Consider the following 57671-nt stretch of genomic DNA (forward strand, 5'->3'; position numbering starts at 1 on the left):
AAGTCGAGCTCGCAGTGCGCGTCCGGAAAGGCCACCGCGAGAGCGCGGTTCATCCGGCGGGCCCTTCGGGTGCGGCCGAGCTGGGTTTCCGCTTGTCGCGCTCGGGATTTGCGCTTCGGCGCGGGGACCGCGGCAAGTTGCGCATCGGTCGCCTCGACGGCAGGCGCAGGCCCGCTCACGGCAGCAGTGGAGGGGGAGACACGCACGCGTCCACCATACGGAACCACTCCACAACGGTGCCCTCCTAGATCTCTTGCCGTGTTCCATCTGAGACCTAGACCGTGTTTACTGCTCGTCATGCAAGGACTCGCTGTGGTGCTCTTCCCAGTGGTGCTGATGCTTTTCGCACTGGGCATGGAGCGGGTCGAGAATCGGCTCCGCAAACTTCTCGAACCCGACGAAGAGGTTCAGCAGTACCTGGACAAGGCAAGCAACGCCGAAGTGAAGGAGCTGACGAAGCTCGGACTGCCCGCCGCGGTGGCACGGATGCGCAGGCGCCGTTCCCGTGGCGAAGAGCTGGACGTCGCACGCGCCAGCTGAATCTGAATTGAATCCCCTACCGACCGGTACCTGGTACGCCGCGCAATCCACTCGTTACGTGGTGTCTGTCACTACGCTGCCGTAATGCCGCGTAGACTGCGCTGTTGGCCGATTCGCTTCGGTCCAGGACAGAGCCATTTCCCATAAGGAGCACATTCGTGGACGAGGCCCTCGCCAGAGCAGGCATCTTCCAAGGCGTAGAGCCCACCGCGGTGGCGGCCCTCGCCAAACAACTGCAGCCCGTGGATTTTCCGCGCGGCCATGTCATCTTCAACGAGGGCGAACCCGGCGACCGGTTGTACATCATCACCTCCGGAAAGGTGAAGATAGGACGGCGTTCCCCGGACGGCAGAGAAAACCTGCTGACCATCATGGGTCCGTCGGACATGTTCGGTGAGCTGTCGATCTTCGACCCGGGTCCGCGCACCTCGACCGCTACCACCGTGACCGAGGTCCGTGCGGTCACCATGGACCGTGACGCGCTCAAGTCCTGGATCGACCAGCGGCCCGAGATCGCCGAGCAACTGCTGCGCGTCCTCGCCCGTCGCTTGCGCCGCACCAACAACAACTTGGCCGACCTGATCTTCACCGACGTCCCCGGCCGGGTCGCCAAGGCGTTGCTGCAGCTCGCGCAGCGGTTCGGTACCCAGGAGGCCGGTGCGCTGCGGGTCACCCACGACCTCACCCAGGAAGAGATCGCGCAGCTGGTCGGCGCCTCCCGCGAGACCGTGAACAAGGCTCTGGCCGACTTCGCGCACCGCGGCTGGCTACGGCTGGAGGGCAAGAGTGTGCTGATCTCCGACTCCGAGCGCCTGGCCCGCCGCGCGCGCTGACGCTCGAACCCCATAGGCGACCGGAGAGCCCGGCCGCCGACCAGACGCGCTGCGGCAGGTGGACGCCGTGGCATCTGAATGCAGAAGCACGCTGAGTTATGCAAAAGCACGCTGAGTTCAGCTCGAATGAACTCAGCGTGCTTCGGTGTTTGCTAGTTCTGCTCGGCGCGCAGGTACTCCAACTGCGCCTGCACCGAACTACGCGCGGCAGGCCAGAGCCGCTTGTCGACATCGGCGTAGACCTTGCGCACCACCGACATCGCGCCGGCGTTCGGCCCGAGGATGCGCAACGCCTCCCGCACCTGATCGAGCCGCTCCTGCCGGTGCGCGATGTAGTACCGCGCGATCGGTTCCAGATCGGGATGGTCCGGACCATGTGCGGGCAGTAGCGCGCGTCCCACACCCACCTCGACCAGCTTGTCCAGGGATGCCAAATAATCGGCGAGGGCGCCGTCGGTGGAATCGAGCACAGTGGTGCCGAAGCCGAGAATGGTGTCACCGGTCAACACCGCGTCGTCCAGGACGAAACTCACCGAATCCTTGGTGTGGCCGGGGGTGTCCAGGACGGTGATCCGCAATCCGGCGGCCTCGATCACCTCGCCGTCGACCAGCGGCGCATCGGAATCACGCAGGAATTCGGTGGTCCTGGCCCGCACCGGCGTACCGGTCAGCTTGGCCAGCCGATCGATACCGCCGGTGTGATCGTGATGCCGGTGGGTGATCAGGGTGAGCGCGATATTGCCGTCGGTGGCGCGGGCGATCGTTTCGCTGTGCGCCTTATCCTTCGGTCCCGGATCGATGACGACGTATTCCGATTGTCCCGGCGCGCGCAGCAGCCAGGTATTGGTGCCTTCCAGCGTCATCTGGCCAGGATTGTCCGCGAGTACGACCGCCGCGGTCGGCGTGACCTGCCGCAGCTGGCCGTATGCGGGATGGGTGAGCGTCATCGAACCTGTTTAGCGCACTTCGGCGATCAGTTCGACTTCGACGGGGGTGTTGCGGGGCAGTTCGGCGACGCCGACCGCGGAACGCGCGTGCACGCCCGCATCACCGAAAACCGCACCGAGCAATTCCGATGCGCCATTGATGACCTGCGGCTGATCGGTGAATCCCGGTGCGGAAGCGACGAATCCGACGACCTTCACAATGCGCACCACCGCATCGAGCCCGACCAGATCGTGCACCGCTGCGATCGCGTTCAGCGCGCAGAACTTGGCCGCCTCCTTGGCCTGTTCGAGCGAAACCTCCGCGCCGACCTTGCCGGTCGCCGATAGCTGTCCGTCCACGAACGGCAGCTGGCCGGAGGTGTAAACCAGCGAACCGGTGCGGATCGCCGGAATGTAGGCGGCGACCGGTGCCACAACCGGCGGCAAGGTCAGGCCGAGCTGGGCGAGGTTCTTCTCCCACTGGGTCATAGATGCAGTCCCTTCGATTACTTGGGGCGCTTGAGGTAGGCGACGTGCTGTTCGCCGGTCGGACCGGGCAGCACAGTAACCAGTTCCCAACCGTCGGCGCCCCACTGGTCCAGAATCTGCTTGGTCGCATGCGTCAGCAGCGGAACGGTGGCGTACTCCCATACCTTCGAATCACTCATGACTGTAACTTTGGCAGCGCCTCCGGCGCTGCGTGTTCGCGACCCCCCGGTGTCTCGCGGCCGACCCTTTCGAGCGAGCCGCAAGCAGTCGCTAGCGGCGCCGTCGAGAACCGCGACTTCGTCGCATACGCTTCGACGACTCGGCTGTGTTCGATGGCCCGCGCCTTCAGCGCCGTGTTCGATGGCCCGCACCTTCAGCGCCGTGTTCGATGGCCCGCACCTTCAGCGCCGTGTTCGATGGCCCGCACCTTCAGCGCCGTGTTCGATGGCCCGCGCCTTCAGCGCCGTGTTCGATGGCCGCGAGATGGGCCGCGAACTCCTCGCTCGTAAGACTCGCTCCGTCGTGCTCGGTAGGGCAGGTATCTCACCTTGCGGCAAACTCTGGCGCAACTGTCTGAGGCAGAATCTCTGGAAAATGAGGCGCTGACCATATCGCTGGGACGCGGTCTCGGAACTGGTTATAGGCTCGCGATCGTGGGAGTACCAACAGCAGTGCCTATTTCGGCGGAGCCGGGGCTGGAAACGGGTTGGCCGGAGCGCGCGGATAGGGCCCGCCTGCATTATGTCTCCGGCAAAGGGGGGACCGGCAAGTCGACGGTCGCCGCCGCGCTGGCACTCGCGCTGGCCGCGGGCGGACGGCGGGTGCTGTTGGTCGAGGTGGAGAGCAGACAATCCATTGCCCAGCTGTTCGATCTGCCGCCGCTGCCGCCCACCGAAACCAGGATCGCCACCGCGGACGGCGGCGGTGAAGTTGTCGCGCTCGCACTGGATATCGAGCACGCCTTTCTCGAATACCTGGATATGTTCTACAACTTGGGCTTCGCCGGGCGGGCGATGCGCCGGGTCGGCGCCATCGAATTCGTCACCACGATCGCACCTGGTCTGCGCGATGTCATCTTGACCGGCAAGATCAAGGAATGCGCTGTCCGAGTGGACAAGCAGGGCAAGCAGGTATTCGACGAAATCGTCGTCGACGCACCGCCGACCGGACGCATCGCCAGCTTCCTCGATGTCACCCAGGCCATGGTCGAGGTGGCCAAGGGCGGGCCGATCGCCTCGCAGGCCGAGGGCGTTTCGCGGCTGCTGCACTCCGATCAGACCATGATCCACCTGGTCACCCTGCTGGAGGCACTGCCGGTGCAGGAAACCGCCGACGCGGTCGCCGAACTCACCGCCAATGACCTTCGGATCGGCACCGTCATCGTGAACCGCGCGACCAAGGGCCAGCTACCCGCCGACGTGCGGAATAAGGCCGCGCAGGGCGATATCGACCTCGACGCCATTCGCGCCGGACTCACCGAGGCCGGAATTTCCCTATCGGACCAGGACTTCCAGGGCCTTATCACCGAAACCGTCGAGCATTCGGCCACTTTGCGGGCACAGGACGACAGCGCCGCCGAACTCGCGAAAGTGGATGTATCGCGGATGTATCTGCCCGCACTCGCCGACGGCATGGATCTCGGTGGCATCTATGAACTTGCCGAACATCTGAGCAAGCAGGGGGTCCGATGAGCAATCCGAATATGGCTGCGCCACTGGATATTTCGAGCATTATCGCCGACCGCACCGCGCGAGTGGTGGTCTGCTGCGGCTCCGGCGGCGTCGGCAAGACGACCACCGCGGCGGCCATCGCCTTGCGCGCGGCCGAGCAGGGTCGCAAGGTCGTGGTGCTCACCATCGACCCGGCACGTCGGCTGGCCCAGTCACTCGGTGTCGCCGATCTGGACAACACCCCGCAGCGGGTGGCGCTCGGCCCGGAGGTCAAGGGCGAACTGCACGCGATGATGCTCAATATGCGGCGCACCTTCGACGATATGGTGCTCGAGCACACCAATCCGGAGAAGGCGGAGCAGATTTTCGCCAATCCCTTCTATCAGACGGTCGCCTCCTCCTTCGGTGGTACGCAGGAGTACATGGCGATGGAGAAGCTCGGTCAGTTGGCCGGGCACAAGGAGTGGGACCTGATCGTGGTCGACACTCCCCCGTCGCGCAATGCCCTCGATTTCCTCGATGCGCCCAAGCGGCTCGGAAACTTCTTGAACGGCAGGATGATCCGGGTCATCATGGCTCCCGGTCGCGGTGTCACCCGATTGGTGACCGGTGCGATGAGCCTGGCCGTACGCGGTGTGTCGACTGTTGTCGGCGGCCAGATGCTCAAGGATGCGTCGAATTTCCTGCAGTCGCTGGAGTCGCTGTTCGGTGGGTTCCAAGATCGCGCGGACCGTACCTACGCGATGCTGTCCAAGCCGGGCACGCACTTCGTGGTGGTCGCGGCCGCCGAACCGGATGCGCTGCGCGAGGCGTCGTTCTTCGTCGACCGGCTCTCCACCGAACGCATGCCGCTGGCCGGACTGATCTTGAACCGGACCCACCCGGTGCTCAGCTCACTATCGGCCGATCACGCGCTGACCGCCGCCGATCAACTGGCCGAATCCGATCCGCTGACCGCCGCGGTGCTGCGCATCCATGCTCAGCGGGTCGCCACCGCCAAGCGCGAACAGCATCTGCTGCACCGGTTCACCGGTGCGCATCCGCGCGTGCCGATCACCTCGGTGACCGCGCTGCCCTTCGAGGTCTCCGATCTCGAGGCGCTGCGTGCCGTCGGTGCACAGCTCACCGATGCGCACGAGGTCGAGGTGACCGCCTGAGCCGAAATCGACTGAGCGGCTGTGTCATTCTGATGTCGGTTTGATATAGGCCCATTAACGAAGCCGAGCCCGCAATCGCGGGCTCGGCTTCATTTCCAGGGTTAGATTGCAATTTGATGTTGACGCTGGGCCTGGAAAAAGTCTGCCCAGGACGTCACCTCCGGGTGCTGCTTGAGCAGCGCACGACGCTGCCGTTCGGTCATTCCACCCCACACGCCGAATTCGACTCGATTGTCGAGCGCATCGGCCCCACACTGCATCAGCACCGGGCAGTGCCTGCAGATCGTCGCCGCCTTGCGCTGCGCCGCGCCGCGGACGAACAGTTGATCGGGGTCTACTTCCTTGCATCGGGCCTGGGCTACCCAGGCGATCCTTGCTTCGGCCTGCTCTACGTCCAATCGAGCGATGGGGGTTGTCATGTGCATTTGGTGTGCCCCTTTGCAGTCCGAACACCGGGTCAACGGCGCTCCAGAATCGCGTGTCAGTGTCGCAGCAACCCAAACCCCGCTGCGAACTGCACCACATTCCACTTTGAGTGTTAGCTCTATCACACTGGGTTCTCAATCTAGGTAAAGGTATGGCCTCTGCGCAAGACCGTCCCGAGACTTTTTGGTACGTCCGTCCCTGCAACCGTGATCCAGAACCGGGCGGTCGACTCGCCCTGCGGTCCGCCCCTCCGCGACACGCCGGAATCCATCCCACGACACGCCCAATCGGGGCAGGCTGCGCCTCGCTGGCGCTCAGCTCCGTGCCGGGCCGTGTCTATTGCTCACTCGCCGTGCTCGCTCGAGAACTCCAGGATCCGCGCTACACGCAAACACACCCGAGAGCGCTAAATCGGCACCCCGTAGTCTGGGCTCGTGCCGATCACACATACGCTCGCGAGGCTGGCCGGCAGCTGCGCGCTGGCCGCCGTGCTCGTCGCCGGGTTGTTGTTCCCTCTCGCAGGCGGTTTCGGGTTCGTCTCCAACCGGGCCGCCGACGCCGTCGACAATGTGTCCGCGGAGTTGGTGGAGGGCACCGTCCCCGCCGTCTCGACCATGGTCGACGCGAACGGAACGCCCATCGCCTGGTTGTACGAGCAGCGCCGCTTCGAGGTCCCCAGCGACAAAATCTCCAACGATATGAAGTTGGCGATCGTCTCCATCGAGGATCGGCGCTTCGCCGAGCACGCGGGTGTGGACTGGACGGGCACCATGCGCGCGTTCGTCACCAATACCAGCAGCGGCGAGGTGCAACAGGGTGCGTCCACCCTCGATCAGCAGTATGTAAAGAACTTCCAGCTACTCGTCGTTGCCAAGACCGACGCCGAGCGCCGGGCCGCCATCGAGACCACACCCGCGCGCAAACTGCGCGAGATCCGGATGGCGCTCACGCTGGACCGGGAGCTGACCAAGGACGAGATCCTCACTCGATACTTGAATCTCGTCCCGTTCGGTAACTCCTCCTATGGCATCCAGGACGCGGCGCAGACCTACTTCGGCGTCGACGCCGCGAATCTGAATGTGCCGCAGTCGGCGATGCTCGCGGGCATGGTGCAGTCCAGCTCGAAGCTGAATCCTTACACCAATCCCGAGGGTGTGCTGCAGCGGCGCAATACCGTGTTGGACACGCTGATCCAGAACATCCCCAGCCGCACCGAGGAATTCCGCAAGGCCAAGTCCGAACCGCTCGGCGTGCTGCCCGAGCCGAAGGGGCTGCCGCGCGGCTGCATCGCCGCCAACGATCGTGGGTTCTTTTGCGACTACGCGATGCAGTATCTGGCCAATGCCGGTATCAGCCGCGAGCAGATCAATACCGGTGGCTACACGATCAAGACCACGCTCGATCCGGCTCTGCAGGATTCGGTGAAACGTTCGGTTACCGATGCCGCGAACCCGAACCTGGACGACATCGCGCAGGTGATGTCGGTGGTCGGCCCGGGACAGGATTCGCATCCGCTGCTCGCCATGGCCAGCAGCCGCACCTACGGCCTGAACCGCGATGCCAACGAAACGGTGCAGCCGCAGCCGTATTCGATGGTCGGTGACGGCGCCGGCTCGATTTTCAAGATCTTCACCACGGCCGCGGCCATGGAAAAGGGCCTCGGTATCAACGCTCAACTCGATGTACCGGGCCGATTCGAGGCAAAGGGCATGGGTAACGGTGGTGCGCGCGGCTGCCCGCCCGCCACCTATTGCGTGCAGAACGCGGGTAACTACAAGTCGCCGATGTCGGTGACCGAGGCGCTGGCCACCTCGCCGAATACCGCGTTCGTCAAGCTGATCCAGGCCGTCGGGGTCACCCCGACTGTCGATATGGCGGTTCGCCTCGGCATGCGCTCCTACACCGAGGCGGGCAGCTCGGGCCACGGCAACCAGAGCCTGGCGGACATGATCAAGGAGCAGAACCTCGGCTCGTTCACCCTCGGCCCGGTCGCGATCAACCCGCTCGAACTGTCGAATGTGGCCGCGACCTTGGGTTCCGGCGGCCGGTGGTGCCCGCCCTCGCCGATCAAGGAGGTGGTCGACCGTTACGGTAAGACGGTGCCGCTGACCCAGCAGGCATGCGAGCAAGTCGTCGATCCCGGGCTGGCGAACACCCTGGCCAACGCCCTTAGTAAGGACGACGTCAGCGGTACGGCGGCCGGTGCGGCCCAGGCCACCGGCTGGAATCTGCCGCTGTCGGCCAAGACGGGAACCACCGAGAGCCACCGCTCCTCGGCGTTCCTCGGTTTCACCAATTCGCTCGCGGCCGCGGCCTACATCTACGGCGACAGCCCGACGCCCGGTGAGATCTGCTCTTTCCCGCTGCGCAGCTGCGGCGACGGCAATCTCTTCGGTGGTAACGAACCCGCTCGCACCTGGTTCAACGCGGTCAAGCCGGTGATCGGGAACTTCCCGCCACCCGGACTGCCACCGCTGGACGATAAGTATGTGCGCGGATCCAATCAGGCTCAGGTCCCCGATGTCGCGGGCATGACCCAGGGTCAGGCGACCGCCGCGCTGGTCGCCGCGGGATTCCAGGTCTCGCCGGTGAACGGCGTCGGTGCGCCGCCGAAGGGGACGGTGATGGGGACAGCGCCGAATGGGTCGGCGATTCCCGGGTCGGTGATCACGATCTATATCAGCGATGGGACCGAACGGGCACCCGCGCCGGCACCTGGACCGGCACCGGCGCCTGGGCTTCCGATTCCGGGTATTCCCGGCATACCGGGATTGCCGAATATTCCGGGATTCCCAGTGCCTCGATAGCGCCACTGACAATACGAAAGCCGCCGACCCGGATCCCGGATCGGCGGCTTTCGTATATGTATGGCTACAGGCGCGCCTTCACGGCGGCCGAGATCCGGGAGCCGTCGGCCTTACCAGCGGCGATCGCGGTGGCCGCCTTCATGACCTGACCCATCTGGCGCATGCCCGGCCGCTCGCCGAGTTCCTCGGCGACCTGCGCGATCGCGGTATCGGCGACGTCGGCGACCTCGGCGTCGGTCAGCTGCGTCGGCAGATATTCATCGATGATGCGCGCCTCGGCGTGTTCGTTGGCGGCCAGGTCGCCACGCCCGGCCTGGGTGTAGACCTCGGCCGACTCGTTGCGCTTCTTCGCCTCTTTCTGCAGTACGGCGATGACCTCGGCGTCGGAGAGTTCACGCGCCTGCGAGCCCGCGACCTCCGCGGTCTGGATGGCGGCGAGCAGCATCCTGAGGGTGGCGAGGCGCAGCGTGTCCTTGGCTTTCATCGCGGCGGTCATATCCGCACGCAGCTGCGATTTGAGTTCCGACATGTGCCACACGGTAGCCGTTTCCCCGTTCCCGGCCCACTACATTTGACGCTCGACCCGGATTCACCACACGCTCCGTAGCGACTGCTTGCAGGTCGCTCGAAACGACCAGCCGACCGCTTGTGCGGAAACACACTCGGCGTTCCGCACCGGGGTCACCTATGCTGGGCAAATGCCCGTAATCTCGACCTCCGCCATCCGACGAACCGCGTTGGGAGCCGCCGGGGCCGCGGTGGCCGGTATCGGCTACGCCTCGCTGATCGAACGAAATGCCTTCGTACTGCGCGAGGCCACGATGCCCGTCCTAGCGCCGGGCTCGTCGTCACTACGGATACTGCACATCAGCGATCTGCACATGATGCCCGGTCAGAAGCTCAAGCAGCAGTGGCTGCGGGAGCTGGATCGGCTGGAGCCGGATCTGGTCGTCAATACGGGGGACAATCTTTCGCACCAGAAGTCGGTGCCCGCGGTGGTGCAGGCCCTCGGCGGATTGCTTTCCCGCCCAGGCCTTTTCGTTTTCGGCAGCAATGACTATTTCGCGCCGGTGCCGAAGAATCCGGCGAAGTACTTCAAGAAGGATCACCGCCGGGTGTATGGCGCGCCGTTGCCGTGGAAGGATCTGCGCGCGGCCTTCACCGAACGCGGCTGGCTCGATCTGACCCACGTCCGCCGTGATATCGAGGTCGCGGGCATACGCATCGCGAGCGCGGGCGTCGACGATCCGCACCTGCAGCGCGACCGGTACGACACCGTCGCGGGCGCGCCCAACCCGCTCGCCGTGCTGAGCATCGGACTGTCCCACTCCCCCGAACCCCGGGTGCTGGACCGTTTCGCCGAGGACGGCTACGACCTGGTCATGGCCGGACATACGCACGGCGGCCAGCTGTGCCTGCCCGGATACGGTGCGCTCGTCACCAACTGCGGTATCGATCGCTCGCGGGTGAAGGGCTCGTCCAAGTGGGGCGCGCACACCCAACTGCACGTCTCCGCAGGTCTGGGTACCTCGCCGTGGGCGCCGTACCGGTTCTGCTGCCGTCCCGAGGCGACGCTGCTGACTCTGGTCGCCGCACCGCCGAAGCGTCCCAATGCCGATAGCGGACAGGGCGTTTCACCCTCGGAAGCCATCGCTCGCTGAGTTCCGCTAAGGTCCTTTGCCGAGACTGACGTCAGGCAGGGGACAGCGTGAGCGGGCGGAGCGAGTGAACCATCAACACAGCGTGCAATCGCGCACGACGAAGCCGAGCGCCAGCGGGGCACAGTCGTGAGTGATTCCGACGACCGGCGCGAATCCGGTACTCCATATCAGCAACAGCCTTCCAGCGCAGAGCAATTCGGCCCTGCGCTGGGACAGCCGGGGCAGTCCGAGCCCGCTCGGCCGGCGGCCGACGAATCGCACAGCACGTTCGGTGCGCCGGTACAGCTCGATCCGACCGCACTGTCACCGTTCGGCCCGGAACCCACGGCCACACCGTGGAACGGCGGCGTCGCACCGGCGCTGCCCATGCCGTGGCCGCCCCAGCAGCAAACGACAAGTGCCCCTGGTCAATTCGATCCGACCCTGCAGTGGGCGCCGCAACCCGCTCCAGCATGGCGGGCGGGCTCGGCGCAGGCGGGCTCGGCGCAGGTGGGCTCGGCGACGCAATTCCAGCCCGGTGCAACGCCATCCGGACCGTATGGCGGGATGCAAGTGCCCCAGGGCCCGGGCTCGAATGCGCTCTTCGGTGACCGATTCGCATCGCACTTGACCGCCGCGTCGAGCGCGAATCGACCGACCCACGGACGCCGCACCACCTGGATCGCCGCCGCGGTCGCGACGCTCGTGGTCGCGGCCGGGGCGACGGTGGCGATCGTCACGGCCAACCACGACTCCGACGAGACCACGGCGCAAAATCCGGTTCCCTCGATGGTGAGTGCACTCACCCCAACTGGTTCGCATACCTCGACTCAGCCGACCACCACCAAGCACGCCCCGGCCAATAACGAAACGCCGGTCGTACCCGGTTACCAGGTGGTGGTGGCCACGGATCTCGGTGCCGCCTATGACGTGCCCGCCGACTGGACGGTGGCCCCCGACGGCAAGGTCGGTGGCTTCGGCGAACCGCCCAATGCCGTCACCGGTAAGGGGTTGGCCACCGAGGGGAAGAGTTACTGCCCCGGCTCGACCCGCACCGTGGCCTTCCTGACCGGCTCCAAGGACACCGATTCGGCAACCGCCGCAACCGAACTCGGCACCAGAACCGCCAAGATCGCATACCCCGACTCACCGGGCGGCACACCCGGCGCCGCGCAGCCGCTGCGCTCGCTCGACGGCTCCCAGCAGGGCATGTTCGTCGAGACCAAGGGCACCGCGACCAAGGTCAACCCGGGCTGCGCGACGGAGTACTCGATCTACACCTTCGCGACCCCGACCGATAGCGGCAATTTCGTCATGGTGATCGCGGCCGACACCGGCGTCCCCAATGGCGTCGACACGGCCACCGCGATGCGCATCTTCACCAGCATTCGACCCCACGGAGGCTGATTGACCTGCGGGTTTAACGTCTGGACGTGAGCTGTTGTAAGCTACTCCAGGTTCGCTTCACGGGGTGTGGCGCAGCTTGGTAGCGCGCTTCGTTCGGGACGAAGAGGTCGCAGGTTCAAATCCTGTCACCCCGACTCGTGGTTGAGACGAATGGTTCCGCCCCCGGCCCGCACAGGTCGGGGGCGGAGCTGTTTACGCTGGTTGGCCCGGCGGTCCGGGGTGGGCCACCACACCGCGCAGGCAATGACCGCTAGTAGCCCGCAGACCAGGGCGAGCAAGCCAACGATCACGAACGCATCCATCCATACCTCCCGAGACCTCTCGTAGGTGCACCCGGCGTCGTGACGGATCTGCACCGACCGGCGGCACGAAAGTGCGCGGCTGTCATCAGCCTGCTGGGACAATGTGTCCTGCGGTGGTGCGGCGACGTTGCCAAGTGTTGCTGTCTGCTCCCCCTCACTGTGCACCGCCGGTGCGAAATTCCGGAAGGCGGCGCGCCGAAGGAATGCGCGACGGTTCCGATATGTCCCTGGTCGTCCCATATGGGCGGTGAGCAGACTCTTACCGCTTGCTAACGTGCGGTCATCTCGATGAAACGCGAGGTCCATAGCGTATACACGCATGTCGACACGGGTGGCCACACTGGCGGATGCGGGGGGACGGCCGCTGCGAGACGTTGTTTATACGACTTTGCGCGGCGAGTTGATGAACGGTGATATCCGGTTCGGCGAGCGGCTGACCGAGCCCAAGCTGTCGACTCGGTTCGGTATCTCGCGCACGCCGGTCCGGGAGGCGCTGACCATGCTGTGCTCGGACGGGCTTTTACATCGGGAGGAATACGGCTTCACTCCGGTGCGGCCGAGCATTCCGCTGATCCGAGACCTGTACGAGCTGCGAATCACCTTGGAGCTCAGCGGAATTCAGCGCGCCATCGATAATCCGGCGGTCGTGCACGATCATGCGCTGCTGGCGGCCGAACGGGAGGCCTGGCTGGCCCTGCGGGCGGATCCGCCCGAGCAGGAGCCCGGTTTCGTGGTGCGCGACGAGGAGTTCCACGTCACGCTGCTGACGGCGGCGGGCAATGCCGAGCTGGTGCGTTCGCTGAAGGCGGTGAATTCGCGGATCCGGCATGTCCGGATGTACGACTTCATGGTCAACAACCGGATCGAGACCACCATTGCCGAGCATCTGGGAATTCTGGATGCCGTGCTGGCACAAGATCTTGCGCTGGCATACCGACTGCTGCACACGCACATCGGCGAATCGCTCGATGTCGTTCTCGATCGGGTCACGCGGGCCATTACCGCGATGTCCTTGGCAACTGAATAGGGAGTTTTTCGGTGACATTGGAATTCGATACAGTTCTGGTCGCCAATCGCGGCGAAATCGCCTGCCGGATCATGCGGACGGCGCATGCGCTCGGACTGAAGACCGTCGCCGTGTACTCCGATGCCGATGTCGGTGCCGCCCATGTCGAAATCGCCGATGTAGCAGTACATCTGGGGTCGAGTCCGGCGACCGAGTCGTACCTGCGCGCGGACCGGGTGATCGCAGCGGCGCTGTCGACGGGTGCGGGTGCGATTCATCCCGGATACGGATTCCTTTCGGAGAATGCGGATTTCGCTGCGGCGGTGACCGATGCCGGGATCGCATTCGTCGGGCCGACGCCGGAGCAATTGCGCATCTTCGGCGATAAGCACACCGCCCGCGAGACGGCCAAAGCCGTTGGGGTGCCATTGATTCCGGGCACCGGGCTGCTCGAATCGGCCGAGCACGCGGTTGCCGAGGCCGAGCGTATCGGCTATCCAGTAATGCTCAAGGCCGTCGGTGGCGGCGGCGGCATCGGCATGCAGGCCTGCGAAAATGCCGATGAGCTGCGGTCGGCCTATGCGCGTGTGCAGCGTTTGGCCGCGACACATTTCTCCTCGACCGGTGTCTTCCTGGAGCGGTTCGTGGCGCGGGCCAGGCATGTCGAGGTGCAGCTGTTCGGTGACGGTCACGGGCGTGTGGTGAGCCTCGGCACCAGGGATTGTTCGCTGCAGCGGCGTAATCAGAAGGTGCTGGAGGAAGCGCCCGCACCCGAACTCGCGCCGGAGCTGTCAGAGCAGTTGCTCGCGGCGTCGCGGGAGTTGGCCAGGTCGGTCGGGTACCGATCGGCGGGCACGGTGGAATTCGTCTACGACATCGAGCGCGGTGCGGCCTCGTTCCTCGAGATGAATACCCGGCTGCAGGTCGAGCATCCGGTGACCGAGGCGATCACTCGGATCGATCTGGTCGGGTGGATGCTGCGGCTGGCGGGTGGGGACAGCTCGATGGTCGACGAACTGCCCGAGACCGGACCGGTGATCAGCGGATGGGCCGTGCAGGCGCGGGTCTACGCCGAGGATCCGGGACACGATTACCGACCGAGCGCCGGGCTGATCACTTCGGCTACGTTTCCGGTGGATACCGGGGTTCGCATCGATACCTGGGTCACGACGGGCACCGAGGTCAGTCCGTATTACGACCCGCTGCTCGCGAAGGTGATCACCTCGGGAGCCGCGCGCGCGGCCGCCTTCGCGGAATTGAGCGATGCGCTGGTGGCGACCAGGATCTACGGGGTCCAAACGAATCTGCCCCAGTTGCGGGCGGCGAGCGCAGATCCCGTGGTGCTAGCCGCGGACCATGTCACGACCACGCTGGCCGATATCCGACCCGCCAGCCATCGCATCGATGTGCTGCGCGCAGGCACGATGACCACGATTCAGGATCATCCGGGCCGAATCGGCCTGTGGCAGGTCGGAATTCCGCCGTCGGGCCCGATGGATGATCTGTCGTTCACCCTGGCGAATATCGCCGTCGGCAACCCATCCGGGGTACCCGCGCTGGAATGTACGCTGCATGGTCCCCGACTGCTTTTCACCGATACGACCGTGGTGTGCGTGACGGGCGCCTCGGCGCCGGTCACGGTGGATGAACGGCCGATCCGGATGTGGCAGCCGGTGACCGTCCCGGCCGGGTCGGTGCTCGATATCGGCGCACCGTCGGACGCCGGCCTGCGCACCTACCTCGCGGTGCGCGGTGGCATCGATGCACCGCTCTATCACGGCAGCGCCGCAACCTTCACGCTCGGCGGTTTCGGCGGCAGCACCGGTAAAGCAATTGTCGCGGGTGACGTGCTGGGAGTCGTCAGGGATCGACCCGAACTCGCTGAGCCGCAAGAGGTTCCGCTCGACGAACGACCCCGATTCACGCATGTCTGGCAACTGGCCGTCGGTATCGGACCACAGACCGCGCCAACCTATTTCACCGACGCGGATATGGACCAATTCTATTCGCACCCTTGGAAAGTCGGCAGTCATGCGAATCGCACCGGTATCAGGCTGGAGGGTCCGAAGCCGACCTGGTCGCGCACCGACGGCGGCGATGCGGGGCTGCATCCGTCGAATCTGCACGACAACCCGTACAGCGTAGGAACATTGAATGTCTCCGGTGATACCCCGATCCTGCTCGGTCCGGACGGTCCGAGCCTCGGCGGCTTCGCCTGCCCGCTGACCGTGATCTCGGCGCATCGCTGGAAGCTCGGCCAGTTACGTCCCGGGGATACCGTCCGCTTCGTGCCCGTCGACGATGCCCGGGCCACGGCGCTGCGCCGTTCGAACGCCGCCCGCGCCGAGGCCGATGCCCCATCTGCGACACCGAGCCTGCTCACCGGTTCCCGCGCGCCGGTCGGACTGGACGATCGCGGCATCCTCGGCACCGTCGCGGCGGGTGCGGATCGTCCGCCGGTCGCCTATTTGCGCGGCGGCGATGACAATATCCTGGTCGAATACGGCGAGAGGGTGCTGGATCTCGGCCTGCGCATGCGGGTACACGCACTCGCCGAGGCATTGGCGGGCACCGGCCTCCCGGGCATCATCGATGTGACACCGGGTGTCCGTTCGCTGCACATCCATTTCGATCCCGAGGTGCTGCCGCAGTATCGGTTGCTCGGCAGGCTGACCGACCTCGAATCCGAACTGCCCGCCACCCACGACCTCGTGGTGCCCAGTCGCACGATTCGATTGCCGTTGTCGTTCGACGATCCCTCGATTGCCGAGGCCATCGATCGATACCGCAGCGGGGTCCGCGATACCGCGCCGTGGCTGCCCTCGAATATCGAGTTCATCCGCCGCATCAATGGCCTCGACAGCATCGCGGATGTGCGTGCCGCGGTATTCGACGCGGAGTACCTGGTGCTCGGCCTCGGTGACGTATACCTCGGTGCACCGCTCGCGGTTCCGCTCGATCCGCGACATCGGTTGGTCACCACCAAGTACAATCCGGCACGCACCTGGACGCCATCGGATGCGGTTGGTATCGGCGGCAAGTACCTCTGCGTATACGGCATGGCCTCACCGGGCGGCTATCAACTGATCGGCCGGACGGTGCCGATCTGGTCCAGCTACCGGCAATCCGCGCCATTCGAAGCAGGCACCCCATGGCTGTTTCGATTCTTCGACCGGATCGTCTGGGAGCCGGTGACTGCTGAGCAGTTGCTCGAGCAGCGCGCGGCCGCCGCAGCGGGGCGTTTCGACGCCGAGGTCGGCGATGGCACCTTCGCACTCGCCGACCATCTGCGACTGCTCGCCCAAAATGCGGAAGCCATAACGGAATTCGAGGCCAAACAGGCCATCGCCTTCGATGCGGAGAAGCAGGCCTGGCGCGCCGCAGGGGAATTCGAGCAGAGCGCGACCGCCGAGAGCGCACCGGAACCCGTGACCGACCCACTGGCCGGACTACCGCCGGACGCGACGGTGGTCACCGCACCGATGATCGGCAATGTCTGGCGGGTGGAGGTCGAGGTGGGCCAACGCCTCGGCGCGGGCGATCCGGTGGCCATCCTGGAGGCGATGAAACTCGAACTGCCGGTGCACAGCCCGGGCACCGGCACGGTACTGAAGGTGCTGGCCGCACCAGGCGCGAAAGTCGAACCGGGAACCCCACTAGCAGTGATCGGAGCCGCCGAATGACCTCAGGTGTCCTAGGCAATACCGAAGTCCACGGCACGCCCACCGCACGGGTCGCGGCAGCGTATCGGCGGATCGCAGAGGTCGATCGGCCGGAGGTGTGGATCACGCTGCGCGTCGAGTCCGATGTCGCCGCCGAGGCCGCGGCCGTTGAGCGACGGGTCGCCGCAGGTGAATCCTTGCCGCTGGCAGGGGTATTGGTCGCGGTCAAGGACAATATCGATGTAGCGGGGCTACCGACGACCGCGGCCTGTCCCGAATTCGCCTACACCGCCGAGGTCACGGCGGCGGCGGTCGAGCGCCTGGTCGCGGCGGGGGCACTGGTCCTCGGTAAAACGAATCTGGATCAGTTCGCAACGGGGCTCGTCGGTACTCGCAGCCCCTACGGCGCGGTGCGTCACGCGCACGATCCGGAGTTGATCTCCGGCGGGTCCAGTTCCGGATCGGCGGTCGCCGTGGCGCTGGGTGTCGCGGATATCGGGATCGGTACGGACACCGCGGGTTCCGGACGTGTCCCGGCCGCACTGCACGGAATCGTAGGTATCAAAGCCACTTTGGGGATCATTCCCGCGCACGGTGTGGTCCGAGCGTGTGCGGACTACGACGCCGTGACGGTCTTCGCCACTGACCTCGAGCGCGCGGTCCGAGCGGCCGCTGTCATGGCCGGACCGGAATCGCGGGATCCGCGCAGCCGGTCCTGGCCCGCCGATGTAGCGCTCGCCGCACCGCAGACGATCCGGCTCGCGGTTCCCCGCGCCGAAGATCTCGTCACGCTCAGTGATCCGTACCGAGATGCCTTCGCCCGCACTGTATCCGCGCTGTCGAGCGGCGGGATCACGACCGAAGAGGTCGATATCTCCGGGATGCTCGATGCCGCACTCCTGCTCTACGACGGCGCGATCGTCGCCGAACGCTATGCGGCCGTCGGGGCGTTCCTCGATACCGCACCGGCGAGTGCCGATCCCACCGTGACGGCGATCATCAATGCCGCGCGAGCCACGACAGGCCCCGGATTCGCGGCCGATCTGGATACCCTCGCGAAGGCCAAGGCCGCCGCGGCACAGACATTGCGGGGATTCGCCGGACTGCTGTTACCGACGACCACGGAGCATCCGAGTATCGCCGCGGTACAAGCGGATCCGTTCGGCATCAACCGTCGACTGGGCACGTTCACGAACTTCTGCAATCTCCTGGATATGGCGGCCGTCGCCGTCCCCGGCCAACCCACCGCGACCGGTGCGCCGTTCGGGGTGATGGTCGTGACGCCCGCCTTCACCGATCAGGTCGCCGTCGATATCGCCGCCCGCATCGTCGGCGAGGACATTCCCCCGGCATTGGTCGAAGACGGTGTCGAACTGGCCGTCTTCGGCGCGCACCTGCGCGGCCAGCCGCTGCACTGGCAGCTGGAGGAGATCGGCGCGCGCTTCACCGGCGAGATCCGCACCACCGACGCGTACCGCCTGACCGCACTGGACACCACACCCCCGAAACCAGGACTGGTGCGCCACGGCTCGGGACTCGGTGCGCCGATCCTCGGCGAGCTGTTCCGGGTATCGGCGGCGGGGCTCGGTCGCTTCCTCGCCGCGCTGCCCGCGCCGATGGCCTTGACCAGTATCGAACTCTCCGACGGACGTGCGGTTATCGGCTTCGCCTGCACCTACGACGCCGCACGATCTGCCACCGACATCACCTCATTCGGCGGCTGGAAGGCCTACATGCAAGACCAGCACTGACTCATCCGTCTTACACATTTGTACTAGACAAACGTGCAACTCGTCTGTTAGACATATGTGCAAGACATTCGAGCCAGTGAGGAACAGATCATGAGCAACACCAACCCCGCCGCCAACCGCCCACGGGTCCTCGTCTGCGGCGGCGGCATCGGCGGTAATGCCGTTGCCCTGCAACTGCTCCGGGCCGGGATCCAGGCCACCGTGGTCGAGCGGGCGGCCGCGCCCCGACCGGGCGGCCAGGCCGTGGACCTGCGCGGTCCGAGCGTGGAGGTGGCACAGCGGATGGGGCTCATGCCGGGCATCCGCAAATCCCAACTGGACGAGCGCGGCATGGTTTTCGTGGACAGCGAGGGCAAGGAGCTGCTGCGCATGGCCGCGGAGGTCTTCGAGGGTAAGGGCGCGGTCGCGGAGATCGAGATCACGCGCGGCGACCTGAACCAGGTCCTGCTCGATCTGCTCGACGAGGCGGGCGGCATCGACTACCGCTACGGCGAATGGGTTACCGAGATCAGTCAGGACGGCGCGGGCGCGGATGTCACCTTCGCCTCCGGCAGCACCGAACGGTTCGACATCGTGATCGGCGCGGACGGACTGCATTCCTCGACCCGTCGCCTGGTCTTCGGCCCGGAGGAGGATTTCTCCACCTACCTCGGCGGCTATATGTCCTTCTTCACGCTGCCGACGCCCGACTATGCCGAGCAGCACTGGATCGCGATGAATTCCCTGGTCGGCGCGACCGGTGTGGGACTGCGTCCGGATGCCGATCCTGCCACTTGCAAGGCACTGGTCGTCATTCGCGACGCCGCGAATCCGGCGCTGCGTCGTGATGTCGCGGCACAGCAGCAGCTCATCCGTGAGCGACTGGTCGACGGCGGCACGATCGCGAGCACCGTCCGCGATGCAATGGCCACCGCCGACGATTTCTACTTCGACGAATTGGCCCGCATCGACGTGCCGAACTGGTCCAAGGGCCGCGTGGTGCTGCTCGGCGACGCGGGCTACTGCGGTTCGCCGCTCACTGGACAGGGCACCGCGATGGCACTGGTCGGCGCGTACGTGCTGGCCGGTGAAATCGCCGCGCACGCAACCGATCCCGAAGCGGCGCTGGCCCGCTATGAAGAGGTACTGCGGCCGTTCGTCGCCACCGCGCAGGAATTGCCGCCGGGTGGCCTGCGCTCGATGACGCCCAAATCCCGCTTCGGCATCCGCGCGGGCCTGTTCGTCAGCAGGCTGATGACCACCAAGATCATGAAGCCGCTCATGATGAAGATGCTCACCAAGACCGAGAGCTACGAACTGCCCGACTACTTGCTCCAGACCGTCGGCTGACCGCTCGAGGCCCGGCCGGGCCGGTCACCCCTCGTGAACCGGCCCGGCTACATACACCCTTGGATGGGATCGTCGGCGCGCACCGAATGGTTACCTTCGGCAGCGGCGACTCAGTGCGCCGGTCAGCTCCGGGAAGAGCCATCCGAAGTGGTTGCCCCCGATAAGAGCGCCAGCCGGGCCGGTCACCCCTCGTGGACCGGCCCGGCTGGCACTACCCCCGAAACGCGACCTGTTACCCCTCGTGAACAGGTCGAGTCCGGTTCCCCACCCCGGTGGTGGCTTGTGTTGCGGTGTTGACACAAACAATGCCGTCGCGGGCTTGTTGGGCACTTAAGAAGACCTTGCAGGAGAAAAACCGCAGGTAGTCGCGTTATTTATGGAAGATCCCGACAAGTTTGCGGCGCGTTGGCGCGAATCGGCGGATGATGGTGGATAAGGGCGCCAAGGAGATTGGAGCGGCGATGGAAACCGTGGTTGTCTGGGTGCTGGCCTGCCTGCTCTATTGGTGGGGCCTGTTGTAATTCCGAGACCTGGGGCCCGTGGCATCCTGCCCCCCATATAACGAAACGCTCCGCCTCCGACCGAAATGGTCGGGGGCGGAGCTGTTTTCGGACATGCGGTACCAGGCGTCCAGTCGGGCGCGGACACCTTCCTCGACGCGTTTGCCGAGTTCGGCGTGCACGCTCTTCCAGTCTGTCAAGAATTAGAAATGATCAAGAAAAGCGTCTGCCATGCTGGTAAGCCAGCGGATGCAGTGGCGGTCACGGCAGGGACCGGTCGCCTGCGCGCTTCGAGACGCGCCCCTCCGCCGGACGAAGTGCGGGTTGGTAGCGGCCGCGCGAACAGGCCGCGCCTACTTCAAGCGGAACTTCTTGGCTCGCATGTACTTCGCGAGTTCGTCGTAGGCGCCGTCGCCATTGGCGAATTCGATTACGTTGCGTGCGGATTCGAACCAGGGCCCCGCGCTCGGCTTGATCTGACTCAGCGCGGCCTCGATATCGGCCATGCCGACCGGGCGCACGGTGCCGGTGCTGATCGAATCGGCCATCGCCAATTGCGTTGCCGAGGTGCAGATGTGGGCCAGATCGGCACCGGAGAAGCCGTCGGTGCGCCGCACGATGGCCGGGAGATCAATGCCCGCGACGGGACGATCCTCGAGGTGGTAGTGCAGAATCGCCTGGCGCGCTTGGGGATCCGGCAGGCCGACCAGGATCATCCGGTCGAACCGACCGGGGCGGCGCAGGGCGACATCGAGGTCCCACGGGTGGTTGGTGGCACCGAGGATGTAGACGCCGTCGTTGCTGCGGGTTGCCGAATCCATTTCACTCAGTAGCTGATTCACCACATTGCGCATCCAGGTCGAACCAGCCATCTGACTGCGCTTGTGCCCGAGAGCGTCGACCTCGTCGAGGAACAGCACACAAGGCGCATTGCGGCGGGCCATTTCGAAGACCTCGTGCAGATTGCGCTCACCGGACCCGTGATAGATATCGAGGATGTCGGCGATTTCGATCGGATAGAAATTCGCGCCGAGTTCACCTGCGACCGCCGAGGCGATGAAGGTCTTACCGCAGCCGGGCGGGCCATAGAGCAGCAGTCCACCGCGCGCGGAGGTGCCGAAAGCCTTGGCGAATCCGGGATTGCGGATCGGGCCGAGCAGGGTGAGTTCGAGCTGACGCTTCACATCCTGCATCCCGCCGACATCGGCCAGCTTGACGGTGGGCTTTTCGAACACGCCGACATCGGAGTCGCTGACGTATTCGCGCGAGCCCTCATTGATGAACGCCGGGGCGATGATGTCACCGACCTGCTCTTCGGCAGCGATCCAATCATATTGCAGCGGTGCGTCTTTCGCCTCATCCGGTGCCGACTCGGTCGAAGGTGCGCGCTCCGTACGAGGGGATCGAATTTCGCTGGGCACCTGAACGCCCGGCGCACCACCCGCGAGCGCAATCGTGCACTGCTGCAACAACTCCAGTACCCGAGCGTGCCCCGGTTCCTGGGCGAGCGCCGTCGCACACTGGGCCAGCGCCTCGGCATGGCGACCACGATCGATCAACAGCTCGACCACCCGCACCCGCAGCGCGAGCACCTCCGGACTGCGCTCCAACGCGGCCAGCATTTCGATCAGTACCAGATCATCGGACAAACCGATCCCCCCTGTTCACCTCATGAGCTCGTTGATTCTAGATTGCGATACCCGAGTCCGTACCGCCCCGAACCGCCACCCACGGGCTGCCGACAGTGCCAGGACCCGCTCGTCGAGCGGACATCCCGCATCTGATCACAGTCGGGCGGCGCGGTGCGGCGCAGGCGTGCCGTCCGCAGGACCTGCCCATCGAGCGGCCATACCGCGTCTGATCACGGTCGCTGGGCGCGGGGTGCGGTGCACGCGTGCCGTCCGCAGGACCTACCGCGGCAATCCCGCACCTGATCACAGTCGGCGCGGCGCAGGCATGCCGTCCACAGGACCTACCGCGGCAATCCCGCACCTGATCACAGTCGGCGCGGCGCAGGCATGCCGTCCACAGGACCTACCGCAGCAATCCCACATCTGATCACAGTCGCTGGACGTACGGTGCGGTGCACGCGGGGCCGTCCACAGGACCTGCCCATCGAGCGGCCATACCGCATCTGATCACGGTCGCTGGGCGCGCGGTGCGGTGCGCGCATCCACAAGACCTACCGCAGCAATCCCGCATCTGATCACGGGCGGCGCGGCGTGGCGCACGCGTGCCATCCACAGGACCTACCCATCGAACGGCCATCCCGCATGTGATCACAGCCGCTGGGCGCAGGCGTGCCGTCCGCGGATCTGCCGATGTGTATCCGGCCTCGAGTGCGAAGACATCGGCTTCTGCCGTAAAGGCAAAGGCCGGGGTGCCAGCCCACGCTGGCGCGTCGGGTCGCGAAGCCGCTGCATCCTCCGGTGTCTCGGCGCGCATTCGCGACCGGCCTGAATGACGACGCAACTCGGGGAAGCTCAGCGGGTGCATATCGGTCGGTCCAGGGTCTGTGGCCGCAGTATCCATCCGTGCCTTACAGGCGGGTTTGCGCCGCACAGGTCAGCTGAGAATCCCGAGGACGTGTCGGCGGGATCCGACCAGACGAGTTTCGTGGTGCGCATCACATCCGAATTCGTGGAATACATCCGGCCTGCGGACCGTTGATCACCTCTGTCGGCGTCCGGACAGCCCCGGGCCTCACCCCATTTGTCGCTACGAGCGACCACTCGCCGAGAGGCGCTTGTGGGACGTCGGCACTCGAGTCGTGACGTTGGCGTGGCGTCCGGCGACTCAGCGCCGCCAGGTTTACCAACCTGGCGGCGTTTCGCATTTCCGCTCGATTCGTGGTCGAGGGCGGTGTGGTCGATGATGCAGCAATGGCAACGCACGGCGACGCGCTGCGACGCAGGCTCGGACTAACCGACTCCGTGGTCATCGGACTCGGGTCCATGGTCGGTGCGGGCATCTTCGCCGCGCTTGCTCCCGCGGCGGGCGCGTCGGGCAGTTGGCTGCTGCTCGCCTTGGCGGTGGCCGCACTGGTGGCGTACTGCAATGCGACCTCCTCGGCGCGGCTTGCCGCGCGGTATCCGGTGTCGGGCGGGACATATGTGTACGGGCGCGAGCGTCTGGGTGCGTTCTGGGGATATCTGGCCGGGTGGGGATTCGTCGCGGGTAAGACCGCATCGTGTGCCGCGATGGCGCTGACGGTGGGCGGATACGCGTGGCCGGAACATTCGCGGGTCGTCGCGGTCGCGGCGGTTTTCGCGATCACCGCGATCAACTACACCGGTGTGCAGAAATCGGCGCTGGCCACCCGGATCATCGTGGCGGCGGTTCTGACCGTGCTGGCAGTGGTCGTCGGGGTGGGCTTGTTCGGAAACCAGTCCGCCGCAACAACTCTGGCCGACCGGATCGGTCCGCGCGGGGTCTTGCAGGCCGCGGGATTACTGTTCTTCGCCTTCGCGGGATATGCCCGCATCGCCACCCTCGGCGAGGAGGTGCGCGATCCGCGACGCACGATTCCACGGGCCATCATGATCGCGCTCGGGCTCGCGCTGGCGGTCTATGCGCTGGTGGCGGTGGCCGCGCTCGAGGTGCTCGGGTCGGCGGGGCTCGCGCAGGCGATCGATCCGCTGGCCAGGGTCGTCTCGACGGCGGGGGTGTCTGGGTTGGCACCGTTGGTCCGGGTGGGTGCAGTGCTCGCGGCGGCCGGATCGCTGCTCGCGTTGATACTCGGCGTTTCGCGGACAGTGCTTGCGATGGCACGCGACAGACATCTGCCGGGTGCGCTGGCCGCGGTGCATGCGCGCTTCGGTGTGCCGCATCGGGCCGAGTTGGCGGTCGGTGCGGTGGTTGCGGTGGTCGTGGGAACCGTCGATCTGCATGCGACCATTGAGTTTTCGTCGTTCACAGTGCTGGTGTATTACCTGATCGCCAATGTTTCGGCGGCGACATTGACCGAGGATCGTCCGCCACGCTGGGTACCGTTCGTCGGCGCGACCGGGTGCGTGGTCGTCGGGCTGTCACTGCCGCTCGGTGCGGTGCTGACCGGACTCGTAGTCCTGGGTGTGGGCGCAGGCTGGTTCGCTGTGCGGACAGCTCGTCACGCATGATGCTGATACCCAGCGGGATCGCGCCGATCGGCGGTTGGCGGGTCGAGCGGAACCGTGGAGCGTGGCGACCGATGGTTGAGGCTGCGCTCGTCTCGGCGCTCTGCGAGGGGTGGTTGATGATTGTCGCGGGCTCGCGGCTGATGCGTGACCCGTTGCGCGAGAAGCTGCTTGCCCGACACATGCCGCTGACGCTTGTGGTCGGGACGGTCATCGCCTGCGGTGTCGGGACACTCGTGCACATGCGCAATGCACCGCGACAACGGTTCATTGTCCGGACACGCCGCTGACCTCGAGCGAAACTGAGCGGAATCACGCTCCTCACCGCCGGCGCAGACCGGTTCACTGTCCGGACACGCCGCTGACCTCGAGCGAAACTGAGCGGAATCACGCTCCTCACCGCCGGCGCAGACCGGTTCACTGTCCGGACACGCCGCTGACCTCGAGCGAAACTGAGCGGAATCGCGGTCCTCATCGCCGGCGCAGACCGGTTCACTGTCCGGACACGCCGCTGACCTCGAGCGAAACTGAGCGGAATCGCGGTCCTCATCGCGAGCCGCGGACTGGTTCGTTGTGCGGACACGCTACAGACGTCGTCCGAGAAGGAGCCGCCGTGCGGAGCGAATTGCGGGCGTGGCGCGTGGCCGATGCGCTATGACGGCGATCGGCGCGCCGAGTTGGCAATTGACTGGGACGCATTCAGCCTGTTGCCCGGTCTGGCGTGGTCTGGCGCGATAGCCTCATGCGCATGGGGCGCATCTACGGATTCCTGGCCGGAATCGCGGCGGTATCGCTGGTTGTGGGAAGCGTCTTCGCCGGGGGTGCGCAAGCCGCGCACACCGAGCAGCTGTCATGTGGCGTGTCTTCCGGGCGGGAGCCGGAACGGGCGGCGCCGGAACAGGTTGGACTGGATGCGGGGCGGCTCGCGCAGGCATTGGAGTTCGCGAGCGGGCGTAATCGGTTGAATGTGCAGGTGTTCCGGCACAACTGCTTGATCGGCGAGGGACCGACGAACGACCAGACCGGCAATGTCGCCTGGAATATCTGGAGTGCGACGAAAAGCGTAGTTTCCGTGCTCGCCGGAATAGCCTGGGATCAGGGGAAACTCGATATCGAAGCGCCGATCGATCGGTATCTGCCGCCGGGACTCGGTGATGAGCAGCATCGGTCGATCACCGTGCAGAATCTGCTGACCGAATCCTCTGGCATGAAGGTGGGTGTGCTCACCGAGGGCGTCACCGGGGTGATTCCGCTCGATCCGAATAGTGCCGTACAGGCGCTCGGGGTGCCGTTGGACAATCCGCCCGGCGCGGCATTCAGCTACAGCCAGCGCAATGTCGATCTGCTCGCCTATGTCATCGAATTGGCCGTCGGGGAACCGCTGCGGCAGTTCGCGCAGCGTGAGCTTTTCGATCCGCTCGGTATCGAACGCGGCGACTATTACTGGGCGCGTGATCGCGCTGGGCACACCTATGGATACGCCCACCTGATGATCCCGCCGAACGATTTCGCCAAACTCGGGTTGCTGGTGAGCAATAACGGGAGCTGGGGCGGACAGCAAATCGTTTCGCAGACGTATCTGCGCAAGGCACGCCAACCGTCAGCGGCGAACGAGTGCTATGGCTATCTGTTCTGGATCGGACCGGGATGCGCTGAGACCCCCGACTACCTGCCCGCCGACGTCTACTCGATGTCGGGACTCGGCTTGCAGAACGTCTTCATCATTCCGAGCCTGGATTTGACGGTGGTATGGACCGGAGTCTTCGGAGATGTCAGCAACGAGGGCATTTCGGGGATTGTGCAGAACACCGCGGAATTGCCGTACGAATTTTTCCGTCGGCTGTTCGCGGCCTTCGAAGTCCGTCCGGTGCCCGATCCGGGACCGTATGTGGAGCCGCCGCTGCGTCTGGATCCGAGGCGGTTCGTGGATACGAATCTGCTGCTGGCGGTCTTCGGCATCGGGCCTGCGGCATATCCGGGCTGCAATGTCTTCAGCTGCCTGAACTATCCGTTGGCGCCACCGTTCGCCGACACCGCACCCGGGTGCGCCATTCTGGTGTGCCTCGGTCCGGATCCGCGCACGCCGGGCATCCGCTGAATCACACGCCGAAGAACGGGATATCGCCTTCCTTTGCGCCCTCTGCGAAGAAGTGATCCGGCGAGACCGCGATGAAGGGCATTGCCCTCGGCTATGCGTTCACCGTCGTGTTCGAGGCGAGCGTGAATATGCAATTTGCGCTAGCCTTCGCGCCGCTCGATCGGTGCAGCGGTGCGGGAAGCACATAGTTCACCTCGAGCTTCGCGGTGACCGCTGGCACGCACATGGCGCTCGGCACCGTGCCGGATGCCTCGTCGAGTATCGCGGCGATGACACCGCCGTGCGCGACACCCGGTGCGCCCTGGTGGCGCTCGTCGAGGGTGAAACGACCGATGACGTGGTCGTTCTCGAGATTCAGTGCGATGCCGACCGCCGCCGGATTGGGTGGTCCGCAGCCGAAGCAGCCGTCCACATGCAGCGGCACCGGACAGTCGGGCGCAGGTCACCGCAGTGGTGCAGGCCATGATGGATTTCTTCCTGGCCGCGCCTGCCAAAGGGAAAGATCCTGTCCACCAAGGCATATGGACATCCGCCCGTTGCCGAGCGGCGGCTCGCCCGCTCGGAGGACGTGTCCCGCGCGTTCCGCGGGATCCTGTCGCAGCTGGTTCCCGACCGCGATCCGGACGATCTCGCCGTCGACCTCGCCGCGCGCTGGTCGGTGCGTTCGGTGACACAGTCACCGCCTGGATCCAGCAGGCGCTGCCCTACCCCGGGACAAATTCGTGCACGACAACGTGGAACTGTTCCTCAGCACCATCGCCGCCCTCGAGCACTTGTGACGGGCATCCGCAATGGATCGAAGGCATCGACGGGAATCCACTCCGTCGCGGTCAGAGGGAGGTGAGCCAGTTGTGATGGGTATCGGTGCGGAGGGCGGCGGTGTGGCGTTTGCGGAGGGTTTGGGTGAGGGGGCCGGGGTGGCCGTCGGTGATGAGGCGGCCGTCGACTTCGGTGACCGGTGAGGTGCCGGATGAGGTGCCGGTGACGAAGACCTCGTCGGCTATGTAGAGCTCGGTCAGGTCGATGGTGCGTTCGACGATCGGGATGCCGTCTTCGGCGGCGAGGGTGAGGATGGTGCGGCGGTTGATGCCGTCGAGAATGTCGCAGGACACATCCGGGGTGATCAGGGTGCCGTTGCGGACGAGGAAGATATTGGCGGCACTGAGTTCGCAGACGTGGCCGTTGCCGTCCAGGAAGATGCAGTCGTCGTATCCGCTGTCGATGGCGTCCTGTTTGGCGAGTACCGAATTGACGTACGCGCCATTGACTTTCGCGCGCGATGGAATCGCATTGTCCGGAATGCGCCGCCACGGACTGGATTTCAGCCGCATACCCTCCTGGGGCACGATCGGCACCGCGTCGTAGACGAAAATGCTGACCTGGATGGCGCAGCCGCGGACCCGAGTGCCCGGAATCGATTCGACGACATGCACTGTTGCGCGGACGAATACGTCCTCGGTCGGCGCATTGGCTGCGATCAGGTCGATGACCGCGGTGCGGAATCGGGCGAAGTCCCATTCGGCGGCGAACCGGTCGATGCCGATGATCTTGCAGGATTCCTCGAGTCGCCGGAAATGGTCGTCGAGCCGAAATGCCGTACGCGCCGATCCATCCACAAGCACCGGGAGCACTGTGTACACACTCAGGCCGTACAGCACCGCCGACGATGCGACAGCGACCGACGCCTGCTCCGCGTCGACGAGCCGGTCGCCGAAGTACACCTGTGGATAAGGATTCGCCATCGGCGCAGGCTAGCAGTCGGTACCCGGGCGAAGCGACGGAATTTCGGACCGCCCGGGCCGGCTGGGTCAGTTATCCACAAGTCGGTTGAAGCGCGCCGTATCCATGTAGTCGCGGAACAGCGCGACCTTGCCGTCGCGGACCCGAACGACATTGACCGACGTGCGAACTCGCGCCCGCGCGGCGCCGGGCACCGTCATATCCACCTCGTTCTCCACGAAAACCACCTCGGGATCGTCTGTTTCGTACACCTGTGGATAGATCCCGTGTACCTCGATACCCGAAATCCCGGACCAGCGCTGCGCGAGATGCGCCCGGATCTCCTCGCGCCCGACAAGCCGGGTCGGCATCCCGGGAATGACGAAGGGGATCTCGAATACCGCATCTGTGGCGAGCAGCTCGACGAATGCGTCGGCATCGCGAGCGGGCAGTTCGCGAAAGAGCCGTTCGACCAGCTCGCGAGGGCTTTCCACCGAAGTCTCCACCATGAAAACACCTGCTTCAATTAAGCGGAACGTTGACCCCGGTTATCATCCGGAACGACCGCCCCGCTTGTCAAGGTCTCCAGTAAACTCAGCCCTCATGACCGATCGCGAGGAACCGCGCCCGCTGCGCGCCGATGCGCGCCGCAATCGCGACCGCGTACTCGCCGCCGCCCAAGAGGCCTTCGCCGCCGAGGGCATTTCGGTCCCGCTCGACGAAATCGCCCGTCGCGCAGGCGTAGGCGCGGGCACCGTCTACCGCCACTTCCCCACCAAGGAAGCCCTTTTCGAAGCGGCGATCGTGGACCGCGTCGAGCGCATGATCGCCTACGCGCGGGAACTCGCCACCGCCCCCGACCCGGGCAAAGCCTTCTTCGACTTCCTCGACCGCATGGTCGCCGAAGGCACCGTCAAACGCGACCTAGCCGAAGCCGTAGGCGCCGACGCCCCCGAATACCGCAAACCGGCCCATGCCCTGAACGCCGCCATCGCCGAATTACTAACCCGCGCACAACAATCCGGAGCGGTTCGGCGCGATATCGATATCGACGACCTCATGCGTGTCGTAAAGGGCACCTTCCTAGCCGCCAACACCACGAACACCACCGCGGAGCAACGCCGCCGCACCTTCGCAATCGTGTTCGACGGGCTACGGCCCCACTGACTACAGCCCACTGTCCGAAACGACACGACACCAACCCCGCCGATTGCGGCGATACGACAGAAGACGACGCGATCCGTCCCCTGCCGATCACCATCGTCGACAACGAGTTGCTCCACCCGCCCCCGAGCCCAAGCTGGCCCGCACCGGTCACGTGTTCGTCGGGCTCTCGCCGCTTCCGAGTCGTCACAGTTGGTCGAAGCGGGCGGGCAGGGCGCGATGAGCAGGACCGTTATCGGCCCGCGATGTCCCGGTCGACTGCGGACCGATCGTGGCGTGGCGTGCGGCAAGCGTCGATGATGATCTTGCGAGCCGCGCGGCCTTCGGGGCTGGGCATGAGCACGTAGTTGTGCGGCAGCTCCGGACCCTCGTGGTAGTCGACCGGTATGCCCGCGGCTTCGGCGCGGCGGGTCAGGGCACGGGCGTCGGCCAGGACCATTTCGTGGGTGCCGGAGAAGATGGTCAGGGGCGGCAGTCCCTCGATCGCACCGAACAGCGGGCTGACGCGAGGGTCGCGGAGGTCGAGGCCGTCGGCGTAGAGCCGCGCGATCTCGGCCATTCCGGGTCGCTGATGCAACGGATCGACCTGTTCGAGTGCGGGCAGTGCCGGGCCGGAAAGGGTGGCGTCGAGCCAGGCGGAGATCAGTACCACCCGCGACGGTTGCGGCCCACCCTGATCGCGCACGGCATGTGCTGCCGCCAGCGCCAGCAGGCCGCCTGCCGAATTGCCCATGACCACGGTCTTTCCGGAGCCGCGCTGCTCGATCGCGCGGGTGATGATCGCGGCGGTAGTGGCCACCATATCCGCGGCGCTGCTATGTGGGATCAGCGGATAGATCGGGACCACGACCTGCGCTGGAATGGCGGCGGCGAGTTCGCGGACGAAACTCCAGTGCGGGCGCACGATCTCGGCGAAAAAGCCGCCGCCGTGCAGGAAAACCACGCTGACGTCGGTGGGACCGGCGCTCGGCGTTATCCGGAATACGGGCCAACCGTCGAGATCATCCGAGGTGACGGTCGCTGCCTTGCGCAGGAAGGCCGGTGGCCGTACCTCTTTGACGCGCCGGTCGCGCTTTTGCACCGCCGCATGAACCCCTTCCGCGCTGCCGAGCATCCGCTTCTGGCCGCGCGATGCCAACAGTGCGGTGATAGCCCTGGTCTGCCAGCTCGGCTTCGCGGTGACTGCCTCGGTTGTCATATCCGTTCATCTCCCTGTCGTCGCGGCTCGCACCGGCTGATTGCGCCGGGCACCGATTAGCCTGACGAACATGACCGGGGCCGCGCTTTCACAAACATGCGGTGCGCCGGTGCTGTGGATGCGGCCCGGACATGTCGGATACCTCGGCCCGGAACCGGGCATACGGATGCATGCCACGACCGCACACATCCGCGCCGAACACGCGGCCGATGCCGCCGGAATGTCGGAAACCCACTTGCTACGAACCTTCACCGCACACACCGGCACCACATTCCGCCGCTACCGCCAATGGGCGCGGCTGCGAATGGTTTTCGCGAGCCTGGCCGCCGGGCACGACCTCGCCCGCTGCGCCGCCGATGCCGGATTCGCCTCCCCGTCACACCTGAGCGAAACCTTCCGGCGCGCATTCGGGGCGTCGCCGACCGCGCTGCTCGGCTCGTCGGTGACATTCGATATCCGATGACCGAAAAGAAAACGGGCCGTTCAGATCTCACGATCAGAACGGCCCGTTCGGTCGGTGTCAGCGCTGAGCCAACAGGACTTCCGCGATTTGAATGGTGTTGAGGGCGGCACCTTTTCGGAGGTTATCGCCCGAGATGAACAGGGCGATGCCGCGACCGTCGGGTACGCCCGGATCCTGGCGGATGCGGCCGACCAGAGAGTCGTCCTTGCCCGCGGCTGCCAACGGGGTCGGCACGTCGGTGAGCTGGACGCCGGGGGCCTTGGCGAGGATTTCCTTGGCGCGCTCAACCGAAATCGGTTCGGCGAATTCGGCATTCACCGACAGCGAGTGGCCGGTGAAGACCGGGACGCGCACGCAGGTGCCGCTGACCAGCAGGTCGGGCAGCCCGAGGATCTTGCGGCTCTCGTTGCGCAGCTTCTGGTCTTCGTCGGTTTCGAAGGATCCGTCGTCGACCAGCGAACCAGCGAGCGGGATCACATCGAAGGCGATCGGCGCGACGTACTTGTTCGGGGCCGGGAATCGCACCGCACTGCCATCGTGCACCAGCTTTTCGGCATCGTCGACCACAGCGCGCACCTGGGAGGCCAACTCCTCGACACCGGCCAGACCGCTGCCGGAGACCGCCTGGTAGCTCGACACAATCAGCCGCCGCAGACCCGCCACATCGTGCAGTGGCTTGAGCACCGGCATGGCGGCCATGGTCGTGCAATTCGGGTTGGCGATGATGCCCTTGACCAGATTGCGGGTCTGCTCCGGATTCACCTCGCTCACGACCAGCGGGACCTCGGGATCCTTACGCCAGGCCGACGAGTTATCGATCACAGTGACACCGGCCGCCGCGAACCGCGGGGCCTGCACGCGCGACATGGTGGCGCCCGCGGAGAACAGCGCGATATCCAGGCCGGCGGGATCGGCGGTCTCGGTGTCCTCGACCACGATCTCGCCGCCGCGCCACGGCAGGGTCTTACCCGCCGAGCGGGCCGAGGCGAAGAAACGCACCTCATCGGCCGGGAAATTGCGCTCTTCCAGCAGTTTTCGCATGACGGCGCCGACCTGGCCGGTCGCGCCGACGACTCCTACCCGTACACCCATGCTTATCGTCCTGTTCCCGCGTGGACGACGGCGACCTCGTCGCCGCCCAGATCGAAGGCCTTGTGCAGCACCTGCACGGCCTCGTCCAGTTCGGTGTCCTTGACCAGCACCGAGATCCGGATCTCGGAGGTGGAGATGAGGTCGATGTTCACACCCGCGTTCGCCAGCGCCTCACAGAAGGTGGCGGTGACGCCCGGATGACTCTTCATACCCGCGCCGACCAGCGAAACCTTACCGATGTGGTCGTCGTAGAGCACCTGCGAAAAACCGATCACGTCCTGACGCTTGGTCAGCATCTCCACCGCACGCGCGCCCTCGGTCTTGGGCAGGGTGAAGGTGATATCGGTCTTACCCGTCTCGACCTTGGAGATGTTCTGCAGGACCATATCGATATTGATCTCCGCGTCGGCGATCGCGCGGAAAACCTTGGCGGCGTAGCCAGGTTCGTCCGGCAGGCCGACCACGGTCACCTTGGCCTCGCTGCGGTCGTGCGCGACGCCCGTGAGGATTGCTTGCTCCAAGGGGATGTCCTCCATCGATCCATAGACGTAGGTGCCGGGCTTGTCGGTGTAGGACGAGCGCACATGCACCGGAACGTTGTAGCGGCGCGCGTATTCCACGCAGCGCAACATGAGTACCTTCGCGCCGCAGGCGGCGAGCTCGAGCATCTCCTCATAGGAGACCTGCTCGAGCTGCTGGGCGTCGGGCACGATCCGCGGGTCGGCGGTGAAGACGCCGTCCACATCGGTGTAGATCTCGCAGACGTCGGCATCCAGCGCCGCGGCCAGCGCGACCGCGGTGGTATCGGAGCCGCCGCGACCGAGCGTGGTGACGTCGCGACTGTCCTGGCTGACGCCCTGGAAACCGGCGACCAGCACGACCAGACCTTGGTCCAGCGCGGCGCGCACCCGGCCCGGGGTGACGTCGATGATCTTGGCGTTACCGTGCGATCCGGTGGTGATCACACCCGCCTGCGAGCCGGTGAACGAGCGAGCCTCGGCGCCGAGCGAATGGATGGCCATGGCGACCAGCGCATTGGAGATGCGCTCACCCGAGGTGAGCAGCATGTCCATTTCCCGAGCCGGTGGCGCGGGCGCCACCTGCTGCGCCAGATCCAGTAGCTCGTCGGTGGTATCGCCCATGGCCGAGCAGACGACCACCACGTCGTGGCCCTGCTTCTTCGTCTCGACGATCCGTTCAGCGACGCGCCGGATACGCTCGGCGGTTGCCACCGAGGATCCTCCGTACTTCTGAACCACGAGAGCCACGACAGGGTCCTCCAAGATCGACAATCAGCTGCTAACAGCACCCCAGAGTACCGGCCGAGGTCCAGCGGATTTGTTCCTACCTCCTCAGCGGGCGAGGATCGAAGGGGCCATCGTGTGAATCTTTCGACCGCATTGAGCCTTGCGGCCCAGCGCAGCGCCAATGACGGCGTGATGACGCAGCAGGCCGTCACGGACCGGCTCGGCCTGCATGTGACGGATCTGCGCGGCTTGATTCTGCTTCGCATCGGCGGTCCGGCCACCGCCGGGGAACTGGCCCATGCACACCGGCCTGACCGCCGGCGCCATCACGCGGATGATCGACCGGCTACCGAAGGCGCTATGTGCTGCGCGAACACGACGCACAGGACCGGCGGCGGGTCGATCAGTGTGATCCAGGAGCGGATCGATGAGATCGCGCCGCACTACGAGGTGGTGGCGCGGGAGTTCGCGGTGGCTATGGCGGGTATTCGGTCGAGCAGCTGGATGTGTTCAACCGACTGCACGACACATCGGTGCGGGTGATGGCGCTGCTGCGGGCAGCAGACACCGAATGAGAGGACGATGTAGCCCATGAAAAGCACGGTGCTCGAGGTGACCACGGGACGATCCGAAGTCGTGCACGACATCACCCCACAGTGCGCGTCGTTCGCGCGGGACGCGGGTGCGGACGGATTGCTGCATATCTTCGTGCCGCATGCCACAGCCGGAATCGCGATCATGGAACTCGGTGCGCGCAGCGATGACGATCTGCTCGCTGCACTGCGCGATCTGCTGCCCGCCGATGATCGGTGGCGGCACGCGCATGGCTCGCGCGGGCACGGCCGTTCGCATGTGATGCCCGCGTTGATCCCGCCCTATGCCACGGTCCCGGTTATCGGCGGTGCGCTGACCTTGGGTACCTGGCAGTCGATCGCGATGGTCGATCTCAATGTCGACAACCCGGATCGGCAAGTGCGCCTGTCGTTTCTGCGCGGTTAGTCGGGCGATCGGTTGGGGCGAGCCGGGCGAGTTCGGTGCGATTGGCAATACCGAGCTCGGCGTATACGTGGGCCAGATGCGTTGACGGTGCCGCGACTGATGAACAAACGCGCGGCGATCGCCGGATTGGTCAGGCCGGAGACGGCGAGTTCGACCACGGAACGCTCGGTGGGTGTCAGGCTTTTCCAGCCGGAATCGAACGCTGACCGAGACGCCGTCGCCGAACTCCCGTATCGCCGAATCCGATCCGGCCGCGACGGTCAAGCAGCTGCGCGCCGAATCCGGCGGCGACATCGTGGATTGGCCTCCGGTGCGATCGTGCTGGTCTACGACAAGATCGGCCTCAGGCTCTGGCCAGCCAGGTGACCTGGGTGCCATTGCCGAATTCGATGCGCTTGGTGGGTGCGAACGATGTGGGGTTGAATTCGCCCGCGAAGGCCTCGGTTCCGGTCCCGGCCACCACCGGATAACTCTTGATGACGAGCTCATCGATCTCGCCGAGTAACTGCGCGGCGAGCTTGCCGCCACCAGCCAGCCAGATATCCATGCCGTTCTCCTGCTTCAGCCGACGCACCAGGCCGACCGGATCGCTCGCGACCACCTCGACCTGCGGACCATCGACCGGCCCGAGGGAACTCGAAACGATGTACTGCCGCATATGCGCATACGGGCTGGTCACGCCGATGGACAGAGCCGGATCGTAGGTTCCGCGGCCCATGACCAGGGTGTCGAACTTCTGATTCGGCGCATCGACCGCCAGGCCGATATGCGGGCGGATATGAGTCGGGAGCGTCTCTGGATACTGTGCCTTCACCCAGTCCCACATGTCGTCGCCGACCGGATAGAAGCTGATGTCGTCACCGGGCCCCGCGATGTAGCCGTCGAGGGACATGCCGACAAAGTAGACGAGTTTTCGCATATGACTACCTCTTTCGTGGTGCTGGATCGTCAGGCACGGGAGAACCAGGTGACCTGGGCGCCGTTGCCGAACTCCCGGCGCTCGGTCGGCGTGAACAGGGTCGGGTTGAACGCACCCGAGAAGGCGGATATGCCGCCGCCCGCGACGACCGGATAGCTCTTGACGATCATTTCGTCGAGTTCGTCGAGCAGTGCCGCGGCCAGCTTGCCGCCGCCGCACAGCCAGATATCGCCGCCCGACTCGGCTTTCAGTCGTCGCACCAGCCCAACCGGATCGCTCGCGACCACCTCGATCTGTGGATCATCGGTCGGGCCGAGGGTGCTCGAAATGACGTACTGCCGCATATGCGCATACGGACTGGCGACCCCCTCGGACAGCCCGGGTTCATAACTCCCGCGGCCCATCAGCACGGTGTCGAACCGCTTATTCGGTTCGTCCACCGCCATACCGACATGCGGCCGCACATGACTCGGTACGAAGTCCGGATACCGCGTCGTGATCCACTCCGTCATCTCGGCGTCGCGTGGATAGAAGTCGAACTCCCCTGCTGGACCCGCGATATAGCCGTCGAGCGATACGGCCACGTAGTAGACGAGGTTTCGCATATTCATACCGCCTGATCCGTTGTACTCTAAGTGAAGTGGTTTGAAGGTAGTACTACAGATGGAGTGGTGTCAAGTGCGGACAAATCCGGAGCGGCGGCAAGCGCTGCTCGATGCGGCGCTCGAGGTGTTGGCAAAGGAGGGCGCGCGCGGGCTCACCTTTCGGGCGGTGGACAAGGAGGCCGGGGCGCCCGCGGGTACTGCGTCGAATTACTTCGCCAACCGTGACGACCTGCTGACACAGGCGGGCGGGCGGTTCTACGAACGGTTGACCCCGAGTGCGGCCACCATGGCCGACCTCGCGACGGGCCCGAAAACGCGGGCGCATATCACCGAACTGATGCGGGAGACGGTCGGGCGCATCGAGGCCTTCCGTACCGGCTACCTGGCCATGCTCGAGCTGCGCTTAGAGGCGACGCGGCGACCGGAGTTGCGCGCGGTCATGACCGAGGCCGTGCGCGCGGATCTCGATTTCAATGTGCGCAACCATCTCGAGGCCGGACTGCCCGGCGACGAAAACTCGGTGATGCTGTTGTATCTGGCACTGAATTGGCTGATCGTGGATCGGCTCACGCTGCCGGGAATCTTCACCGAGGAGCAGAGCCAGGAACTGATCGAAGCCGCGGTCGATCGACTCGTCGGCGACGAGTGAAACGCCGCGTCGTACGGGGAACCCTTGTGACGCGCGTCACTGTCATTCGATAATGGGGCGATGATGGCGAATGTCGGAGACCGGCTCCTCGTGCACGGCCACGTTGTGGGACAGAGTGATCGCCACGGCGAAATCGTGGAAGTCCGCGGGCCTCAGGGCGCACCGCCGTATGTGGTGCGGTTCGACGACGGGCACGAATCGCTCGTCTACCCAGGTCCGGACGCGATCATCGAACCAACGCCGCACTGAGCCCCGGCACCAGCGGGCCCGCTCGCCGCGGGCCCGTTACCCCCTGTCCAGCCGCAGATGCGATACCTCGCGCACGATCGACATACGGTCCCGGCAGCTCCGGCGGCAAGTCCACTGATTCCGCCGATATCGCGGTTCATTCGAAAATACTGAACCGTAACTTGTTCTCGCCGTACATAATCGACCGTGATCACCCCGAGATATGCGGCCGATGTGGCTTCGGGCACTGACCGCTCGGTTGACTTGCGAATGTGTCGCTGGGCACAATTTGCCGATGTAGTTGGGCGGGGGCGGAGGTATGGAATGCGTACAAAGACCGATATCCGTTTCGTCGTCGACGCCGATCCCGAGCAGGTAATGGATGCACTGGCCGCGGTCGAGATGCTGCCGGAGTGGTCGACCTCCTACAGCGACGCCCGGGTCGCAAGCCGCGACGACGTGCTGCGACCGCGCCGGGTATTCGTAAAAGCGGAACTGATGGGCAGGTCGGATCTGCAGGTCCTGGAGTACGAATGGACCGAGACCCGCTCCTCCTGGGAGGTCACCGACAGCACCGAAGGGGTGAAGGGCGGCGGCTGGTTCGAGGTCACCGAGGGCGAGGAGGGCACCGATGTCTGGTATCACGTCGAGCTCTACATCCCGATCCCAATTCCGGGCATGCTGGTGAAACGGACCATGCGCCGCTCGAATGAGGCCGTCGTACAGAACTTCATCGAGTTCGCCGAGGGCTTCACCGAGAACGAGAACTATCAGGCGGTGTAGAACGCACCTGTCGCAGTCGGATGCGACGATGTGAACATGATCGGTTCCAAACGGGCACGCCTGTTGCCAACGGCCGAGGATGCGTCGGTAACGCAGCTCGAGTTGTTCTTCGACCTGGTGCTCGTCTTCGCGTTCACCATGGTCACCGGCCTGGTCGCACACGACACCAGCGCCAAGAACATGCTGCGGGCGGTGTTGGTACTCGCCGTCATGTGGTGGCTGTGGATCGCATACTCCTGGCTGGGCAATGTGGTGCGCGCGGACGAGGGCATCGCGCGGGTCGCCATGTTCATCGCGATGGGCGGTGGTTTCCTGGCGGCACTCACCATTCCGGAGGCCTTCGACGACGCGGCCGGCGGCTGGTACGGCCCGCTGGTCTTCGCGATCGCGTATCTGATTGTGCGCCTGGTGCATCTGGGCATGTTCGTGCTGGCCAGCGCCGAGGATTCGCAATTGCGCAACCAGGTGCTGCGCTGGAGTCTGGGTTCCATCACTATCGGGACCACCCTGCTCGTCATCGCCGCGATGACATCGGGGACGACGCAGATCGTGCTGTGGATCGCCGCGATCGTCGGCGATATGGGGTGGACCCTGCTGGCGGGCGAGGACTGGCGATTGAACTCGGCCAGCCATTTCTCCGAACGCTACGGGCTGATCACCATTGTGGCGCTGGGTGAATCGATCGTCTCGATCGGCATCGGCGTCGCCGGACTGCCCATTTCGTGGCCGATCGCCGTCGGATCGCTACTCGGACTCGCGGTTTCGGGTCTGCTGTGGTGGGCGTACTTCGATGTGGCGGCGCTGTCGGTGGAGCACGAGCTGCAGCAGGCCAACGGCGAGCGGCAGATCAAGATCGCCCGAAACTCCTACACCTTCTGGCATTTCCCGATGATCGCCGGGATCATCGGACTCTCGCTCGGGCTGAAGAAGGTGCTCTACTACGTCGGCGACGAATCTGCGCACAGCCTCAAAGACTCGCTGTCCGGGATACCGCTGTTCGCGCTGTACGGCGGTGTGGTGCTGTATCTGATCGCATTGGTCGGGTTCAAGCAGTACGCGACCGGGAACGTCACGGTGCCGCGTCTGGTGGCCGCCGTACTGCTGCTTGCGCTGATTCCGGCGGCCTGTGCACTGCCCGCGCTGGCGTCACTTGGGCTGCTGTGCGGTGTACTGGTGCTGCTGATCGTCTGGGAGACAATGCGTTACGCGGCGCCGCGCGACGAGATCAGGCACGCGGCACACGGCTGAGGTGGTAGCGCACGGTCTGTTCGTGCGGCGTCGGGCCGTGATTGGACGGCTCGACGCGCACCCCGGCGTGCACGGCGTCCCGGATCTGATCCACGTTCTCGCGGATCATGTCCGAAACCAGTTCGTCCGTGCGGGGATCGGCCAGCACCTGGAAGACAATTCGGAATGTGGTGTCGGCGATGAGTCGGATGATCTCGTCGTGAAACGGGATGTAGCGGACCCGTCCGGCCTGTGGATCCTTCTTGATGAGTTCGAGGATCATCTCGTCCATTTCGGCGCGGTTCTCCTCCAGCGCCGCCGCGATATTGCGGGTGTAATGGCCCGCGCGCAGCACATGCGCGACCTCGTCCAGGATCGCGATCGTCATGGGGCGCTTGATGACTTCGACAATGGTCGTCACGAAGCGGTTCACCACCGCGGCGGTCACCCGATCGCCGAGTGCCCGATCGGCGACCCGGCCGAGGCGAACCGCGATCACCACGATCCGCAGCAATCGGAATCCGCGGAAGAACGGACTGGTCACCGGGATCATGCCGAGCACTTCGTACCAGTAGATGAACGGGAACGTCCACGGCCAGCCCGCGCGGCGCCAGCGCCAGAGGAATTCGACCGCGAATATCGCGCACACGGAGTAATCGAGCACCACGATCACGCGGTAGGTGTGCGCGGACACTTCGAAGAAGGTGACCCAGGTGACGAGCACGACCGAGACGACGGCCAGCGCCAGCATCACCAGGTCCGACCACAGCGCGGGCGGCTTGCGTGGAAAATCCAGCTTCGGCCATTCGTCGAGGCCGGGCGTGGTCGGCCTGGTTGGAGTTGCCACGTAAGGATCCCTTCGACGCCGAACGGTCCCGCCGACAGTAATACGCGCCGCGCCGGGCTACTTCCCAGCGCGGATGATCGCCTCGATATTGCGCTCGGCCAGCGCGGTGATCGTGAGCGACGGGTTGACGGTGCCGGTGCTGCCAGGGATAGCCGCACCGTCCATCACGTACAGGCCCGGGTGACCGTGCACGCGACCGTTGCCGTCGGTGGCCCGACCGAGCACCGCACCACCGAGTGGGTGCGCGGTGAACAGCGCGTTCGCGTCGTAGCCGAGTGCGCCGTATTCGACGAGGGCATTGGAGCGTTCAGCGATCCGGTGATCGACCGCGCGGGCGGCCGCCACGATATCGTCACGGTTCTTGGTCGACCAGGACAACCCGACCGTATTACGGGCGCGGTCGTAGCCGAAGCGGGCGCGGGCCGGATCGAGCACCATGCCCAATGAAGCGAGCGCGCCGGTCTCGAACGGAATGCCCGGAATGTACCAATTTTCGAGCGTGAGCGGCACGGCGGATTCGTCGAGGATCCGGCTCACGCTCGGCACGCCCTGACCGAAACCGGCCAAATCGCTGGCACCGCGAGCCAGCACCACATCACCGTTGGTGCCCCAGCCATCGCCGATGTGCTCGTTGAGGTTCGCCAGCGCGCCGGTCGCCTGGGCTCGCACCAGTAGCTCCGAGGTGCCGATCGAACCCGCGCCGAGGAACAGGCGGTCGCAGGTCAGGGTGCGGGTGCAGATCACCTCGCCGGTCGGCGAAAGTTTTGTCACGGTCACCGAATAGCGGCCGCCGGATTCCTGCGCGATGGCATCGACGCGGTGCCCCGGATAGATGGTGGACTTGCCGGTGCCCTCGGCGTACCGAAGGTAGTTCTGGTCGAGGTCGAACTTCGCGCCGTTGGAGTTGCCGAGATTACTGCGCGCCACGGTCGCCGAAGGCCTTGTGGTGCCGGCGATTTCGCCGCGCAGCACATCCCAGTTGAAGATCGAGTCATTGGCGAGCGGCTGATAGCCCGCTCTGCGCACCTGCTCGTCCCAGGCCCGGGAATGCGCGAACGGCGAAGCGGCGTAGAGGTCCGCAGGAATCGGGCTGAGCCGCAACATCTCCCGGACCCGAGGGTAGTAGACCTGCGCCATTTCGCCGTAATCGACCGTGCCGCCGAAGACGTGGTCGAAGAAGCGGCGCTCGGGCGCGACCATGGCACCGGAGAAGACGATCGAGCCGCCACCGACAGCAGCGGCCCGCCATACGTCGATGCCCGGATACTCGACGCAATCGAGCACCCCACCGAAGCTGGCGAAATGCATCGGGACCTTGGTGACGCCGGTGAAGTTGGTGCGATGCCAGAAACCGCGGCCGTCGGGCAGATCGTCACCGGTGAAGATTTCCCGCCATGGATCGTTCGGCCAGCGCGAACCGCGCTCCAGCACGGTATTGGCGATGCCGGCCTCGGCCAGGCGCAGTGCGGTGACCGACGCGCCGAAGCCGGAGCCGATCACGATCGCGGGCGAATGCTCGGGCGGATCGGGAAGTGGCGCAAAGATTTCCGGGACCCACATGCGGAAAAAGTTGTCCCAGATCGGGTCGGCGGCATCGGCTGTCGCCCTATCCAGTGCGGTACTCGCGACACCCAGCATCGCGGCCGCACCGGCTGCCTTGAAAAAGGCACGTCTGTGCACCTGGCCACCTCCCTCATCATGCATGGCCGAGCGCAGACTACCGGGATTCGGGAGTCCTGAACAGTGGTAGTCGAAGGATACCGACGATCTTGGTCGAGCGGTTTCCGGTACTGGCGTTTCAGTCGGTGAACGGGGCTTTGTCCGGCTTACAGGTAGCGCCGGGCGCGGGGAGTTGCAGGTCCACAAGGTAGTGCTCCTGCAGACGACCAGCGCAGTCGCTCACCACCAGGTGGCCGTAGCCGCCCTCGACGATCACCAGCCTGGCATTGACCAACTCCTGCTGGGCCCGGCGGGCGGCCGTCAGCGGGGTGACCGGGTCGAAGCGGTTGTTGAACAGCAGGGCGGGTTTATCCGAGCGCAGAATCCACGGCCCGGTTATGCGCTGCGGATACCCCTTCGCCGGTGCCGGCCAAGCACCGCAGGCCTGTCGCAGATACAGCCACATTGGACCGTAATGCGGTGCGGTACTGGCTAATTCGGCCGCCATGAGAGGCCATTGCTCCGGTTCGCGGCCGAAGCTGTTGTCCGCACACGAGATTGCGGTGAAGGCGTCGAGGAAGTCCTCGGTGAAGCCGCCCGCGTCCAGAATCTGCTGTACGACATCGGGATCGCCCGCCGATCCGCGCTCCAATTCGGTGAGCAGTTCGGCCAGTGCGGGCCAGCCCTCCTTCGTGTCGTAGAGCATGGTGGCGTGTGCGGGCAGCATCTCGGTGAGGGTTACCGCGCGGGTGTGCGCACCCTGACCGACCACGATGGGTCCCTGGCGCAGCCGGTCCAGTACGGCGTCGTTGCGGGTGCGCAGTGCGGCCGCATCGGTTTTGGTCGGCCCCGCGAAGACGCAATGCGGTTGTCCGGCTTCGGCACACAGCCGCAGGAACTCCGCGAGCACCTCCTCGGTGCCCGCCGCGGAGTCGGCGATCTGCGCGCGCGAATCGTTGGTGTAGGCGTCCGGGTCGATCATCGAGCCGAGTTGCAGCGCACGGACCCGGTCGCCGAACAGCGCGCCGTACACCTCGCCCAGATAACTCGCGTAGGACCCGCCCGTGTAGGTCATGGTCGTCTCGCCGACCGCGCGGCGCAGCAGATCCAGATCACGGGCGGCATCGACGGTGGTCAGGTGCGCCAGCAACTCCGGGCTGTGCGCGGCGCAACCGGCAGCCAGTTCGCGGGCATTGCGCGCGGCGGTGGCCTCCTGTTCGGCATTCGTCGGCGGAAGCCGGAAATCGGACCAGAACCGGTGCCGCTCTTCGGCATTCGCGAAACAGCGCACCTGACCGCTGCGCCCGATACCGCGCTGATCGAAGGTGATCACGTCGAATCGGCGGGCCACCTCACCGGAGGACAGCACACTGTGACTCGCCCATTTGAAGCCCGAACCGCCGGGTCCGCCGACCGCGCTGAACAGAGTGCCGATGCGACGGTCCTGATCGGCGGCGGGCTGTTTGATGAGGGCCAGCGCCAGCGTCGGACCGTTGGGCTGCGCGTAGTCGATCGGGACCGCGGCCGTCGCGCACTGATACTTGCTCAACTCCGATTCGGGGCACTGGGCCCAATCGAGTTTCGGAGTCGGTGCCGAATCGGCTTGTGCGACCAGTTCGGCGACCTGCGAGACCGCTTCGCTCTGCCGGAAGCACGAAACCAATGTCGGCACCAATACGGTCGTCAGCGCCAACCCGACGATCTTCCACCCGCGCATACCGATCATCCTGCGTTGCGGACCAGGCTGCCGTCGTCCTCCTTTGGGACCAATCCGCCACAAGTACGACCGCACTAGGGGTTTCGCATCTCGAGTGCCACGTACTTCCTCCGTATCCGGTCGAACCGCGCTGGTCGACAAGACTATTGCGGCTAGGTCATCAGCAATCGGACGACCGCAATGCCGCCAACCACGACGATCACCGCACGCAATGCGGTTGGCGGCATCCGCCTGCCCAGCTTCGCGCCGAGTACGCCGCCGATGATCGAGCCGACCGCGATCAGCGCGGCGACCCGCCAGTCGACGTCGGCGATCATCGTGAACACCACCGCGGAAACCGCGTTCACCAGCAGACCGAGCACATTCTTGACCCCGTTGAGCCGTTGGATGTCCTCGTGCACGAACACCCCGAGCAAACCGATCAACAACACGCCCTGGGCCGCGCCGAAATAGCCGCCGTAGATGCCGCACAGAAATATCGCGACGTACAGGATCAGGCCACCGTGTTCGGGCGCCGGACCGGTATCGGCCGCGCGACGTTCCTTCACCCAGCGCGCCAGCCGGGGCTGAACCACGACCAGGATCAGCGCCGCGATGATCAGCACCGGCACGATCGCCTTGAATGCCGCGGCGGGCAGGATGAGCAGCAGGATCGCGCCGGTGGTGCCGCCGAGCAGGGACGCGCTGCCGAGCCGGACCAACCTGGCCCGCTGCCCTTCGAGTTCGCGCCGATAGCCGAACGCCCCGCTCACGCCACCGGGAACCAGACCGATGGTGTTCGACACATTCGCCGTGACCGGCGGAATTCCGAAGGCGAGCAGTACCGGGAAGGTGATCAGTGTGCCCGATCCCACAATGGTGTTGATGCCGCCCGCCGCGATGCCCGCGCCGAAGACCGCCAGTTGTTCCAGCCAAGTCATATGAACCTACCTCCAGCCGGTCGGAACGCTAATCGTTACGTCGGATGACCGGACGATGGGGACCGGGCTTTCGGCGAGGCGTCGAGGCACGGTAAACTCGCCGGCATCATGCAGCGGGCACTTCTTCTCGGCCGCCGCGACGGGGTCTGATCGGACCGGCCTCCCGTCGCGGGGTCCTGCCGCGCCGGTCGACCCGACAACTGGGATCCACCACACCCTGGAGAAACCGCATGTCCCCCGCTGACGCCTACATATCCGGCTCGCGCACCATTACGGCTCCGAGTAAGCCCGCGCCTGCCGACCAGCCCGTCTGGAACCGGCAGAAGAACTCGTCCATGCCAACCTTCCGCTACCGGCCCTTCGCCGAGGAGGTCGAGCCGATCACGCTGCCCGACCGCACCTGGCCGGACAAGATCATCGATCGTGCTCCCGGCTGGTGCGCCGTCGACCTGCGCGACGGCAACCAGGCCCTGATCGACCCGATGAGCCCGGCCCGCAAGCGCCGCATGTTCGACCTGCTGGTGCGGATGGGCTACAAAGAGATCGAGGTCGGCTTCCCCTCGGCCAGTCAGACCGATTTCGACTTCGTCCGCGAGATCATCGAGGACGGAGCGATTCCCGACGACGTCACCATCCAGGTGCTGACCCAGTGTCGCGCCGAACTGATCGAGCGCACCTTCGAGGCGTGCGCCGGTGCGACCAATGTGATCGTGCACTTCTACAACTCGACCTCGGTCCTGCAGCGGCGTGTGGTGTTCCGCGCGGACCAGGCGGCGGTGAAGAAGATCGCGACCGATGCCGCCGAGCTGTGCCTGCAGATCGAACAGAAGTATCCGGACACCAACTGGCGCTACGAGTACAGCCCGGAGTCCTACACCGGCACCGAACTGTCCTACGCCAAGGAGGTGTGCGACGCGGTGACCGAGATCATCGCGCCCACCCCCGACAAGCCGATGATCATCAATCTGCCCGCGACCGTCGAGATGGCGACCCCGAATGTGTACGCCGATTCGATCGAGTGGATGAGCCGCAACCTGGCCCGCCGCGATTCGATCGTGCTGTCGCTGCATCCGCACAACGACCGAGGTACCGCAGTGGCCGCCGCCGAACTGGGCTACCAGGCCGGTGCCGATCGCATCGAGGGCTGCCTGTTCGGCAACGGTGAGCGCACCGGCAATGTCTGCCTGGTGACGCTGGGGATGAATTTGTTCTCCCGCGGTGTGGATCCGCAGATCAACTTCTCCGATATCGACGAGATCCGCCGCACCGTCGAATACTGCAACCAGCTGCCGGTGCACGAGCGCCACCCCTACGGCGGCGATCTGGTCTACACCGCGTTCTCCGGTTCGCATCAGGACGCGATCAACAAGGGTCTGGACGCGATGAAGACCGCGGCCGACGCCGCAGAATCCGATATCGACGACATCGTCTGGGAGGTGCCGTACCTGCCGATCGACCCCAAGGATGTGGGCCGCACCTACGAGGCCGTCATTCGGGTCAACTCGCAGTCCGGTAAGGGCGGCGTCGCCTACATCATGAAGACCGATCACGGACTGGTGCTGCCGCGCCGGCTGCAGATCGAGTTCTCCCAGGCGATCCAGAAGATCACCGACGGTGAGGGCGGCGAGGTTTCGCCCAAGGAGATGTGGGATGTCTTCGCCGACGAATACCTGAGCCCGATCCGTCCGCTGGAGCGGATGCGGCAGAAGGTGACCGCCTCCGAGACCGACGGCGGCGTGGACTCGATTACCGCGGTGGTGAAGGTCGAGGGCGTCGAGCAGGAAGTCACCGGCGCGGGCAATGGACCGCTCGCCGCCTTCGTCGATGCGATCGCGACGGTCGGATTCGATGTGCGCGTGCTGGATTACTCCGAACACGCGATGTCGGCAGGTGACGACGCGCAGGCCGCGGCGTATGTGGAGTGCGCGATCGGCGACAAGGTGGTGTGGGGTGTCGGCATCGCCACCTCGATTACGACCGCCTCGCTGCGGGCCGTGGTGTCGGCGGTGAACCGGGCGCACTGAGCCGGAGTCGCCGGACCGAGCCGATAAGCGGAGTCTGCACGTTGCGTCGGCGAGCACGGGAACGCTGAGTCCGACTGCGCGATTCGGGTCCGAAGGTCGGCCCGGAAGCGGGTCAACTGATTCGGTCCGATCGATCGGGACACCTCGGCTCAGACCTGAGAGTACGGTGGGGGCCGGGCATCCGTTGGTGACAATTCGTCGCCGACCCGGGCGCCCGGCTCTCGAACTTGCTGTTGGACAGTGTTTTCGAGTTACGGCTGGTCGCGGTGTTTGACGCGACGCGGCGGCCGTGTATACCACGGCGCGGGGCCGAATACCCCGTGCTAGCGTTGATTCGCATTCAAGCGCCGAGCTCTCTGCTCGAATTACCGAGCAGATGGGGGAACTGTGACAACTAACGACCACAACCCGACTTCTCCGCCCTGGCTGCAGAGTCATTCGGTGGATACGGCCGAGGTCACCACCGACTCCTCGGCGCCGGATGAAGCGGCCGAGTCCGCACCCGTCGACGCGGAGCCCGCAACCGACGAGCATGAGGCCGCCGAGGTTACCGAACAGCCCGACGAGTCCGAACAGTCGGAGTTCACCGGATACCCGGGCGGGCCAACGGATCAGACCAACTACCCGCAGGCCGGAGTGCCGCCGCAGCAGCAGTACGGACCGCCCGAGGTTTTCGCGCCGCCCGGAACGCCTTACAACACCGGTCAATTCGCGCAGTCGCATCAGCCGGGTCCCGGCCAGAGCGGAAACCATCCGGTTCAGCCCGAGCCATCCTATGGCGAGTACCGGCAGGAGATCGGGCCCGATGGGCTGGTCCGACGGGTCCCGGCGGAAAGTCCGCCCGAGCCGCCGATCTACAGTTGGGCGCCGCCACCGCCGGTGCAGCAGCCGCCGATGTATCAGCAGCCGCCCATGGGACAACAGCCCCCGATGGGACAACCACCCGTGGGCCAGCAACCACCGATGGGCCAGCAACCGCACACCGGGCAGCTGCCGTACGCCGAGCAAGGGCCGCACACCGGGCAGCTGCCGTACGCCGAGCAGGGGCCGGGCACCGGTCTGATGCCGTATGGCGAGCAAGGTCCGGGCACCGGCATGATGCCGTATACCGAACAGGGCCCGCCGCCGGGATGGCAAGGCGGCCCGCCGAATACCCAGCTGCCGTTCCAGCCGCAGCATGTGCCGCAGCCCGGCCAACCGGGACATTCGGTCAATGACCTGAACCTGCTCAAGCGGGCGCGCAAGGCGCCGCGCAGTGGCTGGCGGCGCGCGGTGCACAAGGCTTCCGGCGGCATGATCAATCCGGGGGAGTCCGCGGCCGATGTCGTCTACCGCGATCTGGTCGACCGGGTGAATCAGCCGGTGCGCGGGGACTATCGGATCGCGATCCTCTCGCTCAAGGGCGGCGTCGGCAAGACCACGACCACGGTCGGGCTCGGATCGACGTTCTCCTCGCTGCGCGGCGACCGAGTCATCGCGATCGACGCCAATCCCGACCTCGGCACCCTGGCGCATCGTGTGCCGCGCCAGACCCGCTCCACCGTGCGCAATCTGCTCGAGGATCAGCACATCAGCAGGTACTCCGATGTCCGGGCGCATACGTCCCAGGCGCCGAGCCGACTGGAAGTGCTTGCCAGTGAACAGGACCCTGCGGTTTCCGAAGCCTTCAGCGAGGCCGATTACCGCCAGGCCATCAGCATCCTGCAGTCGTTCTACAACATCATCCTCACCGACTGCGGTACCGGTCTGATGCATTCGGCCATGGCCGGTGTGCTCGATATGGCCAGCTCACTGGTGCTGGTGACCTCACCCGCCATCGACGGCGCCCGCAGCGCCTCGGCCACCCTGGACTGGCTGGACCACCATGGCTACGGCAAGTTGGTCGAGCGAACCGTGGTGGTGGTCAACGCATCTCGCCGCGGTGCCTCCACCGTCGACCTGGACCAGCTACGCAAACTGTTCCTCGACCGCACCCGCGCGGTCCAGGTGGTGCCCTTCGACGACCACCTCGCCGAGGGCGCCGAGATCGACCTGGAACTGGTGAGCAAGCCGACCCGGCGCGCACTCCTGGAACTGGCCGCCATGGTCGCCGACGATTTCGGCTACATCGGCAACCAGCAGTACCGCCCGGGCCCGCCCCGGCACTACTAGCGTTTCGAAGCACGTTGTCCGAGACAGGTTCGATCCGTCGTCGCCATGGCGGCCAACGGATTGAGCATCCGAGGCCTGCCGCGTATCCCGAGAATTCCTGGCGCAGACCGTGTGACACCCTCGCATAGACCGCAACCGGTGTGACCGTGCCACACGGTCGTCGCCAACGCTGCGTGAGCGACTACTCCGCGGCGACTTCGGCTGCGGTGGTGTGGGAAGGCTCGAGAATTCACATGACGCACAGCGATGGGCACCCTCGCATAGGTTGCAACCTGTGTGCGGAGGCCACATGGTTTGCGCCAGCGTTGATTCGGCCGCTATTCGGCGGCGACTTCGGTAGCCGCAGTTCGGAAGGCTTGCAGGACGGTGGCTATGGCGGGGCGGGTCACGGTGTGGGGGCGGGTAGCCAATTCGTAGAGGCGGGCGGCGCGGACGCCGGACAGGCGTAGCACGGCGAGGTCCGGGTGGGCCACCGCCCAGCGCGGCATGAGGGCGACGCCGTAGTTGGCGGCGACGAGGGTTTCGATGACGCGGAAGTCGTTGAGGCGCTGGGCAATACGAGGTTGGACACCGGTCATGGTGGCGATCGAGCGCAGCACGTCGTCGACCGGGAAGCCGCCGCGCACGCTGAGCCAGGTTTCCTCGGCGAGTTCGGCCGGGGTCACCTCGGTGCGAGTCGCGAGCGGATGGGTCGGTGCGACAACGACATCGGTGGGTTCGCGCATGATAACCGTGGTGCTGACGCGAGGGCCCGCGATACCCGGCGAGCGCTCGTCGCGGTGTGTGAGGACGATGTCGTAGTCGGCCAGCAGCCGCGGCACTTCAGTCGGCGGCAGATCCTCGTCACGGGCGACAACCTCGACACCACTGTCGGCCAGCGCAGGCAGCACCCGTGGCAGCAGCAGCGCCGCGCCGGACGGGAACAGCGCGACCCGAACCCGGCCACGCGCGGACCCGCGATAGTGCGCCATCTCCGCAACCGCACGATCCATCGCGGCAAGTACCTCATCAGCACGCACCACAAGCGCCTGCCCCGCATCGGTGAGCCGAACCCGCCGCCCATCCGGCTCGAGCAACGCGACACCCGCTTCCTTGGCAAGCACCTTGAGCTGCTGCGATACCGCGGAAGGAGTCATCGAAAGTGCCTCGGCCACAGCTGCGATAGTCCCGCGATCCGCGAACTCCCGCAGCACCCGCAGCCGCTCAACCGCCATCGGTGGCCCAACCCGCACGTCCAAAACCATTAAGCGATGCTACATCGATAGTGCATATTTATTCGATTGTTCTTATCGGTTTCATTACCGACGATAAGGAATGTGACCAATCGTGATCGCTTGCTCGGGCTTACCGTTGTCCTGCTCTGGGGCCTGAACTTCATTGCTATCCGGCTAGGGCTGGACCACTTTCCGCCGTTCTTTTTCGCTGCGCTGCGGTTCGCGGTGATCGCGGTGCCGGTGTTGGTGTTCGTGCCGCGGCCGAAGGTGCCGCTGCGGTGGTTGCTGCTGTATGGGATCGGATTCGGGATTCTGCAGTTCGCCTTTCTGTTCACCGCGATGCGTGCGGGCATGCCGACCGGGTTGTCCTCGCTGGTGCTGCAATCCTCCGCGCCGTTCACCGTGGTCCTGGGCGCGCTGTTCCTGCGAGAGCGGCTGCGGGGGACCCAGTTGCTCGGCATTGCCGTCGCCGTGGCGGGCATTGTGGTGATCGGGCTCGATCGCGCACAGCAAGCGGCGCTGCTGCCGGTGCTGCTAACGCTGGCGGGTGGTCTGGGCTGGGCCTTCGGCAATATCGGTTCACGATTGGCCACGGCGTCCGGCGATGTCGAACCGCTGCATCTGACGCTCTGGATGACGGTCGTGCCGCCGATCCCGATGTTCGCGCTGTCCGCATTCATCGAAGGACCGACTACCGGCTTGCACGCCTTGACCGATGTCACCTCCCCCGGCGGCTGGCACGCACTGTTCGGCCTCGCCTACATCGTCGCGCTCGGCACCATCGCGGGCTCGGGCCTGTGGACCTACCTGATGAGCCGATACCCGGTCAGCACGGTCGCGCCCATGTCCCTGCTGGTCCCGGTGGTCGGCATCCTCGCCGCCTGGGCCGCCTTCGGCGAGGACCCGACGCCACTGTCGCTGCTCGGCGGAGCCATCGTGATCGCGGGTGCGTTCGCGGCGACGAAGGCGAGCCGCCGCGATGCGAACGCCCCAGCGGCGGAATCGGTGTCGGAACCGGCCCTGGGCACGCAACCCCGATTGGTGCAGGCCTGAGCCGACCCCGATACGACTACCGCAACGGCCAAACCGGATTCGACCCTGTCCCAGCGCCGGAGCCACCCCCACGGCACACAACCCCGATTGGTGCAGGCCCCAAGCCGACCCCCATACGACTACCGCAACGGCCAAACCGGATTCGACCCTGTCCCAGCGCCGGAGCCACCCCTGCGCACACAACCCTGGTTGGAGTCGGCCCGAGCCGACCGCCACGCCGATTACAGCAGCGATGGAACCGGGTGCGACCGTACCCCGGCACCGGAGCCGCTGCTCGGCAGGCAACCCTGGTTGGTGCATGTCTGATCCATTGCACGCTCGTCAACACAGCCTGCGATAGACAACCCAGCACAGCCGCACGCGATTTACCTGCCCTCTTCTTCCGCACCTGGGAAGTATCGGCCGCCACGGCGCCCTGACCTGCGAAGTTTGCGTATGACGCCGGTTCGAGAAACCAACTCGGCTCGGTCACACCGCCCGGTAATGTCTGCCCCGCTGTACTGGTCGAATGCGAGGGAGACCAGGTCCAGGCGGCGGCGTCAGGGGTGGGTCGGCGCACCCACCAGCAGTCGCTTTACAGTGTTCGCGGCGGTAGAGATCAGGTCCGAGGCTAGGCAGCAAAAGACGCGCATGGCAGAACAACAGTGGACCGTTTCGCGAAGAACAATGCTTCGCGGCACGGTTGCGATGGGGGTAGCAACGGCGGGGGCGCTAACGGCCGGCGGGCTCAGACCAGCGCCTGCCGCTGCCAGTCCCGGCGGCAGGCGGGTCGCGGTACTCGGCGGTGGGGTCGCGGGATTGACCGCGGCGCACGAATTGGCCGAGCGTGGGTTCCAGGTCACCGTATTCGAAAGACGTGCGCTCGGGGGCAAGGCGCGCAGCATCCCGGTGCCGGGCAGTGGGTCGGCCGGACGGCCGGAGCTACCCGGTGAGCACGGCTTCCGCTTCTTTCCCGGCTTCTACCAGCATATTCCGGACACCATGCGGCGAATTCCGTTCGCGGGCAATCCGGATGGCGTTTGGAATAACCTGATCGGCGTGCCGGAGGCACGTTTCGCCCGCCGCGGCGGCGATGATTTCCGACTTCCCTTGGGCCCCAAGGCCCGCACCAATTTCAGTCCGGACGCATTCCGTGAAACCATGGGCGCGGCAATCGCGACGGCCTTGAAAATGCCGGCCAACGAGGGCGCCTATTTCGCGGATCGACTACTGGTCTTCAATTCCAGCTGCGATGCCCGGCGGCTGGGACAGTGGGAAAATACCTCGTGGCGCGATTTCGTCGGCGGCCACCAGCGCTCCCACGAATTCCGCGCCCTGCTCTCGCGCACGCTGACCAGCATCATGGTCGCCGCGAAAGAGGACGTCGCCAGCGTCCGCACCATCGGCACCATGGGCGAACAGTTCCTGGGCAACCCCTTCGAAATCGGCAATGACGGGGCGCTGGACCGGGTGCTGAACGGTCCGACCGATTCGGTGTGGATCGATCCATGGGTGCAGCGGCTGCGCGACCTCGGCGTGGAATTCGCGCTCGGGGCACAGGTGCGCGGGCTCGACGTGCGCGAGCGGCGGATCGCCGCAGCCCGCATCGTCGATGAAAACGGCGCTCAGCGCAGCATCGACGCGGATTACTTCGTGGTCGCGCTGCCCGCCGAACAAGCCCGCGCCCTTTGGTCGCCCGACGTGCTCGAGGTGCGCCCGGAATTGGCCGCGATGGATCGGCTCTTCGTCGACTGGATGAACGGCATCCAGTTCTATCTGCGCAGGCCGATGGATATTTCACACGGTCACACCGCCTATATCGACGCCCCGTGGTCACTCACCTCGATCACCCAGAATCAGCTGTGGACGCACAAACTGACCGAATTCGGCGACGGTACGGTGCAGGACTGCCTTTCGGTCGATATCTCCGATTGGAACTCCCCCGGCATGCTCTACGGCAAGCCTGCCAAGGAGTGCACGCACGAGGAGATCGCGCGCGAGGTGTGGGCGCAGCTGCGGGCGCATCTGAACGATCGCGACGATCTGTTGCGCGATGCCGATCTGCATTCCTGGTTCCTCGATCCGGGCATCAGCTGGCAGGAATCCCAGCGGCGCAATGCCAATGCCGATCCGTTGCTTATCAACACCGCCGGGTCATGGGAGTGTCGACCGGAAACCCACGGTGCGCTCGAAAACCTGTTCCTGGCGGGCGATTACGTGCGCACCAATGTCGATCTGGCAACCATGGAGGGCGCCAACGAGTCCGCGCGCGACGCGGTCAATGCCATTCTCGACGTTTCGGGTTCGAATGCCGAACGCTGCCGCAAGTTCACGCTCTACCGGGCCACCGAATTGGAGCCGCTGCGCCGCATCGATGCCGACCGTTACGCCGCGGGCCAGCCCAACCTGTTCGATGTGCGACTGTGATCGATCTCCCCTCGCGGGAACATAATTCGATCGTCCGCGCCCCCGTGCCGGTGCTTTGATCGAACTATGGGCGAGACCACCGACACCAATAAGATCACCGACCCGGCCGAGCTGCGGCAGTTGCTCGGGGAGGTCATGCCGCGAGCCGCGACGAAGGAGCGCGTGGCACTGCATCCTCGCGACCGTGACTGGATAGCGGCCACCCCGTTCATTGCCTTGAGTACCAGCGATGCCGACGGCAATTGCGATACCTCGCCCAAGGGTGATCCGCCCGGATTCGTGAAAGTGCTCGACGACACCACCATCGCCATTCCGGAACGGCCGGGTAACCGCAGGGCCGACGGCTACCTGAATATCCTCAGTAATCCGCACGTCGGGCTGCTGTTCATGATTCCGGGTCGCCGCGAGACGTTGCGCATCAACGGTCGGGCCCGCCTGGTTCGGGACGCACCGTATTTCGACGACATGGTGGTCAAGGGCCATCGACCGATCCTGGCGATCGAAGTCGATATCGAGCAGATCTTCTTCCACTGCGCCAAGGCGTTCATCCGCAGTCACCTGTGGGAACCGGAGCAGTGGCCGGTCGACGATCTGCCGAGTCCGGCCCGGCTCGTCAAGGAGGTCCAGACCAATGTGACGGAGTCGGTGGAGGAATTGGAGCGCTACTACTCGCCGGAAAATTACCAAGCCAAGCTGTACCGGGAGTGAGTACGGTCACTGCGGCCGAGCGGGTGGGCCGCAGCGAATGCGCCGCCGAGCAGAACACATAGACTCGCGGCGTGGCAGACATAACGGTGCGCGGGCGACTCGCGCTGCGGGCGGCGGCGGCAGCGTCGTGGGCGTCGCAGAAGGCGGGCCGCGGCAAGGGGTCGATGATCGGTGGGCTGATCGCCCTGCAGATCGATAAGACGATCATGGATCAGCTGGGCCGGGGACGGCGCACGGTGCTGGTGACCGGCACCAATGGCAAGTCGACCACCACCAGGATGACCACCGCCGCATTGAGCACCCTCGGCCAGGTCGCCACGCAGGCCGACGGCGCGAATATGGATGCGGGCATCGTGGCCGCGCTGAGCGCGCACCGCGGGACGCCGCTGGCCGCGATCGAGGTGGATGAACTGCATCTGCCGCACGTCACCGATTCGTTGAATCCGTCCGTGGTGGTGCTGCTCAATCTGAGCCGCGATCAGCTGGATCGGGTCGGCGAGATCAATATGATCGAGCGCAAGCTGCGCGCCGGACTGGCGCGGCATCCGCAGACCGTGGTGATCGCCAACTGCGACGATGTGCTGGTGACCTCCATTGCCTACGACCATCCGAATGTGGTGTGGGTCGCGGCGGGCAGCGGTTGGTCGATGGATGCGACGAGCTGTCCGCGCAGCGGTGAGCCGATCGTCTGGGAGGGTGCGCATTGGCGCAGTACCGGCACGGATTTCGAACGGCCCGAACCGAATTGGTGGCTGGACGGCGACGAGCTGGTCGGACCCGACGGTGTCCGGCTGCCACTGAAATTGGCGCTGCCCGGACGGGCCAATAAGGGCAATGCCGCGCAGGCGGTCGCCGCGGCGGTTGCCCTCGGTGCGGATCCGGCCGCGGCGGCGACCGCGGCGGGTACCGTGCGCGAGATCGCCGGTCGCTATCGGACGGTGCAGGTCGGCGAGCACGCCGCCCGGCTGCTGCTGGCGAAGAATCCGGCGGGCTGGCAGGAGGCGCTGTCGATGATCGAGCCTGATTCGGCCGGGCTGGTGATCGCGGTGAACGGGCAGGTGCCCGACGGCGAGGATCTGTCCTGGCTGTGGGATGTGCGGTTCGAGCATTTCGAGGGCGTCCAGGTGGTGGCCGCCGGTGAACGCGCCACAGATCTCGCGGTGCGCCTGACCTATGCCGGAGTCGAGCACACAACGGTGCCGGATCCGGTGCGCGCCATCGCATCCTGTCCGGCGGGACGGGTCGAGGTGCTGGCCAACTACACCGCGTTCCGCGATCTCAACCGCGATCTGGAGGAGCAGAACTGATGGCAGCGTCGCGCAGCGATTCGACGATGGGTGGTGGCCAGTGACGGATGGGACGGAATCGACCGTACGAATCGGCCTGGTGCTGCCCGATGTGATGGGCACCTACGGCGACGGCGGCAATGCGCTGGTGCTGCGGCAGCGCCTGCGCATGCGCGGCCATGACGCCGAGATCGTCGAAATCACCCTGTCCGACCCGGTTCCCGAGTCGCTCGACATCTACACCCTTGGCGGAGCCGAGGATTCGGCGCAGCGCCTGGCCACCCGGCATCTGCAGCGCTATCCCGGGCTGCAGCGGGCCACCGCGAAAGGCGCTCCGGTACTCGCCATCTGCGCCGCGATCCAGGTGCTGGGTCACTGGTACGAGACGTCGACCGGCGAGCGTGTCGACGGCGTCGGCCTCATCGATGTCACCACCTCCCCGCAGGCCAAGCGCGCCATCGGCGAGGTGACGACCACGCCGCTGCTCCCTGGTCTCACCGCCGCCCTCACCGGCTTCGAAAACCACCGCGGCGGAACCAAACTCGGCGGCGACGCCACCGGCCTCGCGCACGTCACCCGCGGCGTGGGCAACGGTGTCGGCGACGGCCTCGAGGGCGTTGTCCAGGGCTCCGCCATCGGCACCTACATGCACGGACCCGCCCTGGCCCGCAACCCCGAACTCGCCGACCTGCTGCTGTCCCGCGTCCTCGGCGTGGACGAACTGCCACCCCTGCACCTCCCCGAGGTCGACCAACTCCGCCGCGAGCGCCTGCGCGCCTGATCGCCGATTCGAAGCTGGTCGCGGGTGATCCGCGGGCGCGCGGTGATGCCGACACCGTCGGTCGCGCGGTGTGCGAAAAGGGGCAACGCGACGCGCTTTTCCCTTGCGCCTCGGTGGAATAACGGATGATTCACGATACGCTCCCGCTATGGCGACGATCACACCAACGAGATCGGATCGGTTCGAAGAGCAGTCGGCACCAACAAATGAGCGGCGGTCCCTAGTGAGCCGACTACGAGCGTGGCGGCCACGGCCGTTGCATGCTTCGGCAATCGTCACCGGCGTCGTCGCACTAACGTCATTCGAAATGTCGTTCGCCGCGTTGCACGACCTGGCGGTGCGAAACCTGGTGGCGCCAGCGCTCGCAGCGAATGTGCCGATCGCCATCGATGGCCTGGTCGTCGGTTCGATCATCGCCACCGCCACCTTCCGGAGGGGAAGTTCGGGCTGGTGGTACGCCACGGCACTATTCGTCTTCTGGACCCTGATATCGGTGGCCGGAAATATCGAGTACGCGCGCGAAATCGGGGGTAGCCCCGTGTCTTTGGCGCTGTACGCCGGCATGCCGATGACGATGCTGTTCGCGGTGCATCTCACCCTGATGCTGTTCGGGCGCCGACGCGGGCACACACGCACCGCGAATCACGTCCCAGTGCCGCAGGAGGAGCAAGCCAAGGCAGCTCGGGACGATCACGCCTCGGCAGCGCAGGATGATCACGTCCCAGCACCGCAGGGCGATCACGTCCCGACACGGCAGGGCGATCACGTCCCGACACCGCAGGACGATCACGTTCCAGCACCGCGACTGGATCGCGCCCCAGCGGCACAAGAGGATTGGGTTTCAGCAGAACAGGACGATTGGAACCTAGCGGCGCTGGAAGAGGACTGGGACTCGGCAGCGGAGGAGGATCGGAACTCGGCAGCGCCGTCCGAGCGTGTCGTGCCGACACGGATTCCCGTGATCCTGGAGAATACCGATCCGCTGCTCATCGCTCCGAAAGCAGTGCTGCCCAACGCACTGCCCAGGACCGGTGCCACGCCGTGGATCACCCCGACGTTCGTGACCACCGGTCCGAACGGCCAGACAAAGATCAACCCCTTCTGACCCGAAACTGCTTCAGCCACAATCGGACACGTCGATGGAGTAAATGATGGCTATAACCGTTTGGCAAGACCAGGGCATAGATCAATTCCGGGAGGTCGCGGGCCGGCTCGCGTCAGTGATCCAGAGCGGCCTCGACCGATCGGGCGCGCTGAACCAGTTCGCCGAATCGGTCGGCAACGGGGAAGCATTCATCGAGTTGATGATCGAATACTCGTCGCGCTGGTTCACCGAAACCGGTGGACGCTCGACCTTGATCGGGCCGGAGTTGTTCTGGCTGCTGTCGGAGCCCAGCCCGCGCCGGGTATCCGGCACCGGCCTGCGAGCCCAGGAGTCTTATCTGGATACCGAATTGACGGCCGGACAGCGCGCCCGGATTCTGCTGCTCATCTGTGTATACGAGGCGCTGGCACAAAACCAATGGGGACCGGAAGGCATCGCGGAGCACATGATGGCGACCAACGGCATCGGCTGAAACACACAGCGCTGACCGCGCGCACCAACGGTGCGCGCGGTCAGCGTTCTCCGACGTGCCCGACGGGGCGGCACGATCGCGCTGGCCGATACCTCGGTGCCGGGCACCGGCACCAGCCAATTGCATTCCGCACATGCAAGTTGTCGCAGAGCTGGAACCGGGCGCGACCGACGACGCCGTTCGACCGATCTACTCCGCATCCGTCGGCGGATCGCCGATCACCAGCAGTGCGCGATCGGCGAGGCTGAAACCCAGAGGGCGGGAACAGGACAGGCACACCGAATTCTCGAAGGCAATCCGTCGCCGGTGCGCTGGGACCTAAGTACCGGCGAACTCCGCCACACCGCCAATTGTCGGGCGCAGTTCGGGCGAGTGAA

Annotated in this window: 52 protein-coding genes and 1 tRNA gene (1 of these 53 cut by a window edge); 31 read left to right on the forward strand and 22 right to left on the reverse strand. The window is 65.5% G+C overall.

From position 1 onward, the window contains the following. Positions 1-206 carry the beginning of an endonuclease III gene (gene nth / locus ACIBI6_RS24125; RefSeq protein ID WP_364354192.1) on the reverse strand. The gene continues 628 nt to the left of window position 1, outside the view, so 206 of the gene's 834 nt are visible here — the first part of the coding sequence; it begins with the start codon at positions 204-206; the stop codon falls past the left edge of the window. Between the two features lie 91 nt (positions 207-297). Between nth and ACIBI6_RS24130 the strand changes: the two genes are divergently transcribed. Both ACIBI6_RS24130 and ACIBI6_RS24135 read left to right on the forward strand, forming a co-directional pair. Beyond that, positions 298-540 (forward strand): hypothetical protein, encoded by a 243-nt coding sequence (locus ACIBI6_RS24130; RefSeq protein ID WP_040686056.1) that lies wholly within the window; start codon positions 298-300, stop codon positions 538-540. A gap of 158 nt (positions 541-698) precedes the next feature. Further along, the gene (locus ACIBI6_RS24135; protein WP_011206875.1) at positions 699-1373 is read left to right on the forward strand and encodes a Crp/Fnr family transcriptional regulator; all 675 of its coding nucleotides are present in this window, start codon (positions 699-701) and stop codon (positions 1371-1373) included. 152 nt (positions 1374-1525) lie between these two features. Here the strand turns inward: ACIBI6_RS24135 and ACIBI6_RS24140 are convergent, their stop codons facing one another. From ACIBI6_RS24140 to ACIBI6_RS24150, 3 genes are read right to left on the reverse strand one after another with little or no spacing between them, the layout of a single operon-like run. After that, on the reverse strand, positions 1526-2320 hold the full coding sequence (locus tag ACIBI6_RS24140; RefSeq protein WP_364354196.1) for an MBL fold metallo-hydrolase: 795 nt from the start codon (positions 2318-2320) through the stop codon (positions 1526-1528). Between the two features lie 9 nt (positions 2321-2329). Further along, positions 2330-2788, reverse strand: a complete 459-nt coding sequence (locus tag ACIBI6_RS24145) for a RidA family protein (RefSeq protein ID WP_364354199.1) — start codon at positions 2786-2788, stop codon at positions 2330-2332. Positions 2789-2805: 17 nt separating this feature from the next. Next, positions 2806-2967, reverse strand: a complete 162-nt coding sequence (locus ACIBI6_RS24150) for a DUF4177 domain-containing protein (protein ID WP_085998464.1) — start codon at positions 2965-2967, stop codon at positions 2806-2808. A gap of 492 nt (positions 2968-3459) precedes the next feature. Between ACIBI6_RS24150 and ACIBI6_RS24155 the strand changes: the two genes are divergently transcribed. Then, entirely contained in the window at positions 3460-4479 is a 1020-nt protein-coding gene (locus ACIBI6_RS24155) for an ArsA-related P-loop ATPase (RefSeq protein WP_364359567.1), read from the forward strand. Beyond that, complete coding sequence (locus tag ACIBI6_RS24160) at positions 4476-5615, forward strand: ArsA family ATPase (protein WP_364359536.1); 1140 nt, start codon at positions 4476-4478, stop codon at positions 5613-5615. The genes ACIBI6_RS24155 and ACIBI6_RS24160 overlap by 4 nt, the downstream gene beginning before the upstream one ends. Before the next feature lie 101 nt (positions 5616-5716). On the opposite strand, the gene ACIBI6_RS24165 is transcribed toward ACIBI6_RS24160, so the two are convergent. Further along, positions 5717-6040 (reverse strand): WhiB family transcriptional regulator, encoded by a 324-nt coding sequence (locus ACIBI6_RS24165; protein ID WP_040686051.1) that lies wholly within the window; start codon positions 6038-6040, stop codon positions 5717-5719. A gap of 435 nt (positions 6041-6475) precedes the next feature. Here ACIBI6_RS24165 and ACIBI6_RS24170 point away from each other — a divergent pair, with 435 nt between their 5' ends. Beyond that, positions 6476-8848 carry a penicillin-binding protein gene (locus ACIBI6_RS24170; RefSeq protein WP_364359540.1) on the forward strand — a complete coding sequence of 791 codons (2373 nt, stop codon included), beginning with the start codon at positions 6476-6478 and terminating at the stop codon, positions 8846-8848. A gap of 64 nt (positions 8849-8912) precedes the next feature. Here the strand turns inward: ACIBI6_RS24170 and ACIBI6_RS24175 are convergent, their stop codons facing one another. Further along, positions 8913-9377 carry a GatB/YqeY domain-containing protein gene (locus ACIBI6_RS24175; RefSeq protein WP_364359543.1) on the reverse strand — a complete coding sequence of 155 codons (465 nt, stop codon included), beginning with the start codon at positions 9375-9377 and terminating at the stop codon, positions 8913-8915. A 169-nt stretch (positions 9378-9546) separates the two neighbouring features. On the opposite strand from ACIBI6_RS24175, the gene ACIBI6_RS24180 reads away from it, so the two are divergent. The 7 genes from ACIBI6_RS24180 to ACIBI6_RS24210 all read left to right on the forward strand — a co-directional run bounded on the left by ACIBI6_RS24180 (position 9547) and on the right by ACIBI6_RS24210 (position 19945). Continuing rightward, positions 9547-10509, forward strand: a complete 963-nt coding sequence (locus ACIBI6_RS24180) for a metallophosphoesterase (RefSeq protein ID WP_396957915.1) — start codon at positions 9547-9549, stop codon at positions 10507-10509. Between the two features lie 126 nt (positions 10510-10635). After that, entirely contained in the window at positions 10636-11895 is a 1260-nt protein-coding gene (locus tag ACIBI6_RS24185; protein ID WP_396957917.1) for a hypothetical protein, read from the forward strand. A 60-nt stretch (positions 11896-11955) separates the two neighbouring features. Further along, positions 11956-12029 (forward strand) — tRNA-Pro (locus ACIBI6_RS24190). 487 nt (positions 12030-12516) lie between these two features. Beyond that, the gene (locus tag ACIBI6_RS24195; protein WP_364359552.1) at positions 12517-13224 is read left to right on the forward strand and encodes a GntR family transcriptional regulator; all 708 of its coding nucleotides are present in this window, start codon (positions 12517-12519) and stop codon (positions 13222-13224) included. A gap of 11 nt (positions 13225-13235) precedes the next feature. Continuing rightward, the gene (uca, locus tag ACIBI6_RS24200; protein WP_396957920.1) at positions 13236-16886 is read left to right on the forward strand and encodes an urea carboxylase; all 3651 of its coding nucleotides are present in this window, start codon (positions 13236-13238) and stop codon (positions 16884-16886) included. Then, positions 16883-18616, forward strand: a complete 1734-nt coding sequence (gene atzF / locus ACIBI6_RS24205) for an allophanate hydrolase (RefSeq protein ID WP_396957922.1) — start codon at positions 16883-16885, stop codon at positions 18614-18616. Before uca ends, atzF begins: the two co-directional genes overlap by 4 nt. 90 nt (positions 18617-18706) lie before the next feature. After that, positions 18707-19945, forward strand: coding sequence for an FAD-dependent monooxygenase (locus tag ACIBI6_RS24210; RefSeq protein ID WP_396957924.1), 1239 nt, complete (start codon positions 18707-18709; stop codon positions 19943-19945). 853 nt (positions 19946-20798) lie between these two features. Here ACIBI6_RS24210 and ACIBI6_RS24215 read toward each other — a convergent pair. Next, complete coding sequence (locus ACIBI6_RS24215) at positions 20799-22094, reverse strand: AAA family ATPase (protein ID WP_396957926.1); 1296 nt, start codon at positions 22092-22094, stop codon at positions 20799-20801. A 1233-nt stretch (positions 22095-23327) separates the two neighbouring features. On the opposite strand from ACIBI6_RS24215, the gene ACIBI6_RS24220 reads away from it, so the two are divergent. The 3 genes from ACIBI6_RS24220 (at position 23328) to ACIBI6_RS24230 (ending at position 26658) form a co-directional block, all read left to right on the forward strand. After that, positions 23328-24563: an APC family permease gene (locus tag ACIBI6_RS24220; protein ID WP_396957928.1), complete on the forward strand. Its 1236-nt coding sequence runs from the start codon at positions 23328-23330 to the stop codon at positions 24561-24563. 71 nt (positions 24564-24634) lie between these two features. Beyond that, entirely contained in the window at positions 24635-24850 is a 216-nt protein-coding gene (locus ACIBI6_RS24225; RefSeq protein ID WP_396957930.1) for a hypothetical protein, read from the forward strand. Positions 24851-25308: 458 nt separating this feature from the next. Further along, the gene (locus tag ACIBI6_RS24230; RefSeq protein ID WP_396957932.1) at positions 25309-26658 is read left to right on the forward strand and encodes a serine hydrolase domain-containing protein; all 1350 of its coding nucleotides are present in this window, start codon (positions 25309-25311) and stop codon (positions 26656-26658) included. Positions 26659-26749: 91 nt separating this feature from the next. On the opposite strand, the gene ACIBI6_RS24235 is transcribed toward ACIBI6_RS24230, so the two are convergent. From ACIBI6_RS24235 to ACIBI6_RS24245, 3 genes are all read right to left on the reverse strand, one after another. Continuing rightward, positions 26750-27082 (reverse strand): PaaI family thioesterase, encoded by a 333-nt coding sequence (locus ACIBI6_RS24235; RefSeq protein ID WP_396957934.1) that lies wholly within the window; start codon positions 27080-27082, stop codon positions 26750-26752. Positions 27083-27488: 406 nt separating this feature from the next. Continuing rightward, positions 27489-28400, reverse strand: coding sequence for an aminotransferase class IV (locus ACIBI6_RS24240; RefSeq protein ID WP_396957936.1), 912 nt, complete (start codon positions 28398-28400; stop codon positions 27489-27491). 66 nt (positions 28401-28466) lie between these two features. Then, positions 28467-28886 (reverse strand): nuclear transport factor 2 family protein, encoded by a 420-nt coding sequence (locus ACIBI6_RS24245; protein ID WP_364359782.1) that lies wholly within the window; start codon positions 28884-28886, stop codon positions 28467-28469. A gap of 94 nt (positions 28887-28980) precedes the next feature. Here ACIBI6_RS24245 and ACIBI6_RS24250 point away from each other — a divergent pair, with 94 nt between their 5' ends. Then, the gene (locus tag ACIBI6_RS24250; protein ID WP_396957938.1) at positions 28981-29544 is read left to right on the forward strand and encodes a TetR/AcrR family transcriptional regulator; all 564 of its coding nucleotides are present in this window, start codon (positions 28981-28983) and stop codon (positions 29542-29544) included. Positions 29545-29773: 229 nt separating this feature from the next. Here ACIBI6_RS24250 and ACIBI6_RS24255 read toward each other — a convergent pair whose 3' ends face one another. Next, positions 29774-30739, reverse strand: coding sequence for an alpha/beta fold hydrolase (locus tag ACIBI6_RS24255; RefSeq protein ID WP_396957940.1), 966 nt, complete (start codon positions 30737-30739; stop codon positions 29774-29776). Between the two features lie 70 nt (positions 30740-30809). On the opposite strand from ACIBI6_RS24255, the gene ACIBI6_RS24260 reads away from it, so the two are divergent. Further along, the gene (locus tag ACIBI6_RS24260) at positions 30810-31202 is read left to right on the forward strand and encodes a helix-turn-helix domain-containing protein (RefSeq protein WP_396957942.1); all 393 of its coding nucleotides are present in this window, start codon (positions 30810-30812) and stop codon (positions 31200-31202) included. 57 nt (positions 31203-31259) lie between these two features. On the opposite strand, the gene ACIBI6_RS24265 is transcribed toward ACIBI6_RS24260, so the two are convergent. From ACIBI6_RS24265 to ACIBI6_RS24275, 3 genes are all read right to left on the reverse strand, one after another. Continuing rightward, positions 31260-32294: an aspartate-semialdehyde dehydrogenase gene (locus ACIBI6_RS24265; RefSeq protein ID WP_364359793.1), complete on the reverse strand. Its 1035-nt coding sequence runs from the start codon at positions 32292-32294 to the stop codon at positions 31260-31262. A 2-nt stretch (positions 32295-32296) separates the two neighbouring features. Further along, complete coding sequence (locus ACIBI6_RS24270; protein ID WP_364359796.1) at positions 32297-33562, reverse strand: aspartate kinase; 1266 nt, start codon at positions 33560-33562, stop codon at positions 32297-32299. Between the two features lie 84 nt (positions 33563-33646). Next, complete coding sequence (locus ACIBI6_RS24275; protein ID WP_396957945.1) at positions 33647-33985, reverse strand: hypothetical protein; 339 nt, start codon at positions 33983-33985, stop codon at positions 33647-33649. Positions 33986-34132: 147 nt separating this feature from the next. Between ACIBI6_RS24275 and ACIBI6_RS24280 the strand changes: the two genes are divergently transcribed. Next, positions 34133-34540 carry a secondary thiamine-phosphate synthase enzyme YjbQ gene (locus ACIBI6_RS24280; protein ID WP_364359802.1) on the forward strand — a complete coding sequence of 136 codons (408 nt, stop codon included), beginning with the start codon at positions 34133-34135 and terminating at the stop codon, positions 34538-34540. Here the strand turns inward: ACIBI6_RS24280 and ACIBI6_RS24285 are convergent. From ACIBI6_RS24285 to ACIBI6_RS24295, 3 genes are all read right to left on the reverse strand, one after another. Then, positions 34537-34782, reverse strand: coding sequence for a helix-turn-helix transcriptional regulator (locus tag ACIBI6_RS24285; RefSeq protein WP_396958014.1), 246 nt, complete (start codon positions 34780-34782; stop codon positions 34537-34539). The two genes, ACIBI6_RS24280 and ACIBI6_RS24285, sit on opposite strands and share 4 nt — an antisense overlap. Positions 34783-34883: 101 nt before the next feature. Further along, positions 34884-35459, reverse strand: coding sequence for a dihydrofolate reductase family protein (locus ACIBI6_RS24290; RefSeq protein ID WP_396957947.1), 576 nt, complete (start codon positions 35457-35459; stop codon positions 34884-34886). A gap of 29 nt (positions 35460-35488) precedes the next feature. Beyond that, a complete protein-coding gene (locus tag ACIBI6_RS24295; protein WP_396958015.1) occupies positions 35489-36064 on the reverse strand; it encodes a dihydrofolate reductase family protein in 576 nt (191 codons plus the stop codon). A 58-nt stretch (positions 36065-36122) separates the two neighbouring features. Between ACIBI6_RS24295 and ACIBI6_RS24300 the strand changes: the two genes are divergently transcribed. The 4 genes from ACIBI6_RS24300 (at position 36123) to ACIBI6_RS24315 (ending at position 38972) form a co-directional block, all read left to right on the forward strand. Beyond that, entirely contained in the window at positions 36123-36713 is a 591-nt protein-coding gene (locus ACIBI6_RS24300) for a TetR family transcriptional regulator (protein ID WP_364359814.1), read from the forward strand. Positions 36714-36773: 60 nt separating this feature from the next. Then, complete coding sequence (locus ACIBI6_RS24305) at positions 36774-36962, forward strand: DUF1918 domain-containing protein (protein WP_040686020.1); 189 nt, start codon at positions 36774-36776, stop codon at positions 36960-36962. Between the two features lie 303 nt (positions 36963-37265). After that, positions 37266-37724 carry an SRPBCC family protein gene (locus ACIBI6_RS24310; protein WP_364359818.1) on the forward strand — a complete coding sequence of 153 codons (459 nt, stop codon included), beginning with the start codon at positions 37266-37268 and terminating at the stop codon, positions 37722-37724. A 36-nt stretch (positions 37725-37760) separates the two neighbouring features. Then, positions 37761-38972 (forward strand): low temperature requirement protein A, encoded by a 1212-nt coding sequence (locus tag ACIBI6_RS24315; protein WP_396957951.1) that lies wholly within the window; start codon positions 37761-37763, stop codon positions 38970-38972. On the opposite strand, the gene ACIBI6_RS24320 is transcribed toward ACIBI6_RS24315, so the two are convergent. The 4 genes from ACIBI6_RS24320 to ACIBI6_RS24335 all read right to left on the reverse strand — a co-directional run bounded on the left by ACIBI6_RS24320 (position 38950) and on the right by ACIBI6_RS24335 (position 44094). Further along, on the reverse strand, positions 38950-39798 hold the full coding sequence (locus tag ACIBI6_RS24320) for an ion transporter (RefSeq protein ID WP_396957953.1): 849 nt from the start codon (positions 39796-39798) through the stop codon (positions 38950-38952). The genes ACIBI6_RS24315 and ACIBI6_RS24320 overlap by 23 nt on opposite strands. A 57-nt stretch (positions 39799-39855) precedes the next feature. Then, the gene (locus tag ACIBI6_RS24325) at positions 39856-41478 is read right to left on the reverse strand and encodes a GMC oxidoreductase (protein ID WP_396957955.1); all 1623 of its coding nucleotides are present in this window, start codon (positions 41476-41478) and stop codon (positions 39856-39858) included. A 118-nt stretch (positions 41479-41596) separates the two neighbouring features. After that, complete coding sequence (locus ACIBI6_RS24330; RefSeq protein ID WP_396957957.1) at positions 41597-43174, reverse strand: alpha/beta hydrolase; 1578 nt, start codon at positions 43172-43174, stop codon at positions 41597-41599. A gap of 152 nt (positions 43175-43326) precedes the next feature. Then, a complete protein-coding gene (locus ACIBI6_RS24335) occupies positions 43327-44094 on the reverse strand; it encodes a sulfite exporter TauE/SafE family protein (protein WP_396957959.1) in 768 nt (255 codons plus the stop codon). Positions 44095-44324: 230 nt separating this feature from the next. Here ACIBI6_RS24335 and leuA point away from each other — a divergent pair, with 230 nt between their 5' ends. Together leuA and ACIBI6_RS24345 are read left to right on the forward strand one after the other, a co-directional pair. Further along, positions 44325-46118 (forward strand): 2-isopropylmalate synthase, encoded by a 1794-nt coding sequence (gene leuA, locus ACIBI6_RS24340; RefSeq protein WP_396957961.1) that lies wholly within the window; start codon positions 44325-44327, stop codon positions 46116-46118. Between the two features lie 441 nt (positions 46119-46559). Then, positions 46560-48269, forward strand: a complete 1710-nt coding sequence (locus tag ACIBI6_RS24345; protein WP_364358333.1) for an AAA family ATPase — start codon at positions 46560-46562, stop codon at positions 48267-48269. 317 nt (positions 48270-48586) lie between these two features. Here the strand turns inward: ACIBI6_RS24345 and ACIBI6_RS24350 are convergent, their stop codons facing one another. Beyond that, complete coding sequence (locus ACIBI6_RS24350; RefSeq protein ID WP_396958016.1) at positions 48587-49483, reverse strand: LysR family transcriptional regulator; 897 nt, start codon at positions 49481-49483, stop codon at positions 48587-48589. Positions 49484-49585: 102 nt separating this feature from the next. Here ACIBI6_RS24350 and ACIBI6_RS24355 point away from each other — a divergent pair, with 102 nt between their 5' ends. The 7 genes from ACIBI6_RS24355 to ACIBI6_RS24385 all read left to right on the forward strand — a co-directional run bounded on the left by ACIBI6_RS24355 (position 49586) and on the right by ACIBI6_RS24385 (position 57294). Next, positions 49586-50536 carry an EamA family transporter gene (locus ACIBI6_RS24355; protein WP_396957963.1) on the forward strand — a complete coding sequence of 317 codons (951 nt, stop codon included), beginning with the start codon at positions 49586-49588 and terminating at the stop codon, positions 50534-50536. 687 nt (positions 50537-51223) lie between these two features. Then, complete coding sequence (locus tag ACIBI6_RS24360) at positions 51224-52942, forward strand: FAD-dependent oxidoreductase (protein WP_396957965.1); 1719 nt, start codon at positions 51224-51226, stop codon at positions 52940-52942. Between the two features lie 66 nt (positions 52943-53008). Next, the gene (locus ACIBI6_RS24365) at positions 53009-53650 is read left to right on the forward strand and encodes a pyridoxamine 5'-phosphate oxidase family protein (protein ID WP_396957967.1); all 642 of its coding nucleotides are present in this window, start codon (positions 53009-53011) and stop codon (positions 53648-53650) included. A 71-nt stretch (positions 53651-53721) separates the two neighbouring features. Further along, positions 53722-54957, forward strand: coding sequence for a MurT ligase domain-containing protein (locus ACIBI6_RS24370; protein ID WP_396957969.1), 1236 nt, complete (start codon positions 53722-53724; stop codon positions 54955-54957). A gap of 40 nt (positions 54958-54997) precedes the next feature. Further along, positions 54998-55717, forward strand: a complete 720-nt coding sequence (locus ACIBI6_RS24375) for a glutamine amidotransferase (protein WP_364358348.1) — start codon at positions 54998-55000, stop codon at positions 55715-55717. Between the two features lie 148 nt (positions 55718-55865). After that, the gene (locus ACIBI6_RS24380; RefSeq protein WP_364358351.1) at positions 55866-56822 is read left to right on the forward strand and encodes a DUF2637 domain-containing protein; all 957 of its coding nucleotides are present in this window, start codon (positions 55866-55868) and stop codon (positions 56820-56822) included. Positions 56823-56868: 46 nt separating this feature from the next. Continuing rightward, entirely contained in the window at positions 56869-57294 is a 426-nt protein-coding gene (locus ACIBI6_RS24385) for a hypothetical protein (protein ID WP_364358354.1), read from the forward strand. Positions 57295-57671 lie beyond the last annotated feature (377 nt).

This window comes from Nocardia sp. NPDC050412 (genome assembly GCF_044458825.1).
Classification (GTDB): Bacteria; Actinomycetota; Actinomycetes; order Mycobacteriales; family Mycobacteriaceae; genus Nocardia.

Coding starts and splice junctions, on each gene's coding strand:
- ACIBI6_RS24240 (WP_396957936.1), bottom strand. CDS start 28,400: ATGGCGAATCCTTATCCACAGGTGTACTTCGGCGACCGGCTCGTCGAC.
- ACIBI6_RS24260 (WP_396957942.1), top strand. CDS start 30,810: ATGACCGGGGCCGCGCTTTCACAAACATGCGGTGCGCCGGTGCTGTGG.
- ACIBI6_RS24305 (WP_040686020.1), top strand. CDS start 36,774: ATGATGGCGAATGTCGGAGACCGGCTCCTCGTGCACGGCCACGTTGTG.
- leuA (WP_396957961.1), top strand. CDS start 44,325: ATGTCCCCCGCTGACGCCTACATATCCGGCTCGCGCACCATTACGGCT.
- ACIBI6_RS24150 (WP_085998464.1), bottom strand. CDS start 2,967: ATGAGTGATTCGAAGGTATGGGAGTACGCCACCGTTCCGCTGCTGACG.
- ACIBI6_RS24335 (WP_396957959.1), bottom strand. CDS start 44,094: ATGACTTGGCTGGAACAACTGGCGGTCTTCGGCGCGGGCATCGCGGCG.
- atzF (WP_396957922.1), top strand. CDS start 16,883: ATGACCTCAGGTGTCCTAGGCAATACCGAAGTCCACGGCACGCCCACC.
- ACIBI6_RS24250 (WP_396957938.1), top strand. CDS start 28,981: ATGACCGATCGCGAGGAACCGCGCCCGCTGCGCGCCGATGCGCGCCGC.
- ACIBI6_RS24195 (WP_364359552.1), top strand. CDS start 12,517: ATGTCGACACGGGTGGCCACACTGGCGGATGCGGGGGGACGGCCGCTG.
- ACIBI6_RS24265 (WP_364359793.1), bottom strand. CDS start 32,294: ATGGGTGTACGGGTAGGAGTCGTCGGCGCGACCGGCCAGGTCGGCGCC.
- ACIBI6_RS24160 (WP_364359536.1), top strand. CDS start 4,476: ATGAGCAATCCGAATATGGCTGCGCCACTGGATATTTCGAGCATTATC.
- ACIBI6_RS24175 (WP_364359543.1), bottom strand. CDS start 9,377: ATGTCGGAACTCAAATCGCAGCTGCGTGCGGATATGACCGCCGCGATG.
- ACIBI6_RS24220 (WP_396957928.1), top strand. CDS start 23,328: ATGGCAACGCACGGCGACGCGCTGCGACGCAGGCTCGGACTAACCGAC.
- ACIBI6_RS24310 (WP_364359818.1), top strand. CDS start 37,266: ATGCGTACAAAGACCGATATCCGTTTCGTCGTCGACGCCGATCCCGAG.
- ACIBI6_RS24165 (WP_040686051.1), bottom strand. CDS start 6,040: ATGCACATGACAACCCCCATCGCTCGATTGGACGTAGAGCAGGCCGAA.
- ACIBI6_RS24290 (WP_396957947.1), bottom strand. CDS start 35,459: ATGCGAAAACTCGTCTACTTTGTCGGCATGTCCCTCGACGGCTACATC.
- ACIBI6_RS24315 (WP_396957951.1), top strand. CDS start 37,761: ATGATCGGTTCCAAACGGGCACGCCTGTTGCCAACGGCCGAGGATGCG.
- ACIBI6_RS24380 (WP_364358351.1), top strand. CDS start 55,866: ATGGCGACGATCACACCAACGAGATCGGATCGGTTCGAAGAGCAGTCG.
- ACIBI6_RS24360 (WP_396957965.1), top strand. CDS start 51,224: ATGGGGGTAGCAACGGCGGGGGCGCTAACGGCCGGCGGGCTCAGACCA.
- ACIBI6_RS24230 (WP_396957932.1), top strand. CDS start 25,309: ATGGGGCGCATCTACGGATTCCTGGCCGGAATCGCGGCGGTATCGCTG.
- ACIBI6_RS24365 (WP_396957967.1), top strand. CDS start 53,009: ATGGGCGAGACCACCGACACCAATAAGATCACCGACCCGGCCGAGCTG.
- ACIBI6_RS24180 (WP_396957915.1), top strand. CDS start 9,547: ATGCCCGTAATCTCGACCTCCGCCATCCGACGAACCGCGTTGGGAGCC.
- ACIBI6_RS24145 (WP_364354199.1), bottom strand. CDS start 2,788: ATGACCCAGTGGGAGAAGAACCTCGCCCAGCTCGGCCTGACCTTGCCG.
- ACIBI6_RS24245 (WP_364359782.1), bottom strand. CDS start 28,886: ATGGTGGAGACTTCGGTGGAAAGCCCTCGCGAGCTGGTCGAACGGCTC.
- ACIBI6_RS24280 (WP_364359802.1), top strand. CDS start 34,133: ATGAAAAGCACGGTGCTCGAGGTGACCACGGGACGATCCGAAGTCGTG.
- ACIBI6_RS24385 (WP_364358354.1), top strand. CDS start 56,869: ATGGCTATAACCGTTTGGCAAGACCAGGGCATAGATCAATTCCGGGAG.
- ACIBI6_RS24350 (WP_396958016.1), bottom strand. CDS start 49,483: ATGGCGGTTGAGCGGCTGCGGGTGCTGCGGGAGTTCGCGGATCGCGGG.
- ACIBI6_RS24130 (WP_040686056.1), top strand. CDS start 298: ATGCAAGGACTCGCTGTGGTGCTCTTCCCAGTGGTGCTGATGCTTTTC.
- ACIBI6_RS24295 (WP_396958015.1), bottom strand. CDS start 36,064: ATGCGAAACCTCGTCTACTACGTGGCCGTATCGCTCGACGGCTATATC.
- ACIBI6_RS24255 (WP_396957940.1), bottom strand. CDS start 30,739: ATGACAACCGAGGCAGTCACCGCGAAGCCGAGCTGGCAGACCAGGGCT.
- ACIBI6_RS24210 (WP_396957924.1), top strand. CDS start 18,707: ATGAGCAACACCAACCCCGCCGCCAACCGCCCACGGGTCCTCGTCTGC.
- ACIBI6_RS24140 (WP_364354196.1), bottom strand. CDS start 2,320: ATGACGCTCACCCATCCCGCATACGGCCAGCTGCGGCAGGTCACGCCG.
- ACIBI6_RS24330 (WP_396957957.1), bottom strand. CDS start 43,174: ATGCGCGGGTGGAAGATCGTCGGGTTGGCGCTGACGACCGTATTGGTG.
- ACIBI6_RS24300 (WP_364359814.1), top strand. CDS start 36,123: ATGGAGTGGTGTCAAGTGCGGACAAATCCGGAGCGGCGGCAAGCGCTG.
- ACIBI6_RS24225 (WP_396957930.1), top strand. CDS start 24,635: ATGGTTGAGGCTGCGCTCGTCTCGGCGCTCTGCGAGGGGTGGTTGATG.